The following is a 55,237-nucleotide window of genomic DNA, read 5'->3' as shown; positions in this document are numbered from 1 at the left end:
AGCCCACCAGGGCGCGGCCACGACCGGGCTGGCCGGCGGGGAATTCAAAGGACAAGGTTTCCATCAGTTCGCTCCCGGGTGAAAGGCGTCGGCGGATTCGATCCGGTCCAACAGCAGGCTGGCCGCCAGCAAGTCGGCGGCACCGCCGGGCGAGGCATTCAAGGTCAACAGTTGCAGGTCCAGCTCATGCAGGCGGCGCCGCCCGGCGAGGCTGGCGCTGCCACCGGCATCGAGCACCGCCTGGGCACCCTGCTGCATGGCCTGCAAGCCTTGTTCACCGGCGCGGTAGAGCACGCAGGTGTCGGCCAGTTGGCTCATGATCGCCAGCAAGGCATCGAGCCGGGCGTTCTGTTCGCCATGGCCCTGGGCGCGGCTGCGCTTGAGCTGGGGCAGCCCCCATTGCAGCACCGCGGGGAAGCCTTGCTGGGCTTCTTCGCGAGCGCCGCGCACGCCATAGCGGATCGCCACCTGGGCGCCATGACTCAAGGGCCGTGGCGCGTAACGATCCTCCAGCAGGGCCAGACGCGCGGCCCGCAGCGCGACACTGCCGGCACGGGTGGATCGCGGTTCCAGCGCGGTGGCGGCCACCAGCAAGCCCAGGGCCCAGATCGCCCCGCGATGGGTGTTCACCCCGCCGGTGGTGGCGAGCATGGCCCGCTCGCCTTCGCGACCAATGCGCCCCAGGGCTTCGCGCAGGGGCAAGCCGACGGCGCCGAACGCCAGCGCCGCCTCGGCCATCTCCTTGAACGCCGGCCACAAGGACAGGGCCGAGGCGTGCATCAGGCCCAGGTGCAGGTCGCTGTGGGCACCATTGCCACGACGGTCCACCAGCGCCGGCTTGGGCGACAGGTCGGCTTCGTCGATCAGCGCGTCCACCGCCAGGTCCGCCAGGCGCTCGGCCAGGCTCAGGGGTGGTGATTGCAGGTTGAGTGCGTGCATTACCAGCTCCTGAACTTGGCGGGCGGGTTGTACAGGCCACCGGACCACTGCACTAGGTCGGCGACGCTCTTGGCCGCCAGCAGCTCACGGCTGGCGTCGGTGCGGCGGATGCCCAGGTCTTCGGGTAAGGCGATCAGGCCTTCACGGCGCATGCGCGCAGTGTCCTTGGGGTTGTGGCGCAAGCCGATGGCGGTCACCCCAGCCACGGCGGCGATCATCGCCTGACGCTCTTCCAGGGAACGGGCCTTGTACAGGTAGGCGATGCCCTCCTCGGTCAGCAGGTGGGTGACGTCGTCGCCGTAGATCATGATCGGCGCCAGCGGCATGCCGCTCTTGCGCGCCACGTCCACTGCATCGAGGGTCTCGACAAAGGTCGGTTTGCCGCCTTCCTGGAAGGTTTCCACCATCTGCACCACCAGCTTCTTGCCGCGTTCGAGCATGGCCTGGGGCGCATCGCTTTGATCCTGGCGCATATCCAGCCAGGCCGGAGTGCCGTGGCGCCGCCCGCGCGGGTCGTGGCCCATGTTCGGCGCGCCGCCGAAACCGGCCAGCCGGCCGCGGGTCACGGTGGAAGAATGGCCGTCGCCGTCCACCTGCAAAGTGGCGCCGATAAACAGGTCCACCGCGTATTGCCCGGCCAGCTGGCAGAACATCCGGTTGGACCGCAGCGAGCCGTCGCGACCGGTGAAGAACACGTCCGGACGCGCGGCGATGTAGTTCTCCATGCCCAGTTCGGTGCCGAAGCAATGCACGCTGTCCACCCAGCCGCTTTCAATGGCCGGGATCAGGGTCGGATGGGGATTGAGGGTCCAGTTGCGGCAGATCTTGCCTTTCAGACCCAGGGACTCGCCGTAGGTCGGCAGGATCAGCTCGATGGCCGCGGTGTTGAAACCGATGCCGTGGTTCAGCGACTGCACCTTGTGTTTTTCATAGATGCCGCGGATCGCCATCATCGCCATCAGCACGTGCACCGGCTTGATATGCCGCGGATCGCGGGTGAACAGCGGCTCGATGTAGAACGGCTTGTCGGCCACCACCACGAAGTCGACCCAGGACGCGGGAATGTCGACCCGGGGCAGCTCGCTGACATCGTCCACCAACTGGTTGACCTGGACGATGACAATGCCGTCGCTGAAGGCCGCCGGCTCGATCAGCGCCGGGGTGTCCTCGGTACTGGGGCCGGTGTAGATGTTGCCGGCGCGGTCGGCCATGAAGCCGGCAGACAGCACCACATTGGGGATCAGGTCCACCACCAGCCGCGCATAGAGTTCGATGTAGGTGTGAATGGCACCGATTTCCAGCAGCCCGTCTTCCAGCAACTGGCTGATGCGCAGGCTCTGGGTGCCGGCGAAGGAAAAGTCCAGCTTGCGGGCGATGCCGCGCTCGAACAGATCCAGGTGCTCGGAGCGGCCGACGCTGGGCATGATCATGTGCAGGTCATGCAGCCTGGCCGGGTCGGCCTTGGCCAGGGAGCGGGAGAGAAAGTCCGCCTGCTTCTGGTTGTTGCCTTCCAGCACCACCCGGTCGCCGGGCAGGATCAGCGCCTCCAGCGCCGCGACGATCTGGTCGGTCGGCAACACCACGCCATCGGCGATGGCCCGCACCTGCTCGAGGCGCCGCTGCTTTTCGCTACGCCGCCGCGACCAGCGCGCGTCGGGGGAAATTATTGTTGTCATGCTCACTCCACGGGTTCGCTGTCGTGGCAGTCACCTTAGGAGTGAAAACGGGGGGCATCAATCAAGCGCGGCGTCGGATCGTTACGCTGAGGGTAATGATTGGATGGCGTGTGGGCTGTAGGTAATGGCAACACATTGGCGGTTGTTGCAGCGCTGGCGGGACAGCATAGTTGCCCGGTCGCCGAGGTATTGGCGGCCGATCTTAGCCGGTCGAGCCTGTTCACGGACGCACAAGCGCTTGCCTATAATGCCGGCGCTTTTTGCCGCCTGGCATTTTGCTATGGCGGCTGTGCGCGGGACACCTTCGGGTGTGCCGGAGGTTCCGTGAATTCCTCTGGTCGGCTAACCCGCGTGCAGCTGCCACCCTCTTTGTTTAGCCGCAAAAGGTAGTAGCTCCTCAAAAAACACGGAGGTGCGCTATGACTGATTTCATCCCGCTACACAGCAATCTCACCCCTACCCCAGTGTTCCACCTCGACCGCAACGCCCCGGCCGCGGACTTGCACGGCGGCGCGGTGCAGCGCATCAAAGCCTCGCGCGACCTGCTGCACAGCCTCAACTGCCTGAGCCTCAAAGGCGTCGACGAGCGTGACCTGAACCACTTCGTCAACGCCGCCCACCTGCTGCTGCAAGACGGCTGCGATGCCCTGGACGCCTTGCAGTGGCGGCTGGAGGCGTAAAGGCCTCGGTCAAACCTGCCCGGTTGGCCTCTTTGGGGGTCAACCGGCGGTCTTGTCTTCCCCCTCAGCAGGTGTCGACGAAGGGCCCATCCAGGTGCCATACAGCTTCTTGGTATTGATAAAAGTGAACAGACCCACACCAAGGGCAAGCACCACAAAGCCCCAATAAGCCTGGTCACTCCATTGAAAAGCCACCCACGCCTTGTACAGAAAAAACCCGACAGCACCGGCTCCCGCAAGACCGAGCACCGAGATGAAAAACCAATAAATCAAACGTTCTGCCATGTTGAAACTTCCTTGCCTCATTAATTAAAAGTACGCAGTTATTGCTACCTATCAGGGTGAATCAACTAATCGCTTTGGCGCCCTCCAGAGCACAAGTTTCAATCACGGTATGTCACATGCCGGGCCATCAGATTCGGCCGGCTGAAAGTGTCGATGGTTTCAATCTTCCCGAGCATTTCCTTGACCTTGGCCTTGAAGGTTTCATCGTCCATATCGATCCAGTAACGCGCTGGGCGTTGCTGTTGCCGGTCGTACTCGGCCGTGACCGGGTCCAAGTGGCGATAGGGCTCGTACATGGGAATATCAGGCAGGGGGCGGCTGATATCCATGAAGTTCTGGAAGAAATCCCATAAGGCGCAGGGTCTTTGCAGGGTGTTGTCAGGTGCAATCAAGTTGTTGAAGTTAATGCGAATGTCGCGATAGCGATGGATCAGGAACAGGCTATTCATAGGCAGGCCCTGACGATCCGGGCTGGTGACGATATAGGCGTCGAACTCGTAGAAGGGAGCAGTTGTCTCATCGATAACACCTTCTTTTTTGAAGCGCTTGTAGTCGAAGAAGGTGACAAGGCCAGTACGGCGATTGAGTTCCCAGAGAGGGCCTTTAGGGGGGCGAAACCAAATACTCGGAAAATAGTTTACGACAAGACTACCTATCCCCCAACACACAAGCGGAACCCCTAATATCCATGAATAGAGACCAAAAAACATATCAAGCGTAAATTGCCATGGAGTTTTTTGCGATGCAGGCATAATAGTAAAGTGGGCTAAAGCCATGAACACTAATAGAATTACAAAAACCCATTTACAACCCCCCCTCATAAACAACCAAAACTGCGAGCAAAATGGAAGCTGAGCATACCTAAACCTTTCTTGATCATACTTCTGATGAAGTTCAACCCCCTCTAAAGGTAGAGCAACATAAGTACCATTATTTATTTTTATTAATTTTTCTCTTTCAGCCTTTTCCCAAAACCGCATGCTTTCAGGTTTTGGATCTTGCATGATACGGATTGGCACTACCTCCTGAGTACTCCCCCAAGGTAAATGCACCCCTGAAAACTTAAGCAACCAGCCTCGCTCTGCCGACTCAGATTGGCCTGGAATACTGTCAGGCTTGTATGCTTCTTGTCCGTAGTACTGCACCAAATCTAATAAGTTATTCATTACTTGACACCTTATGGTTTTTTTCATCAGCCCAAAATGGGAGCTCAGCCTTATTAAAGTTGGCCTTAGCATGAACTGGCACATAAAGTGCTAGACCCTTAACTCCCGGAGCCGGAAAATGGCGGTTTTCTCCGCAGTTCTTCAATATAAGTTGTGCGCGAACCGCCCAGTACCAGTTACGCGTTTTGAAGGGAGATGGATCTGTATTGGCAGGAGGGGTAGAAAAATAGAGTTCAAGACTGTCGTTGTACAGCCGCTGCGCCTTAGGTATCGAACATATGGTGGGGGCTTGTATATCGGTACTGTAGGGCGAGCCTTTGATGCTGTAGTAGGTGACTTTTTCGCAAAGTCCACAATCAGCCTCGATATCGACGCTCCCCAGGCTGCCGAGTAAACCTGGAAGTCGGCTTTCTATACGAATCAAGGTATCGGCACTGCGCACTGAATGGGGCACTTCAGCACGGGAGTCCAGTTTGGCTTTAGGCTCGAAGAGCGGATTGCGGCCAACGACGATGCTGTTACCGGCGAACACGCCAAGCAGACGATAGAAAGCCTCTTGCGGATCTCGTAGGTATTGGACATCAGCGCCTGCAGTGCCAAAAGTCTCAGCGCTTAACCAATATTCCATCAGCATTTCACTGCCCGTGTCAGTCAATGTACTGCACATGGTTTGCCATCAGATTGGGCCGGTTGAAGGTATCGATGGCATCAATCTTCCCGAGCATCTCTTTGACCTTGGCCTTGAAGGTTTCATCGTCCATATCAATCCAGTAACGCGCTGGGCGTTGCTGTTGACGGTCGTATTCGGCGGTGACCGGGTCCAAGTAGCGATAGGGTTCGTACAGGGGAATATCAGGCAGCGGCCGGCTGATATCCATGAAGTTCTGGAAGAAATCCCATAAGGCCCAGGGCTTTTGCAGGGTGTTGTCTGGGGTAATAAGGCTGTTGAAGTTGATACGAATATCGCGATAACGATGGATCAGGAACAACCCGTTCATAGGCGAGCCCTGACGATCTGGACTGGTGACGATGTAGGCATCGAATTCGTAGAACGGAGCAGTGACCTCATCGATAACGCCTTCTTTTTTAAAGCGCTTGTAGTCGAAGAATGTGACAAGGCCGGTGCGGCGATTAAGTTCCCAAAGAGGGCCCTTTGGGGGGCGAAACCAGATGCGCGGAAAGTGATGCATGACAATATGCCCTACCCCCCAACATAGCAGCGTTGGAAATAAGATAGGCCAGAATACACTCGAGAGCGCGTCCCAAAAACCTATCTTCAGTTGTGAATCTCTTGAAACAATTGATAAAAACAAGCTGACAAACGCAAAAAGTATCGCAAACAAATAAAAACCGTACTTTCCAAAAACCTGCATAAACAACCAAAATTGTGAGCGAAATGGTAACTGGGCAAATCGAAATCTCTCCTGATCATATTTTTCATGAGTTTCTATATTTTCAAATGGAGCGGGAGTGTAAGTTCCCTGTGCTATCTTTTCCTCTCGCTCCCTTAAGGCTTTTTCATAAGCACGTAGGCCATGGGGAGAGGGGTGGCGCAAAAGGTCTTCGGGGGCTAAGTCCTTGGTCCCCCCCCAAGGTAAACGTGTTCCTGAGAAATTAATCAACCGACTTCGCTCTACTGACGCGGTTTGAGTCGGGATGCTTTTCGGGCTGTATACCAGTTGCCCGTAATAAGGCATTGGTTCGATCATTTTATCCATTGATCAATTTCTTATGAGTTTGTTCGTCTGCCCAAAATGGGCGTTTGATCCTATTGAAGTCGGCCTTGGCATACGCCGCCCCATAAGCTGCTGGGTCTTTAACTTCCGGTGCGGGGAAGTAACGGAGTCCACCGCGGGTTTGCAAAACAAACTGTGCCCGAACCGCCCAGTACCAGCCGCTGGTTTTAAATGAGGATGGGCCTCTATTGGCAGGAGGGGTAGAAAAATAGAGCTCAAGACTGTCGCTAAATAGCCGCTGTGCTTTGGGTATGGAACACATGTTGGGCGCTTGAATATCGGTACGGTAGGGCGAACCTTTGATGCTGTAGCGGGTGATGGTTTCACAGAGTCGACAATCCGCCTCGATATCAACGCTACCCAAACTGCCGAGCAAGCCTGGAAGTCGACTTTCTATACGAATTAGGGTATCGGCAGTGCGCACTGAGTAGGGCACTTCCTCCCGACCGTCCAGTTTGGCGTTTGGCTCGAAAAGCGGATTGCGGACAATGCTGATGTTGATACCGGCGAACACGCCAAGCAGACGATAGAAAGCCTCTTGCGGATCTTGCAAGTGCTGGGTGTTAGCATCTTTAGTGCCAAACGGCCCGGCATTTAACCAATCTTCCAGCGGGGTGCTGCTTAGCCAGAGCACCAGGCCGGTGCCGATACCGATCAATAAAAGGGCGACCCAATTCAATGGATGCATGCCTAGTACTGGGGCCACGCCGCTGAACAGTCCGGCAGCGACACCTGAGAGAGCACCTCCGGCCATCAGCAGATAGCCATACATGGCCTGATCGTTCCATTGCCAAGCATACCAAGCGTCATAGAGACTTACCCCGGCAAAGATCAGACCTCCGATCGATTGAATAATCAGCCGAGCAGACAAATCTTTAGTTACAACTTCTCCTAATGTACTACCTAGTCGCTTGTTTAGTACGTCACCAGAAACTGTATAAAGTGCTCTTCTTGTAAAGATCTCTGTTGATTGACTGCCTGTAAGTTTTATAGTCAAAGCTTCCATCGCAACAACTAAGTCAATGTAAGCTCCAGCTGTACTTCCTACGGCCCTTAGCTCGCCTTTTTCCCTAATATTTTTCTCTTTGCTTTGCACCTCCGCCCTTACATTCCACATCTCCAACATCAATACCGCCGCCGCAAAAGGCCGGCTGTTCAATACCCGCCAGGTATGAGTTTTCCTCCGCTGTTCACTTAAATGCTCACGAGCATCATTCAAAGCGCTTCGGGCTCGGGTGCTGTTTGCCGCGTCGGCGGCGGCGACGCTGTCTGCCTGTTGGGCGGCGTTGATCTGGCGGTTCAGGCTGCCCACGAGTTGGGCGGTGCTGTGATTGCGCGGGATCACCAGTACCCAATGCTCGGCACTGGCTATATCCGCTCCCGACATGCGTGTGCGGCTGGTGCTGCCCAGTAGGTTTCCACGGGCGTCGAGAAACTCTCCATGGATTCTTTTCGCCCGGACCTGACGCGTGGGCAGGTCCTCCAGGCCGAACAGGTAGTAGTTCCGCGTGACCGCCCCACGGCGCATGAAATAGGCCGGGCCAAAGGTCGCGGGCATCAAGCTGCGCAATTGCTGCACTCCACGGCCATGCAGGGTGATGTTGACTGGCTGGGCCTGTGCGCCGAGGCGCTCGCGCATTTGGTTCAAACGTTCATTGGCCTGGTGGCTGGCGGTTCGGCTGGCGGTGGCGGTTTGTGCGGCCTGGTTGGCGGCATTGCGCGGGGCTACGGTGGCTGCAAGGGCCCTGTCCACGGCGCCTTGCAGGTTTTCGAAAAAACCTATCAAAGCGGCGCTGGTGTTCTTGCCATTGAGTGTCAGAAAACTGTCCAGGCGACCTTCAGCCAGCAGTGTGGCCAGCAGGGCGCTGTCCAGCAGTTCCTGTTGCGCGAGAGACGGAGGCGCCTGGTTTTCATGCTTGGCCAACTCGGTCGGACGAAAGCAACCATCGCCAAGGTTTAGGTCATCCTGGGTCGGAACCTTGTAGGGCACACAGACCATTTCCAGATCACAGGACGGCCAGAGCATGCGGTGCCAGGCGCAGGTCGTGTCTTCGGCAATGCCGCTGAGCAGTTTCTGTGCACGGCTGGCCTTGGGGCTGTACAGGCTGACGCCGGTCACGGCGTCCACCACATCGCCGGTGGGTGACAGTGGATCGAGCCGCCCCGGCGGCAGGGCCATGCTCGCCATGGCCTGGCTCAGGGTGAACAGCGCGGCCAGGTAGTCGAAGCCCTCCAGGCTCAGGTGGTCGGCGAAGGTTTGTTGGGTAACGCCCTGCTCCAGGCATTCGCTCAGCAGGTCCTGGGCGCTGTTCATGTGCTGCCAGACCATGGCCCGCTCCACGGTGGCGGTGCAGCGGTTGATGGCCTGCTTGCCTGTGTCGTTGAGTTTCTTCATGCCGGCATGCAGTGCATTGGCCTGCCCTGCGAGCTGGCGCGGCACCACCAGCTGCTGCACCAGCAGCGCACTGCCGTGGTTGGGCTCTTGGGCGGCGCGGCGGGCGCAGAGCATGAGCAACTGGTGATGAGTGTTGAGGCGCATGTGCAGGTGGCGCACGCGGTAGCGTGGGTCGTCCAGCAATACGCCACAGAGCTGGCGTTGCCGGGCCGATTCGAGGACGTCGGCCACGCTGTCCTGGGCCAGCCATAAATCCTTTTTTTCGCCTTCTGCCTCCGGCTTGCTGCCAGGCTCGGGGTCGGGCGCCGGCAAGGAGGCTTCCAGGGCATCGGCGATGGCGGTCAGTTCCAGCGCTACGCTATGGGGCTGTTCTGCGCTGCCGGCGGTGCAGGCTTGAAGGAAGGCCTTGGCCTGGGTGCTGGCCTGAACGGGGAATTGTCCGGACAGGTCGCACAGGTAACTGCCTGGATGTTCGAGCATCCACTCGTAGCCCGGCGCCCGGGGGCGTTGCGGTGCGGCCACGCTGACCGGGAAAGCATTCGACTGGAGGTTGAGCCAGGTGGTTCTGGCCTGAGACGCAGCGCTCTGGTTGGTGGCGTTGTGCACATCGAAAGCGGCAAAGGCCTGCACCATCGCTGTGCCATCCGGCTGGTTCTTGTACAGCCGCTTGAAACGCTGGTCAGCGCTGCGCAGGTCGGGGCTCCGGCAGCGTTGGCCACGCAGCTTGGCGTCCTGTTCCAGGCGCTGTAGCCGAGGCGCACTGAGCTGGACTTCCGAGAAGCACAGCTGCAAATCATCCACTCGCCGGTCATTCCAGCTGGCCGGTAGCCAAATGTCGTCCAGGGCCTGACCGCTGGCCTTGCGTTCACCGGGCTTGAAGCTCTGGCCCTGGCGAAACTGCGCCACATCGATGTCGTGGTAGGTGGTCTTGTCGCCCTCGATACGCACTTCCAGCTCGCGCCACAGCCGCTGCTCGTGGAACACGTAGACGTAGCCAGTGCGCGCCAGTACCGGCGTGCCAAGGTCGTAGGCGCTTTTGCTGCCGGGCAAGGCGACAAAGGGCAACACCGGCACCAGCTGGTTCCACTGGGCATCGCTCTGGCGGGGCGTGGGGCGCGGGTTGTCGAGCAATGGCAGGCGAATGGGCGCGCCCTGGGTGGTGGCGATTTCCAGGCACAGTTGTCCCTTGGCCAGGCCGGCGCTGTCCCAGACGTGCAACACACTGCTGCACAGTTCCCGTTCCAGGGGCTCCTGCTCGCCCTTGAGCGGGCTGCGGGCCTGATCCAGCAGCACCAGCTTCTGGCTCTCGGGATGATCCTTGCCGATCACCTGGACGATCAGTTTGCCGGCTTCGCAGGCAGGGCCCGGGCTCAGGCTACCGATGGGGGCGCTCATGTCAGTGACTCCTTGTCTTGCCAATGCCGACGTAACAGTTCCAGGCGGTCCTCATTGCTGGTGTGTGAAGCCAGACGCGGCAGGTCGTGGTGGGCATAGCGCAGCCGCAGGTCGAGAAAACGCTGCAGTTCCTCGGCCTGGACGAAGCCCAGATCCATGCCCTGCTCCAGGTACTCACTCGCTTGGGTGAATGACAGGTCGCGCTGCCGCTTCCACCATTGATACAGGAAGTACTCTCTGCGCTGACGCTGCAACGCTTGCTCCTGTTGCTGGCTGAGGCGAGCCGGGGCGGCTCCGGGCATCGTCCTCCATTGCGCAGCGTGTGGGTTGTCGACGCTCAGCCAGCGCTCTTTATCCTCGGCCTGATCGGCCCAGGTGCCGCCATACCAGCTCAAGCGCGAGACAGGCCCCAGCCACGGCGCAAGGCTTTGAGCGGCATCGGCGGCAAAGAAGTAACTGGCAGTGGTCGGATTGCAATAACACAGCACCCCCTTGCGCTGTTCGCCAAAGCGCACCAGCAGAATATGCCGCAGGTGCTCCAGCAGGGTGTCCGTGGGCACCGAACTTTCAAGGATCAGCCCCGGCCACTGCTCCGGCTCCTGCCTCATGAACTCCAGCACCCGGGGATTGCGCGCGCAGTCCAGCCAGACCGGACTCTGCTCACGGCATTCAGCCAGCTCAGTGGCGTCGAACAGCAGGCTGGGCGAGGGATCATCCGTCGCCTGGTAGATTTTTTCCAACAGGTACTCACTGCGCTCCAGCAGCACTGAGGTGTTCATCTTGACGCTCCTGCCAGCAGGGCCTTGCGGCACGGGCAATCGGTCAGCGGACACTGCATGGGCGTGCCGCCCTTGGGCTTCTGGCACAGTTCCACCAGAGGCAGTTTTTCCTTGAGCCGTTGTTGCAACAAGGCCCCGGGCTTATCCCCATCCGCCGCCTGCAACGGCCCCGGCAACAACGGCGCCGCGCCAGTGCCACTGCCCGGGCTGCCGCCGGAGTTGTTATTGACCAGGGCGCCGCTGAGGGCCACGCCGCCGGCGTCGATCTTGATCCAGCTGCCGCCGCCCTTGAGGGTCAGTTCGCTGCCGGCTTCGAGCACTACTTTCAGGCCGCTGGACAGGTGGATTTCCTGGCCGGCTTCGATGAACAGGCCGTTGCCCAGTTGCAGGTGCTGGCTGCCGGCGATGCTCAGGTGATCACTGGCGCGGGCTTCGACTTTGCGGTCGCCATGCACGGTGTGGTGCTCCTCGGCCTTGAATTCGCTGTAGCTGTTGGCCTCTACCGTGTCGTGGCGCTGGTGGCCGACGCGGATTTTCTGGTCGTGTTCGATGTGCTGGTCCCAGTCGCGCTGGGCGTGGATGAAGATTTGCTCGGCGCCTTTTTTGTCTTCGATGCGCAGTTCGTTGAAGCCGCCGCCACCGGGGGAGCTCAGGGTCTTGAAGGTGCTGCGGGTCTTGTGTTGCGGCAGCGGGTAGGGAACGACGTTTTCCTTGTGGTACAGGCAGCCGGTGATCAGGGGCTGGTCGGGATCGCCTTCGAGGAAGGTCACCAGCACTTCCATGCCGACCCGGGGGATGGCGATGGCGCCGTACCAGGCGCCGGCCCAGGCCGAGGACACCCGTAGCCAGCAGCTGCTCTTGTCGTTGCCCTGGCCCTCGCGGTCCCAGTGAAACTGCACCTTGACCCGGCCGTGGGCGTCGGTGTGGATGTCCTCGTCCCGAGGGCCGGTGACCTTGGCGGTCTGGCTGCCGAGAATCCGCGGCTTGGGGTGTTCCAGGGGCGGGCGATGGGGCACTTCCCAGGGGGTGGCGGTGAAGCGGTTGCGGTAGCCCTGGTGAAAGCCTGTTCCGGCCCGGGTGTCGCTGGTGATGGACTCTTCCAGCACCTGCGGCTGTTTGCCTTCGTGGAGGACTTCGGTCAGTAGCCACAGGTCGTTCCAGGCCGGGTGGGGGTGCCCGCTCAGGGGCAGGAAATGCCCGCTGCACAGGCTTGGCTGGTCGCTGTGGCCGCTGGCCTGGCGGTAGTCGCTGCGGTGCCGTTCCAGGGCGCGTCTGGCCAGATGCTTGCCGCGCTCGCGGTCGGTGAAGCGTCCGGGGTAGGCGTAGTCTTCAAGGTCCGGCTCGGCTTTTGGCTCTTGCGGTTTGGCCGCTCCCTGCATCTGCAGACGCGGTTTTTCGAAGTCGTAGTCGCGGCGCGTGGTGCGGCTGGGGCGCGCCTCGAAGCGCAGCTCGAAGCGCTTGATCACCGGCTCGCTGGCCACCAAGCCGGAGTCTTGCCGGTAGGCCACCGGGGCCAGCTTGCGGAACACCGTCTGGTCTTCGCCGAACACCAGTCGATGCCCTTCGCGGCTGTGCTGAAAGTGGTAGTGCAGGCCCTCTTCCTCGCACAGGCGCTGGATGAAGCGCAGGTCCGATTCGTCGTACTGCACGCAGTACTCACGCTCCGGGTAGGGGCCGGCGAGGTGGAAGTGGTAGTCGTTGCCGAGGATGCCGTGCTCTTCCAGCACCTGGGCGATGATGTGCGGCACGCTCAGGTGCTGGAAGATCCGTTGGTTGATGCGCTGGCCCAGATAGGCCAGGCGCGGGCCGAGGGTGATCCGGTAGTGGGTCAGGCGACGACCGCGGTCGCCTTGGGCGATGCGCTGGATCTGCCCGTGAATGCCGCTGCCATCGGCCGCCAGTTGCAGGAAGGCCGGGGTGTGCAGCAGCGCGTCCAGGTCCAGGTTGGAGCGTTCGCTGACCAGCTCCAGGTCGAAGGCGAAGGGCCGGCTGATGCGCTCCCGGCCCTGCAGGCCGAGCACTTGAAAGTCGTGGGGGCGACCCTCCAGGGTCAGGCTGAAATGCGTCTGGTCGGCGGCGGCGAACATTCCCTGTGCCTCGATGCGGGCAGTGCAACTGCTGAGTCAATAAGGGCCCGGGCCAGCGGGGCTGGCCGGGGCGCGGTAAGGGTCGAGCGGCCTTCCTTAGCCGGTGACCGGGGTCCGCCAGTCATCGGAACCGGAAGTGCCGGAGACTTCGTGGGTCCAGGTGATCTTGCGGTAGGTGAAGTGCACGTCTTCCAGGTGGGTGAAGTGGGCGTTGCCCGGGTCCTGGCAGTTGTGCATGTAGTCCTTGATGTCGACGATGATCGCGTCCTCAAGGGTGGTGGTGTAGTAGTGCTCCTGGGTGCCGGCGGCGGAGGTGCGGTACCACTGGATGACGATCTCGGTCAGGCGCTCGCCCGAGGTCAGCGCCGCCAGCAGCAGCGGCGAAGCCTTGTCGAAGACCTTGGTGATGATCACCGGCTTGTGCACGCGCTGGCCGGTGGGCTGGCCGGACTGCGGATCGCGGGGAATGATCACTTCGTGCTGAAAGCCCTGGACCATGACCTGGTCTTCATGACCTTCCTGGTAGGTGTTGCCCACGGAATCGGCGGTAAAGGCCCCGGCGGTGATCAGCCCCTGTTTGGTGCCGGTGACGGACATATACGCTGGCGTTGCCATGCATGCTCTCCTTGCAAATCACTAAAGAAACCCCGGCCAGCTGGCCGTGGGGTGCAGAGGTGAGTACAAGGTCTGTGCCAGCAATTGATTAGTTGTTTTGAATCAATAAGTTACCGATTTTTAAGCGATGGCCGGCGGCGTTTTTCGAGGAAATACCGGGAAAAGTGCGCAACATGTTGCGCAGTGCTGTGCAAGATCTTGCGCACCTTGAAGCAGGCCATGCCGCAAGGCCATTACCGCGATCTGTTCACAGGCTTATCCACAGATGGCTGCGCAACATGTTGCGCAGTGGCGGGGTTATCCACAGGATTGGCATCCGGCCGCCCTCTGGGTCCACAATGCGCGCCGGACCGGCCAGCCAATGGCCTGAACAGACAATGATGAGAGTCAGCATGGACACACCGATTCGCTCGAACCAGGCACTGCTGGAACAGATCAAGCACGGCCTTGCGCCCGACTACCTGATGTTCTGGGGCCACCAGCCGACCCGCGACGGGCGCCTCTCTCCGAGCTGCTTCAGCCAGTGGTTCGCCGCCGGTTTCGAGCTTGAGGGCATTCACTACCCCAGCGCCGAGCATTTCATGATGGCCGGCAAGGCCCTGCTGTTTGACGACCGGGAAACCCACGGGCGGATCCTCAAGGCGACCACCCCGGCGGACGTCGAACAGTTGGGTCGCGAAGTACGCGGCTTCGATGACGCCCGTTGGTGCGAGGCGCGTTTCGAGATCGTGGTGCAAGGCAACCTGGCCAAGTTCAGCCAGCACCCGGCCCTGGGCGACTACCTGCTGTCCACCCGCGATCAGGTGCTGGTGGAAGCCAGCCCGGTGGACCGGATCTGGGGCATTGGCCTGGCGGCGGACGATGCCAGGGCCAGCCGGCCGGAGCAGTGGCGCGGCCTGAACCTGCTGGGGTATGCCTTGATGGAAGTGCGCGACAGGTTGCGGGGCGCCTGAGGCCCAGCGGCCCTAGAGCTGCAGCCCCGCCCCCACCAGCAACTCCTCCAGCGCCAACAGATCCGGCACCTTGGCCACTTGCTCGGCCACTTGCACCGCGGCCTTTTCCAGGGGCGCCAACGGCACATCGACGTAGCTCAACTGGCTGTCGAGCTTGCAGGAGCGGGGAATGCCCTGCACCAGCAGGGCCATGAACTTCAGTTCCGGACGCCCGCCCAGGGCGTTGAGCACGACGATCCGCGCCCGCTCGCCCAACACCGTCCTGCCACCACAGGCCGACTCGAAACTGATCAGCGCAATCCGCCGCTCGCGCCACAGCACCCGGCCCAGGTACCAGGGCGGCGAATCCAGGTCGAAGGCGCCCTGCTGATAGTCGATCAGCTCGGCCACCGCCACGTTGGGCAGGATCAGGGTGCGGTCCGCCAGGGGCAGCAACAGACCGGTCAGGGTGCTGGCGCGGTGATCAAGCATGGGGCTTGCTCCACAGGGCGATGCTTTCCAGCAGCACCGATTCTTGATAGGGCTTGCCGAGGTAGTCGTTGACCCCGATGGCCATGGCCCGGTCGCGGTGTTTCTGGCCGGTGCGGGAGGTGATCATGATGATCGGCAAGTGCTGCAAGCGCGGGTCGTTGCGCACCTGGATCGCCACTTCGAAACCGTCCATGCGCGGCATCTCGATGTCCAGCAGCATCAGGTCCGGGGTGTGCTCGGCCAGCAGCGTCATGGCGTCGACCCCATCCTTGGCGGTGAGCACGTTCATGCCATGACGCTCCAGCAGGCGGCTGGTGACCTTGCGCACGGTGACCGAGTCGTCCACCACCAGCACCAGCATCGGCCGTGGCGGCTGGACTTCGGCGGCCGCGGCCTCGCCGCTCGGCCCCGGCCGCGGTGCCTGGAGCTGCTGCGCACGGATGTGCGCCAGCAGGTCGAGAATCAGCACCACCCGGCCATCGCCGAGGATGGTCGCCCCGGACAGGCCCTGCACCGCCGCGAACTGCGGCCCCAGGCTCTTGACCACGATCTCCCGGGTGCCGGCCGTGACATCCACCTGCACAGCGATGCGCTGTTCGTTGCAGTGCACCAGCAGCACCGGCAGCGGCAGCACCTGGCCCAGCAGTTTCGGCCGCGGCACGGTGTGCAGCAGCTCCCCGAGGTAGCACAGGTCATAGCCCTGCCCGGCGTATTCGTAACGGGGCGGATCGAGCTGGTAATAGGCGTCCAGCTCGCCCGGCAAGACCCGCACGATGCCTTCGACGGTGTTCAGCGGGATCGCGTACTGCTCATCGGCGCATTGCACCATCAATGCCCGGTTGACCGAGACGGTGAACGGCAGGCGAATGCGGAAATGCACCCCCTGCCCGGCCACCGAATCAATGCTCATGCTGCCGCCCAGTTGCCGCACTTCCTCGTGCACCACGTCCATGCCCACCCCGCGCCCGGATATCTGGGTGATCTTCTCGGCGGTGGAAAACCCCGGCTGCATGATGAACTGCAGCACCTCGCGGTCACTGACCGCGGCTTGCGGATCCAGCAGGCCGCGCTTGATGGCCTTGGCGCGCACGGCTTCCAGGGGCACCCCGGCGCCGTCGTCGCGCATGTCGAAGATGATGTCGCCGCCTTCCCGGGACAGGTCGAGGCTGATCCGCCCCCGGGGCGGCTTGCCCGCGGCGCGGCGCACATCGGCGGCCTCCAGGCCGTGATCCACGGCGTTGCGCAGCATGTGCTCCAGGGGCGCGACCATGCGTTCGAGCACGTTGCGGTCCATTTCCCCTTCGGCGTTGCCCACCACGAACTCCACGTCCTTGCCCAGCTCTTCGGCCACCTGACGCACGATGCGCTTGAGCCTGGGCACCATGCGCTCGAAGGGCACCATGCGCGTGCGCATCAGGCCTTCCTGCAATTGGGTGTTGATCCGTCCCTGCTGCTGCAACAGGTTCTCGGCGTCGTGGTTGCGCCGGTCGAGGGTTTCCTTGAGGTCCAGCAGGTCCGAGGCGGATTCGAACAGGGCCCGGGACAACTGCTGCAACTGCGAATGCCGATCCATTTCCAGCGGGTCGAATTCCTCGTAGCCCAGGCGCTCGGCCTCCACTTGCTGGCGGCTGAGGATGCGCCCCTGGGTTTCGGTATCCAGGCGCCGCAGCTGGTCACGCATGCGCTCGATGGTGGTTTCCATCTCGCCGAGGGCCACCCGGGCATCGTTGACCTGCTGCTCGATGCGGCCCCGGAAGATCGAGGTTTCCCCGGCCAGGTTCACCAGATCGTCCAGCAGTTCCGCCGACACCTTGACCATGTCGCCCGCCACCGCGATCTCCGCGGCGGGGGCCGCCGGCTCGGGCTTGTTCGCCGGCAACGGCGCTGGCGCCCCGGGCAGCGACGGCACGCGCGGATGACTCAGGTCGTGGATTGCCTCGATCAGCTTCTGCGCCGGCTCGATGGGTTGCCCGGCGCGAGCCGCATCGAGCATCTGCGCCAGGCGGTCGTGGCTTTTCTGCAGAAGGGTGAACAACGCCGGGCTGGGTTGCAGCAGGCCGGCGGACAAGCCTTCAAAGAGAAACTCCAGCTCGTGGGCCAGATCGCCAATCGGGGCGATTTCCACCATTCGCGCCCCGCCCTTGAGGGTGTGCAGGTCCCGCAGCAGGGTTTCCACCTCCTGGCGCGCCTGGGGATCGGCCTGCCAGCGCGCCAGGGCCGCGGCGGAACTGTCGATGATGTCGAAGCCTTCTTCGAGGAAGATCTCCAGCAGCTCCGGATCCTGGGCCGCGCTGTCCTGGGAGGACGCGTTCTCGACAGTCTCGGCGGGGCTGGCCGCCTGCTGCCGGTAGGCGCGCACGGCTTCGACCTGGGCCCGGGAATCGTCCAGGGGCCGCGCCGCCTGCAGTTGCTCCAGCAGCAACGCCAGTTGCTCATGACTGCCGCGCAACAGCAGGCCCAGGTGCTGGCTGTGGCTGTAGCGCCGGTCCACCAGGCCCTCGTACAGCGCCTCCAGCTCCTGGGCCAGCTCCGCCACCGGCGTCACTTCGGCCATGCGCGCGCCACCCTTGAGGGTGTGCAGGTCCCGTTGCAGGGAGAACAGCGGCGCGCCGTTTTCCGGGTCCGCCAACCAGCGTTGCAGGGCCTGATCGGCGCTGTCGAGGAGGTCCACCGCTTCTTCGAGGAAGATCTCGACGATCTCTGCGTCTGCGTCCCCCGGCGCCTGCTCCAGGCGCGCGGTGGCCGCCCCCAGTTCACTGATGCTCAAGGCTCGACTGCCATCGCTCTTGATCAGGCCGGTGGCGCCCGGATCAAGACCTTCGTGCAGCAAATCGCGCAGGGCCCGGACCCGCTCCGCACAGGGGCTGACTTCCTGGCCCGCGGCCAGCTCGTCGAGCATGTTGAGCAAGGCCTCATGGGCGCTTTCGGCCTCGTGGAAGAAGCGCTCGCTGACCGCCAGGCTGCTCTCCTCCACCGCGCCGTAGAGATCGAGCAGGGCTTCGCAGAGTTCATCCACCGGGTGCAGGTCGGCCAGGTGCGCGCCCTCACCGAGGGTGGTCAGTTCGTCCAGCAGGGCGCTGAGTTCCTGGCGCTCGCCGGGGTGCTGCTGCCAGCGCCGCAGCAGGCTTTCGGCGTCCAGCAGGATGTCCATGCCCTGGGCCAGGAAATTGGTGATCAAGTGCGGATCGCGCTTGGCCCGGGGCGCAGCATCCGGGGCGTCGAGCAGGCTGTCCAGGCGTTCGCCGAGCAGGGCCAGGGCGCGCCCCGCCAGTGAGCGGGCACCGTCGATGGGCGCCAGCGGATCGCTGTCCAGTTGCCGCAACCCGCGGCGCAACAGGCCCTCGGCTTCCAGCAGCAGCTCGACTTCGTCCAGGTCCAGGGGAATCAGGTGGGCCCGGTATTCCCGGGCCAGTTGGTCGAAGGGCCCGGCCAGCTCGGCCATCGGCAGTACCCCGGCCATGGAGGCGCTGCCCTTGAGGGTGTGCAGGGCCCGCTGCAGTTCATCGCTGGCCTGCAGCGGCAGGTGCTCGGCGGCCCGTTCGAGAAAACGCTGAATGCTGTCCAGGTGGGTCTGGGCTTCGGCGCGGAAGATCTCCAGCAACTGCGGGTCCAGGGCCTGGCTTTGAGGGGCGGCGCCGCTGTCGGCACCCTTGGCCAGGGCATGGGCACGGGCGGCCAGGCGGTCGACATCATCGCGCTGGCGCTGGGCCCGGGCGGCGAATTCGCCGATCAGCTCCGGCAGCAGTTGCAGGGTGTCGGCCACCAGTTGCCGGACTTCGGCACTGGGGGCAACGCTGTGCTCCAGCACCCGGTTGAGCAGGTTTTCCACGGCCCAGGCCAGTTCCCCCAGGACCAGGGCACGCACCATGCGCCCACTGCCCTTGAGGGTGTGAAAGGCTCGACGCAGTTCGCTCAGGGCGGCCTGGCCCTGGGGCTCGGCCGTCCAGCGCGGCAGGTACTCGCGGAGCATGTCGAGCACTTCCTCGGTTTCTTCGAGGAAGACTTCCCGCAGTTCGTCGTCGACCGGTTCTTCGTCCACCGGCGGCGGCAACAGGCTGCCGGGGGTGATCAGGGCCGGCGGGTTGAGGGCCGACACCGGGGCCGCCAGCGCATCGGCCAGCGACTGCGCGCCCTGCGGATCACTGCCCTCCCGGGAGCTCTGCGTCAGCTGCGCCTCGCTGGGGTTCAAGGGCTGATCCGCCAGAGGTGATCGCGCCAGCGGTGCATGGCCGAGAGCCGCCAGCCCCTGTTCGGCCACATCGAGAAGCTTCTCGCCCGACGCTTGGTGGTCCTCGCTCAAGCGCTCCAGGTAGTACTCAAGGCTGGTGATCACGTCCGCCAGGTGGTCCAGTTGCCGCCAGTCCGGCCGGGACGAGTCCTGCAGCAGCTGTTCAGTGATGAAGCGATTGCAGGCTTCCATCAGGCTGGCGGCCCGGGGCAGCGGGATCATCGCCAGCGCGCCGCGCACCTGGGTCAGCAGCTCGGGCACCGACACCAGTTGCTCGCGCTCCCAGTCGGCCTCGATGCACTCGCCGATCAGGTCCTTGGCCTGGCGCAGGCAGACCAGGGCTTCCTGGATCACCAACTGATGGATCTGGGTCAGGTCGGTGGTGGGCAGGCGGCTGTCCTCGGGACTTTCCGGCTCCACGGTGCCGACCATCCCGGCCAGGGTCGCCTCGACATACAACAAGGCCCCGGCCACATCCATCAGCACCGCGTCGTCCGGCGCGCGCTGGCCCTGGACCAGGCTCTGGACCACCGCCAACTGGTCGATGATCACCTTGCGTGGCTGGCCAAAACCCAGCACCGCCAGGGTGTCGGCAATCTGCCGCAGGGGAGACAACAGGCTGTCCAGGTCGCCGGTGTGCTGGCGGTCGCTGCGCACGAACAGGTCGAGGCGCTCCTTGACCCGCACCAGGCCATCGCACACCGCGGTCAGCACCGAGCGCATGGCATCGCGGTCGGGCCCGGCCAGCCGCGCCCGCTCTTCGTCCACCACCGCGCTGTCGGGCAGCGCGTCGTCCAGTCCGTAACGTTCTTTCATGGTCAGCATCAATGGGGTGGGATGGCGCGCCTTGGCGATGTAGAACAACAGGCTCTTGAGCAGCTCGTCGGGAGCGGCCTGATTGATCCCGGGCATGCCCTGGTCCAGCAGGCGCTTGAGTTCCTTGTCGGCGTCCTTGAGCAGGCTGCGCACCGCCGGGCTGTTGGCGATCACGCCCTGGCGCATGCCTTCGACCAGGGCCGAGGCGATGTGCCACAAGGGCGCCAGCGGCGCGTCCTGGCACAGCGCCTCCAGGCGCTCGAAGACCTTGGCCATGTGGCCCAGGCATTGATCGGCGTCCTGCTCGCGCAGCAGGTCCACCAGCGCGGTTTGCAGCAGGTGCCGCAGCTTGCGCATCTGGGTGGGAAACTCCAGGGGCTCCAGGGCCGCCAGGGCCGCCAGGGCCTTGTCGGACAGCGCCGGCAGGCTCGGCAGCTGCGGGCTGAACAGGCTGGTTTCCGAGAGCAGGCCTTCGCCCCGGGCACTGCGCAGGTCGTTGAGCAGCGGCAGCACCACCAGGGGCAGGTCGCGACGGGCGCTCTGCACCCGGTCCAGGTACTGGGGCAACTGGCCGATGGCCTGGCGCAGCAGGCGCAGGGCTTCGTCGCGCTGGGCCACGCGGTTCTGCTGCAGGGCCAGGGCGAGCTTTTCCATTTCCTCGGCCAGCAGCGCGGCGCCGTAGAACTCCACCATCTGCAGGCTGCCATGGACCTGATGGATCCCCGCCAGGCACTGGCCGAGGGCATCCGGGTCCTGGGGATCATCCGCCAGGTGCTCCAACGCCTGATGCGCCTGCTTCAAGGTTTCGGCAATTTCGCCCTTGACCCATTCCAGGGCCACATAGTCATGCCGGTCCACCATCACCACTCCCGTCAAGGCCTTGCGTCAGCGATTGTCATTCGGGGCCGGGGCCCGGGTGGCCGGCAAAGTGAAGCCGGACACCGAGCGGCGCAGTTGGCTGGCCATTTTCGCCAGGTTGCCGATGCTCTCGGCGGTCGCGGTGGAGCCGGACGAGGTTTGCGAGGTGATCTGCTGGATCACGTTCATGGTCAGGGAGATCTGCCCGGCCGAGGAGGTCTGCTGCTGGGCCGCGTTGGAAATGCTCTGGATCAGCGCCGCCAGGGTCTTGGACACGCCTTCGATCTCTTCCAGGGCCACCCCCGCGTCCTGGGCCAGACGCGCGCCGCGCACCACTTCGGTGGTGGTCTGCTCCATGGAGATCACCGCTTCGTTGGTGTCGGTCTGGATCGCCCGCACCAGGGTCTCGATCTGCCGGGTGGCGGCCGAGGAGCGCTCCGCCAGCCGCTGCACCTCGTCGGCCACCACGGCGAAACCGCGCCCGGCATCACCGGCCATGGAAGCCTGGATCGCCGCGTTGAGGGCCAGGATATTGGTCTGGTCGGCGATGTCGTCGATCAGGCTGACAATGTCGCCGATTTCCTGGGACGACTCGCCCAGGCGCTTGATGCGCTTGGCGGTGTCCTGAATCTGTTCGCGGATGTTGTCCATGCCGTGGATGGTGTTGTGCACCACCTCGTTGCCCTTGTTGGCGATCTCCACCGAACGCTCGGCCACCGCCGACGACTCGGCGGCGTTGGCCGACACCTGGTCGATGGACTGGGCCATCTCGTTGATCGCCATGGAGGCTTCGGAAATCTGCTGGGCCTGGTGCTCCGACGCTTCGGCCAACTGCATCGCGGTGGCCTGGGTTTCCTGCACCGCGCCGGCCACCTGACCCGCCGTGAGGTTGATGGTGGCCACCAGGTCGCGCAGCTGGTCCACGGAGTAGTTGATGGAGTCGGCGATGGTCCCGGTGAAGTCTTCGGTGACCGAGGCGGTGACCGTCAGGTCGCCATCGGCCAGGTCCTCGATCTCGTCCAGCAGGCGCATGATCGCGTTCTGGTTGCGCTCGTTCTTCTCGGCGGTTTCCCGCAGCTGGCGGTTGGTTTCGCGGACCATCACCAGGCCGATGAGGATGATCGAGGCCAGAGCCAGCAGGCCCAGGACATAACCGCCGATGGTGTCCAGCTTGCGGCTGCCGGCCAGGTTCTCGAAGCCGGTGGCCAGCAGCGAGGCTTCATCCAGCAGGGTCTGGGACAGGCTGAAGATGTTGCTCGCCGATTCGCGGACCTGGAACAGCTCGGGAGAGGTTTCGAGGATCTCGTCCACGGAACCGGAGACGAACTCGAACAATTCGGAAATTTCCGCCAGCCGGGCCCGGGCGTCCGGGTCTTCGACCTGGCTGATCTTCAACCCGGGGTTGCCCTGCAGCATGCCGTTGAGGACCTGGCCAAAGCGCGCGGCATCACGGCCAAAGGCGTCGGCGGCCTGGACCGCATTTTCATCGCCGGCCAGCACCGTGTTGACCGCCCCGAGAATCCGCTCGGCCAGCAGCGACTGGCGCTGGGCCATGGCCACCTGGGCGGCCGGAGCGCCGCGCTGCAGGAGGATCTCCACCACCTTTTCGTATTCCACCTGCAGCTGGGGCACGGTTTCCGCCAGGGTCGCCGCCACTTGATGCAGGGACAGCACCGTCTGCTCGCTGCCGAGGATGACGTCGGCGTTCTTCAGCAGTTTTTCCCAGTCCAGTTGCACCGCGCGCATTTCCTGGCGCAGCACCACCGGTGCCCCGGGCAGGCCGGTGGCCGGGTCGCCCTTCTTCAGGTAGCTCCAGCGCTGGGCAAAGTCGTTGCGCGCATCCCCCAGCAGCTTGAACGCCGCGGCCTTGCCGGCCGCCGCTTCGGTGGCGTTCTTGGCGATGCGCTGGGACAGCACCCGCAGCTCGCCGGCGTGGCCGATGTACTGCTTGTCGTAGGTGGCCTGGGTGTTCAGGTACGCGAAGTTGGCGAACAGCAGCATGATGAACACGATCAGTGCGATGAACAGCACGATGATCTGCGAGCGACTGCGGGAGCCTTCCAGGGGCTTGCCGGTTTTGGCTTTGGTCATCGATCAGGCCTGTGGCGAGCGGGCGATCCCGCTTTCAGGAGCCCGGGGCGCATGCAACGCTCGGGCAGCATGGATGGAACCAGGGCAGCACGGGCTGGCCGTGGTACAGCGAACGCAGGGCAAGCAGGACCGGGCGAGGCTCACGCCGCCACCTCCAGGAACGCCGGCGAGCGGGCCAGGGCGAAGGGGCTGAAGACCTGCCAGAGCTGCTCGCTGCGAAACTGCCCCTGCAGGTAGGGGTTGATCGCCGCAATGGCAAAGTCACCGGGGCCCGGCTCCAGACTGTCCTGGGCAAAATGCTTGAGGCCCGCCACTTCATCCACCAGCAGGCCGGCGAACAGCTCCTTGTACTCCACCACCAGCACCCGCCGCTGCTTGCGCAGGGGCGAGAGCTCATGACCGAAGAAGGCGCACAGGTCCATGATCGGCAGCAGCCGCCCGCGCAGGTTGGCCACGCCCTTGACCCAGGGCTTGACCCCGGGCAGCAGGGTGTAGCGCGGCTCGTGCAGCACTTCGCTGATTTCGCCCATGGCCGCCACGTACCAATGCTCCCCGAGGCGGAAGCCGATGCCGCTCCAGCCGTGCTGGCGGGTTTCCTGGGACGGCAGGTCGGCGGCCAGCAGGCGGCAGCGCTGGTCGATTTCCAGCAGCAGCTCGAAGGCGGTCTGGGTTTCGCTCATGGCCGGGCGATCAGCCGGCCAGGACGCTGTTCAGGGTCTTGATCAGGGTCTCTTCGTCCACCGGCTTGGTCAGGTAGTCCTTGGCGCCCTGGCGGGTGCCCCAGACCTTGTCGGTTTCCTGATCCTTGGTGGTGATGATGATCACCGGGATATGGCTGGTCTCGGCGTCCTTGGTCAACTGGCGGGTGGCCTGGAAGCCGTTGAGGCCGGGCATGACGATGTCCATCAGCACCGCATCGGGCTTTTCTTCCCGGGCCAGGGCCACGCCGTCGGCGCCGTTTTCGGCCTTGAGCACTTCATGGCCGTGCTTTTCCAGCATGCCGGTGAGTTTGTACATTTCAGTCGGCGAGTCATCGACGATCAGAATACGAGCCATGGTCTTCCCCATACGGTATGGGCGCGCGGCCCACGGGCCGGGCGCCATTGTGCGTGTCTACTGTGGCGCAAGCGCGACAAAGTCCGGAACGTGGGCCTTGATTGCGCTCAGCAGTTCTTCCTTGCTGAAGGGTTTGGTCAAAAACTGGTCGGAGCCGACGATGCGCCCCTTGGCCTTGTCGAACAGGCCGTCCTTGGAGGACAGCATGATCACGGGGATGGACTTGAACGCGCTGTGGTTCTTCACCAGCGCACAGGTCTGATAGCCATCGAGCCGCGGCATCATGATGTCGACGAAGATGATGCCGGGATGATGATCGACGATCTTGGCCAGGGCCTCGAAACCGTCCACGGCGGTAATGACCTCGCAGCCGACGTTCTTCAACAGCATTTCGGCCGTGCGGCGAATCGTCTTCGAATCGTCGATCACCATCACCTTCAAGGCGTTGGAATGCTGTTCCATATCTGCTCTGCCATCGCCCCAGCGAATGATTTGATCCGGTACCGCCGGCCAACGCCCCAAACCCTTGAACTTCAAGGCCTCGGCCCGGCCTGCGAGCCTTTTTAGCACACTCTCCCCCCTGCAATCTATGGACCATGCCAGGCAGTGGTTTTTCCTTGACCCAGGCCCCTGTCAGCGCCACTCTGACGCCACTTTTTTTGCCTTGCTCCCACTCATTTTTTAAGGAATCCACCCATGAGCGTTCGCGTCGGGATTGTCATGGACCCTATCGCCAGCATCTCCTACAAGAAGGACAGCTCGCTGGCCATGCTGCTGGCCGCCCAGGAGCGCGGCTGGACCCTCTTCTATATGGAGCAGCGCGACCTGTACCAGGGCGCCGGCGTGGCGCGGGCGCGCATGCGGCCGCTGCAGGTGTTCGCCAACCCGGAGAAATGGTTCGAGCTGGACGCCGAGATCGACTGCCCGCTGAGCGATCTGGACGTGATCCTGATGCGCAAGGACCCGCCGTTCGACATGGAGTTCGTCTACTCCACCTACCTGCTGGAACAGGCCGAAAGCGCCGGCGTGCTGGTGGTCAACAAGCCCCAGAGCCTGCGCGACTGCAATGAAAAGCTGTTCGCCACCCTGTTCCCGCAATGCACCCCGCCGACCGTGGTCAGCCGCCGCGCCGATGTATTGCGCGAGTTCGCCGCCGAGCATGGCGATGTGATCCTCAAGCCCCTGGACGGCATGGGCGGCACCTCGATCTTCCGTCACCGCGCCGGCGACCCGAACCTGTCGGTGATCCTCGAAACCCTGACCGTGCTCGGCAGCCAGCAGATCATGGCCCAGGCCTACCTGCCGGCGATCAAGGACGGCGACAAGCGCATCCTGATGATCGATGGCGAACCGGTGGACTACTGCCTGGCGCGCATCCCCGCCGCTGGTGAAACCCGTGGCAACCTGGCCGCCGGCGGTCGTGGCGAAGCCCGTCCACTGAGCGACAAGGACCGCTGGATTGCTGCCCAGGTCGGCCCGACCCTGCGGGCCAAGGGCCTGCTGTTCGTCGGCCTCGATGTGATTGGCGAGCACCTGACGGAAATCAACGTCACCAGCCCCACCTGCATCCGTGAGATCGACAACGCCTTCGGCACCCAGATCGGCGCGCGGCTGATGGATGCCATCGAACGCAAGCTGCAAGCCGCCCGCAACAAGCCGCAAGCTTGATCTGCGTCATCTGCAGCTTGTCGCTTGAAGCTTGGCACTCAAGGCTTGAAACCAACATTGCGTTATCATGCGCCGCCTGTGAAAACGTGATGTTGGTTGTGTGATGCCTGCCGTGATGTCGAACCGCCCATGAGCCTGCCGTCCGATCTGCCCCCCGAGCTAGCCCATGGCGGCGTGCGCGCGGCCGATCGCCTGGGATTTACCCTGTTCCTGGCGGCGCTGCTGCACCTGGCACTGATCCTCGGCCTGGGTTTTTCCTTCGCCGAACCCCAGACCATCAGCAAGACCCTGGAAATCACCCTGGCCACCTTCAAGAGCGAGACCAAGCCGAAGAAGGCTGACTTTCTCGCCCAAGAGCACCAGGAAGGCAGCGGCACCCTGGACAAGAAGGCCATTCCGAAAACCACCGAAGTGGCGCCGTTCCAGGACAATTCGGTGAAAAAGGTCGTGCCTCCGCCGTCGGTCAAGCCTGAAGTCAAGGAAGCCGCGCCCAAGGCGGCCGTGGCCACCACCGCGCCGAAACCGAAAAAGACCGTGACCCAGCGCGAAGAGGTCAAGAAAGACCCGACGCCCAAGGCCGACACCCCGACGTTCGACAGCTCCCAGCTGTCCAGCGAGATCTCCAGCCTGGAAGCCGAACTGGCCAACGAACAACAGCTGTACGCCAAGCGCCCGCGCATCCACCGCCTGAGCGCCGCCTCGACCATGCGCGACAAGGGCGCCTGGTATAAGGACGAGTGGCGCAAGAAGGTCGAGCGCATCGGCAACCTCAACTACCCCGAGGAGGCCCGGCGCAAGCAGATCTACGGCAACTTGCGGCTGATGGTTTCGATCAACCGCGACGGCTCGCTGTATGAAGTGCTGGTGCTGGAATCCTCCGGCCAGCCGCTGCTGGACCAGGCCGCCCAGCGCATCGTGCGCCTGGCCGCGCCGTTCGCGCCCTTCACCGGCGACCTGGCGGACATCGACCGCCTGGAAATCATCCGCACCTGGCGCTTCGCCCGGGGCGACAAGCTGTCGAGCAACTGACCCGCCTCCGCGGGCAAGAGCCCATCTCCCATAGGAGCCGGCTTGCCGGCGAAAAGGCCCGCCCAGCGCAAACCCCAACGTCGCCTTCGCCGATAAGCCGGCACCCACCGGGTGACGCTTGTCAGCCGGGCCCGCCACCGCCACACTAGCGCTCATGAAAAATGTCAGCCCAAGCTATCTCAAGCATCACTTCCTGATCGCCATGCCCCATATGGCCGACCCGAACTTTGCGCAGACCTTGACCTACATCGTCGAGCACAACGCCAGTGGCGCCATGGGCCTGGTGATCAACCGGCCCCAGGACCTGAACCTGGCGGATATCCTCGAACAACTGCGCCCCGACGAAGAACCGCCGCTGCTGTGCCAGCACGTGCCGATCTTCAGCGGCGGCCCGGTGCAGACCGATCGCGGCTTCGTCCTGCACCCCAGCGGTCCGGTCTACCAGGCCACGGTGGAGCTCGAAGGGCTGTCCCTGTCCACCTCCCAGGATGTGCTGTTCGCCATCGCCGACGGCGTCGGCCCGGCCAAGAGCCTGATCGCCCTGGGCTACGCCGGCTGGGAAGCCGGGCAACTGGAAGCCGAGCTGGCGGACAACGCCTGGCTGACCTGCCCCTTCGACGCCGACATCCTGTTCAACACCAGCAGCGAATTGCGCCTGGAAGCCGCCGCCCGGCACTTGGGGGTCAACCTCAGCCTGCTCACCAGCCAGGCGGGCCACGCCTGATGGCCTTGCGACTGATCCTCGGCTTCGACTACGGCACCAAGCAGATCGGCGTCGCCGTGGGCCAGGCCATCACCGGCCAGGCCCGCGAGCTGTGCACCCTCAAGGCGCAGAACGGCGTGCCGGACTGGAATCAGGTGGAGGCCCTGATCAAGGAGTGGAAACCCGACGCCGTGGTGGTGGGCCTGCCCCTGAACATGGACGGCAGCCCCAGCGACATGTGCGTGCGCGCCGAGAAGTTCGCCCGGCGCCTGAACGGCCGCTTCAATGTGCCCTTCTATACCCACGATGAACGCCTGACCACCTTCGAGGCCAAGGGCGAACGCCTGGCCCGGGGCGGGCAGAAAGGCAGTTACCGCGACAACCCGGTGGACGCCATCGCCGCGGCCCTGCTGCTGCAGGGCTGGCTCGATGAAAACGCCACGCTGTTGAATACCTGATATCCCGAATCCTGAAGATGCGCAGCCCCGGGCTGCGCGCCTCCTGGCCCAACACCAGCCGTAAGTTCCCGTGCCCTGCTGCCCGGCAGCAGGCGCGAGCCCACGAAGGAGCCACCATGAGCCTGCCCAATCCCGCCGCCCTGATCAGCCAGATGGCCACTGATCTCAACGCCTACCTGACCCAGCGCGCCATCAGCGAGCCACGCTTCATCGGTATCCGTACCGGTGGCGTGTGGGTGGCCCAGGCCCTGCTGGAAGCCCTGGGCAGCGACGCGCCCCTGGGCACCCTGGACGTGTCCTTCTATCGCGACGACTTCAGCCAGAACGGCCTGCATCCGCAGGTGCGGCCTTCGGAGCTGCCGTTCGAGATCGAAGGCCAGCACCTGGTGCTGATCGACGACGTGCTGATGAGCGGCCGCACCGTGCGCGCGGCCCTCAATGAGCTGTTCGACTACGGCCGCCCGGCCAGCGTAACCCTGGTCTGCCTGCTGGACCTGAACGCCGCCGAGCTGCCGATCCGTCCGAATGTGGTGGGCGCAACCCTGTCGCTGGCCGCCCACGAGCGGGTAAAATTGTCCGGTCCTGCGCCGCTTCAACTCGAGCTCCAAGACCTCGCCCTCTAACTCGCCCTTTTAAGAGTCCATTGCGATGACGCCTCTAGACGCCAAGCGCCCGCTGCAGCTCAACGATCAGGGCCAGCTGCGCCATTTCCTGTCCCTCGACGGCCTGAACCGCGAGCTGCTGACGGAAATCCTCGACACCGCCGACTCCTTCCTCGAAGTCGGCGCCCGGGCGGTGAAGAAAGTCCCGCTGCTGCGCGGCAAGACCGTGTGCAACGTGTTCTTCGAAAACTCCACCCGCACCCGCACCACCTTCGAACTGGCGGCCCAGCGGCTGTCGGCGGACGTGATCACCCTGAATGTCTCGACCTCCTCGGCGAGCAAGGGTGAAACCCTGCTGGACACCCTGCGCAACCTGGAAGCCATGGCCGCCGACATGTTCGTGGTGCGCCACGGCGACTCCGGCGCCGCGCACTTCATCGCCGAACACGTGTGCCCACAGGTGGCGATCATCAACGGCGGCGACGGCCGTCACGCCCACCCGACCCAGGGCATGCTCGACATGCTGACCATCCGCCGGCACAAGGGCGGCTTCGAGAACCTCTCGGTGGCCATCGTCGGCGACATCCTGCACTCGCGGGTGGCGCGCTCGAACATGCTGGCGCTGAAAACCCTCGGCTGCCCGGACATCCGCGTGATCGCGCCGAAAACCCTGCTACCGATCGGCATCGAGCAGTACGGGGTCAAGGTCTACACCGACATGACCGAAGGCCTGAAGGACGTGGACGTAGTGATCATGCTGCGCCTGCAACGCGAGCGCATGCAGGGCGGCCTGCTGCCCAGCGAAGGCGAGTTCTACCGCCTGTTCGGCCTGACCACCGCGCGCCTGGCCGGGGCCAAGCCCGACGCCATCGTCATGCACCCGGGCCCGATCAACCGTGGCGTGGAGATCGAATCGGCGGTGGCCGACGGTCCGCACTCGGTAATCCTCAATCAGGTGACCTACGGCATCGCAGTGCGCATGGCCGTGCTGTCCATGGCCATGAGCGGGCAGACCGCCCAGCGACAATTCGAGCAGGAGAACGCCCAGTGAAGCTCAGCATTCTCGGCGCCCGCGTCATCGATCCAAGCAGCGGCCTGGATCAAACCACCGATTTACACCTGGAAGCCGGCAAGATCGTCGCCATCGGCGCCGCGCCCCATGGTTTCAACGCCGTTACCAGCATCGACGCCAAGGGCCTGGTGGCCGCGCCCGGCCTGGTGGACCTGAGCGTCGCCCTGCGCGAGCCGGGCTACAGCCGCAAGGGCAGCATTGCCAGCGAAACCCGCGCCGCCGCGGCCGGTGGCGTCACCAGCCTGTGCTGCCCGCCGCGTACCAAGCCGGTTCTGGACACCTCGGCGGTGGCCGAGCTGATCCTCGACCGCGCCCGCGAAGCCGGCAACAGCAAGGTGTTCCCCATCGGCGCCTTGAGCAAGGGCCTGGAAGGCGAGCAACTGGCCGAGCTGATCGCGTTGCGTGACGCCGGTTGCGTGGCTTTCGGCAACGGCCTGGACGGTTTCCGCAGCACCCGCACCCTGTGCCGCGCCCTGGAATACGCCGCCACCTTCGACCTGACGGTGATCTTTCACTCCCAGGATCGCGACCTGGCCGAAGGCGGCCTGGCCCATGAAGGTGCTACCGCCAGCTTCCTCGGCTTGCCGGGGATTCCCGAAAGCGCGGAAACCGTGGCCCTGGCCCGGGACCTGCTGCTGGTGGAACAAAGCGGCGTGCGCGCTCACTTCAGCCAGCTGACCAGCGCCCGCGGCGTTGAGCTGATCGCCCAGGCCCAGGCCCGCGGCCTGCCAGTGACCGCCGATGTAGCCTTGTATCAGCTGATCCTCACCGACGAGGCGCTGATCGACTTCTCCAGCCTGTATCACGTACAGCCGCCGCTGCGTTCACGGGCCGACCGTGACGCCTTGCGCGAGGCGGTGAAGTCCGGGGTGGTGCAAGCCATCTCCAGCCATCACCAGCCCCACGAGCGCGACGCCAAGCTGGCGCCCTTCGGTGCCACCGAGCCGGGCATCAGCAGCGTCGAATTGCTGCTGCCGCTGGCCCTGACCCTGGTGCAGGACGGTTTGCTGGACCTGCCGACCCTGCTGGCGCGCCTCAGCGCCGGTCCGGCCGCCGCCTTGCGCCTGCCGGCGGGCAAGCTGGTGGAAGGTGGCGCTGCGGACCTGGTGCTGTTCGACCCAGCCAGTTCCACCGTGGCCGGCGAGCGCTGGCTGTCCAAGGGCGAGAACTGCCCGTTCCTCGGCCATAGCCTGCCGGGCGCGGTGCGCTACACCCTGGTGGACGGACACATCAGCTATCAGGGCTGAAAACAGCGGCGCTTGTTTTCGCCGGCGAGCCGGCTCCTACGTGGGGCCGGCTCGATTGGTTAGCGGCGCTTGGCGTTTTCCAGCGACACCTGATCGTTCAGGGTCCAGAAGTCATACAGCACCCCGAGGAAGAACAGGCCGCCGGTGAACAGGTAGATCACCCCGCTCAGCCATTTGCCCTGGTACATGCGGTGCACGCCAAATACCCCGAGGAAGGTCAGCAAAATCCAGGCGACGCTGTACTCCAGCGGGCCCGAGGTGAAACGCAAGTCCGCTTCCCGATCCATGGACGGGATCAGAAACAGGTCGATCAGCCAGCCAATGCCCAACAGACCGAAGGTGAAGAACCAAATGGTCCCGGTCACCGGCTTGCCGTAATAGAAGCGGTGGGCACCGGTAAAGCCGAAAATCCACAACAGGTAACCGATCACCTTGCTGTGAGTGTCATGGGCGGATGCATCCTGACGATAGGTGTTCATTAAGAGCCTCTTTGCAGGTGATAGATAAATATTCTTAAAACCTTTGTGACTTTTTTACAGGCGTTCGACATGTGGGCAATGTTACCTTCTCTCCCGTCAAAGCCTTGTACCGCCTGACTTCTGACAGTTTTCTGCGTCAAGTTGCCACCTCTTTGCCGAAGTTGACCCCAAGGTTGAATCGACAAACGGCCACGGAAGTGACCTGAAAGCTGTTATAAAGTTGCGCGCAAACCAAATAAGAGCCTTGCCTAATGCGACCATTTTTCAAGACATGGCTAACCATTTGCCTATTAATGCCACTGGCCGCCCACGCCACCAACCGTGAGCAACGACTTCCCAACGTCAATGGCTACACCCCGAAACCTCATGTTTCGACGGTCACCGCCAAGAACAAGAGCAACATCAAGCACCCCACCCGCCTGAGCAAGACCGATAGCAAGCTGGTGGCCAACAACGCCGGCCGGCCGAGCACTACTGTCCTCAGCCGCGCGGTCAACGTCCTCGGTACGCCTTATCGTTGGGGCGGCAGCAGCCCAAGTAAAGGCTTCGATTGCAGCGGCCTGGTGCGTTACGCCTTCAACGACGTTGCCGCCGTGGATCTGCCGCGCACCTCCAACGCCATGGCCAGCGGCCACGGGCAGAAGGTCGAACGCAAGGACCTGAAGCCGGGCGACCTGCTGTTCTTCAACATCAAGAGCCGCAAGGTCAACCACGTCGCCATCTACCTGGGCGAAGACCGCTTCATCCACGCCCCGCGGCGCGGCAAGGCGGTGACCATCGACACCCTGAAGAAGCCCTACTGGCAGAGCCACTATGTGGTTGCCAAGCGGGTCCTGCCCAAGGAACACGCGCCTCTGCGGGTCGTGCAGCGCTAATCTGCTGATTCGCCCATTCGCCGGCAAGCCGGCTCCTACGCCCACCTGTAGGAGCCGGTTTGCCGGCGAATGCATTTCCAGCCCGGTCAAAAGCTCTCCGGCATCCTTGCCTGCTCCCGCGCCTGCTCACGGCTGATCAGCCCTTGCCCGAGCAAGGCCTTGAGGCTCATGTCCAGGGTGCGCATGCCCTGGGCGCCGCCGGTCTGGATCGCCGAATACATCTGCGCCACCTTGTCCTCGCGAATCAGGTTACGAATCGCCGGGCTGCCCCGCATGATTTCGTGCGCGGCCACTCGGCCACCACCGACCTTCTTCAGCAACACCTGGGCAATTACCGCCTGCAGCGACTCGGCCAGCATCGAGCGCACCAGGGCCTTTTCTTCCCCCGGGAACACGTCCACCAGCCGGTCGATGGTCTTGGCCGCGGATGCAGTGTGCAGGGTGGCGAACACCAAGTGCCCGGTTTCGGCTGCGGTCAGGGCCAGGCGGATGCTCTCCAGGTCGCGCAACTCGCCCAGCAGGATCACGTCCGGATCTTCCCGCAGCGCCGCGCGCAAGGCGCTGGCGAAGCTCTGGGTGTCGCGCTGCACTTCACGCTGGTGCACCAGGCAGCTGTGCTGCGGATGCACGAATTCGATGGGGTCTTCGATGGTGAGGATGTGCTGGCGCCGATGCCGGTTCAGGTGATCGATCATCGCCGCCAGAGTGGTGGACTTGCCGCTGCCGGTGGGCCCGGTCACCAGCACCAGCCCCCGGGGCGTCTCGGCAATCTGCCGAAACACCTCCCCCAGCCCCAACGCTTCCAGGCTCTGTACCCGCGCAGGAATCAGGCGCAGCACCGCGCCGGCACCCCGGGCATGCTGGAAGGCATTGACCCGAAAGCGCGCCACGCCCGGCAGCTCGTAGGCGAAGTCCAGGTCCCGGGTGGCGGCGAAAGCTTGGCGCTGGGGTTCGCTCATCAGGCCGTGGATCAAGGCCAGCGTCTGCTGTTGGTCCAGGGCAGGCCCTTCCAGCGCCCCGATATCGCCGTCGATCCGCAACAGCGGCGCCAGTCCGGCGGACAGATGCAGGTCGCAAGCCCCTCGGGCGACGCTCAAGAGCAAGAGTTCGGTGATGTCCATAGTGGCCCCCAATTCCAGTAGAATGCCGCGAGCTTCAGACCCGCCCGCCCCTGGGCGCCGGCCATTGCCCGATGCAAGGGCAAGGTCCGCCACGGCCATCGAGCAATGCTCTGGCCAGTGGAGGGTGAGGGTCTGGTGGATTCACGCGGCAGCCGGCAGGCCGAGGCCGCCGGTACTTTTGAGAAGAAATCGAATGTCCACGATAGCAGACAACATCGCCCAGCTCGCCGAGCGCATCCGCAGCGCCTGCCAGGCCGTACAGCGTGACCCGGCCAGCGTCCAGTTGCTGGCCGTGAGCAAGACCAAGCCCGCCGCCGCCCTGCGCGAAGCCTACGCCGCCGGCCTGCGGGACTTCGGCGAGAACTACCTGCAAGAAGCCCTGGGCAAGCAACAGGAACTGGCCGACCTGCCCTTGAGTTGGCACTTCATCGGCCCCATTCAGTCGAACAAGACCCGTGCCATCGCCGAGCACTTTGCCTGGGTGCATTCCGTGGATCGCCTGAAAATCGCCCAACGCCTGTCCGAGCAACGCCCGGCCGAGCTGCCGCCGCTGAACATCTGCATCCAGGTGAACGTCAGCGGCGAAGCCAGCAAATCCGGCTGCACCCCGGCCGACCTGCCGGCCCTGGCCAGCGCCATCAGCTCATTGCCGCGCCTGCAACTGCGCGGGCTGATGGCGATACCCGAGCCCACCGAGGATCGGGCCGCCCAGGAGGCTGCCTTCGCCGCGGTGCAGGCCTTGAACAATCAACTGCGGGACAGCCTCAAGCTGCCCCTGGACACCCTTTCCATGGGCATGAGCCACGACCTCGAAGCGGCCATTGCCCAAGGCGCCACCTGGGTGCGGATCGGCACCGCGCTGTTTGGCGCCCGCGACTACAGTCAGTCCTGATGCGACTGACCCTGACCTCTCATAAGGACCTGTCATGAACACGACTCGTATCGCTTTTATCGGTGCCGGCAACATGGCGGCCAGCCTCATCGGCGGCCTGCGCGCCAAAGGCCTGGAGGCGGCGCAGATCCGCGCCAGCGACCCCGGAGCCGAAACCCGGGCCAAGGTGGCGGCCGAGCACGGCATCCAGGTGTTTGCCGACAACGCCGAGGCCATCGCCGGCGTCGACGTGATCGTTCTGGCGGTCAAGCCCCAGGCCATGAAAGCCGTGTGCGAGGCCCTGCGTCCAAACCTGCAGCCGCAGCAGCTGGTGGTGTCCATCGCCGCCGGCATCACCTGCGCCAGCATGAGCCACTGGCTCGGCGAACAACCCATAGTGCGCTGCATGCCCAACACCCCGGCGCTGCTGCGCCAGGGCGTCAGCGGCCTGTATGCCAACGCCCGGGTCAGCCCTGAACAGCGCCATCAGGCCGAGGAGCTGCTGTCCGCCGTGGGCATCGCCCTGTGGCTGGATCAAGAGCAGCAACTGGACGCGGTGACCGCCGTCTCCGGCAGCGGCCCGGCCTATTTCTTCCTGCTGATCGAAGCCATGACCGCCGCCGGCGAGAAACTCGGCCTGCCACGGGAAACCGCCGCCCAACTGACCCTGCAAACCGCCCTGGGCGCTGCCCACATGGCCGTTTCCAGCGACGTCGACGCCGCCGAACTGCGCCGCCGCGTGACCTCGCCGGCCGGGACCACGGAAGCGGCCATCAAATCCTTCCAGGCCAACGGCTTCGAAGCCCTGGTGGAGCAAGCCCTAGCTGCCGCCGCGCACCGTTCGGCCGAGATGGCCGAACAACTCGGTCGTTAATTCGCCCCCACAAAGGAACCCATAATGTTCGGACTCAACGACGCTGCCATTTTCGTGATTCAGACCCTGGGCAGTCTGTACCTGCTGGTGGTCCTGCTGCGCTTCATCCTGCAAGTGGTACGGGCGAACTTCTACAACCCGATCTGCCAGTTCATCGTGCGCGCCACCCAGCCGCTGCTCAAACCCATGCGCCGGGTCATTCCCAGCGTGTTCGGCCTGGACCTGTCGTCGCTGGTCCTGGCGCTGATCGTGCAGATGCTGCTGTTCGCCATCATCCTCACCCTCAGCTACATCCCCTTCAACGTCCTCGGGCTGCTGCTCTGGGCGCCGATCGGCATCTTCGCCCTGCTGCTCAAGGTGTGGTTCTTCGCCATGATCATCAGCGTGATCCTGTCCTGGGTCGCGCCCGGCAGCCAGAGTCCGGGCGCCGAGCTGGCCTACCAGATCAGCGAGCCGTTCCTGGCGCCGTTCCGTCGCATCGTGCCGAACCTGGGCGGCCTGGATATTTCGCCGATCCTGGCCTTTATCGTGATTCAGCTGCTGCAGCAGTGGCTGATTCCCCGCCTGGCGTTCTACACCTTCATGCCCCGCGAGCTGTTCGGGCTGATCTGATGAGTTTTTTCCGCTGGGACGGTGACGATCTGATTCTCGATTGTCACCTGCAACCCAAGGCCAGCAGCGATGAGTTCGCTGGCCTGCATGGGGAGCGCTTGAAAATCCGCCTCACCGCGCCGCCCGTGGAGGGCAAGGCCAATGCGCACCTGATGGCGTTCCTGGCCAAGGCCTTCGGCATCCCCAAGAGCCACGTCAGCCTGATCAGCGGCGAGTTGAACCGGCAGAAGCGCGTGCGCCTGCAAGCGCCGAAGAAGCTGCCGGATCTGCCGGGGCTGGCGCGTCCCGTCTGATTCGCCGACAAGCCGGCGCCTGCGCCCCATGTCAGCTGTAGGAGCTGGCTTGCCAGCGAAGCTCCCCCGCCATTTTCCCCGACGAAACACAGCCCCGGGCTTTGCTTGCCGCTGGGGGCAGTGGTCTTTAGACTTACGCCTCATTTGAACGAGAGCAGGATCGATGCCAACTGCCTTCCCCCCCGATTCTGTTGGTCTGGTCACACCGCAACTGGCCCACTTCGGCGAACCCCTGGCCCTGGCCTGCGGACGCTCGCTGCCCGCCTACGACCTGATCTATGAAACCTATGGTCAGCTCAATGCCAGCGCCAGCAACGCGGTGCTGATCTGCCACGCCCTGTCTGGCCATCATCACGCCGCCGGTTACCACAGCGTTGATGACCGCAAGCCCGGTTGGTGGGACAGCTGCATCGGTCCCGGCAAGCCCATCGATACCAACAAGTTCTTCGTGGTCAGCCTCAACAACCTCGGCGGCTGCAACGGCTCCACCGGCCCCAGCAGCCTCAATCCGGACACCGGCAAGCCGTTCGGCGCCGACTTCCCGGTGCTCACCGTGGAAGACTGGGTGCACAGCCAGGCGCGCCTGGCGGACCGCCTGGGCATCGGCCAGTGGGCGGCGGTGATCGGCGGCAGCCTGGGCGGCATGCAGGCCCTGCAATGGACCATCACCTACCCGGACCGGGTCCGGCACTGCCTGGCCATCGCCTCGGCGCCCAAGCTCTCGGCGCAGAACATCGCCTTCAACGAAGTGGCGCGCCAGGCGATCCTCACCGACCCGGAATTCCACGGCGGCTCGTTCCAGGAACAGGGCGTGATCCCCAAGCGCGGGCTGATGCTGGCGCGCATGGTGGGGCACATTACCTACCTGTCCGATGACTCCATGGGCGAGAAATTCGGCCGTGGCCTCAAGAGCGAGAAGCTCAACTACGACTTCCACAGCGTCGAGTTCCAGGTGGAAAGCTACCTGCGCTACCAGGGCGAGGAGTTCTCCGGGCGGTTCGACGCCAACACCTACCTGCTGATGACCAAGGCCCTGGACTATTTCGACCCGGCGGCGAACTTCGACGACGACCTGGCCAAGACCTTCGCCAACGCCAGCGCCAAGTTCTGCGTGATGTCCTTCACCACCGACTGGCGCTTCTCCCCGGCCCGTTCCCGGGAGCTGGTGGACGCGCTGATGGCCGCGCGCAAGGACGTCTGCTACCTGGAGATCGACGCGCCTCAGGGGCACGACGCCTTCCTGATCCCGATCCCGCGCTACCTGCAGGCCTTTAGTCACTACATGAACCGCATAACGCTGTGAGGACACGATGAGAGCCGATCTGGAAATCATCCAGGAATGGATCCCCGCCGGCAGCCGCGTCCTCGACCTGGGCTGCGGCAACGGCGAGCTGCTGAGCTGGCTGCAGGAACACAAGCAGGTCACCGGCTACGGCCTGGAAAACGACCCGGACAACATCGCCGAGTGCGTGGCCAAGGGCATCAACGTGATCGAGCAGGACCTGGACAAGGGCCTGGGCAACTTCGCCAGCAACAGCTTCGATATCGTGGTCATGACCCAGGCCCTGCAGGCCGTGCACTACCCGGACAAGATCCTCGACGAAATGCTTCGGGTCGGGCGCCAATGCATCATCACCTTCCCCAACTTCGGTCACTGGCGCTGCCGCTGGTACCTGGCCAGCAAGGGCCGGATGCCGGTCTCGGAGTTCCTGCCGTACACCTGGTACAACACGCCGAACATCCACTTCTGCACCTTCGAGGATTTCGAAGAGCTGTGCCGCGAGCGCCAAGCCCGGGTGATCAACCGCCTTGCCGTCGATCAACAACACCGCCACGGGTGGGCCAGTAAGCTATGGCCTAATCTGTTGGGAGAGATCGGCATCTACCGCGTCAGCAGTCCCGGTCTGCAAGAGCACAAAGTCGCGGTTTAAACCACGTTGCATCGAGGAGAACCATCATGGGACGTCTGGTGACATTTCTATTGGCTGCCTGCCTGAGCTTCAGCGCCCTGGCCGCGGACCCGATCAAGAGCGAACGCAAGGAGGTGTTCGGTGACATCACCGTGCACTACAACACCTTCAACTCCACCTACCTGCAACCTGACGTCGCCAGGGCCGCGGAGCTGGTTCGCAGCAAGAACCAGGGCGTGATCAACGTGTCCCTGATCAAGGATGGCAAGCCGTTGGTCGGCCAGGTCAGCGGCACGGTCAAGGACCTGACCAGCAAGAGCATCCCGCTGAAGTTCCGCCAGATCAGCGAACAGGGCGCGATCTACTACATCGCCCAGTTCCCGGTGGAACAGCAGGAAACCCGTACCTTCACCATCACCGTGCAAACCGGTGGTGACACCAACAGCTTCAGCTTCAACCAAGAGCTATTCCCGGGCGAATAATGAACCTTACGCAACTCGTACTGGCCAGCCACAACGCCGGCAAACTCAAAGAACTCCAGGCCATGCTCGGCGCCTCGGTGCAATTGCGCTCGATCGGCGAGTTCAGCAGCGTCGAGCCGGAAGAAACCGGCCTGTCGTTCGTCGAAAACGCCATCCTCAAGGCGCGTAATGCCGCGCGCATTTCCGGCCTGCCGGCGCTGGCCGACGATTCCGGCCTGGCGGTGGACTTCCTCGGTGGCGCGCCGGGCATCTACTCGGCGCGCTATGCCGACGGCCAGGGCGACGCGGCGAACAACGCCAAGTTGCTCGACGCCTTGAAGGACGTGCCAGAAGCGCAGCGCGGCGCGCAGTTCGTCTGCGTCCTGGCCCTGGTGCGGCACGCCGACGATCCGCTGCCGATCCTCTGCGAAGGCCTGTGGCACGGGCGCATCCTCACCGCCGCCAGCGGCGAGCACGGCTTTGGCTACGACCCGCTGTTCTGGGTGCCGGAACGTGACTGCTCCAGCGCCGAGCTGGGCCCCGAGGAGAAAAACCGGCTCAGCCACCGCGCCCGCGCCATGGCCATTCTGCGGCAACGCCTGGGCCTGCAATGAGCCAAGACCGATCCGCGTCGCCGCTGATTCTCGGCGGCGCGCCAACGCCTCGGGCGGCGCTGCCCCAGTTGCCGCCCCTGGCGCTGTACATCCACATCCCGTGGTGTGTACGCAAATGCCCCTATTGCGACTTCAACTCCCACGCCGCCAGCCCGACGCTGCCGGAAGAAGAGTACGTCGACGCCCTGCTCGCCGACCTCGATCTGGAGCTGCACGCGGTCCATGGCCGCGAGCTGAGTTCGATCTTCTTCGGCGGTGGCACCCCGAGCCTGTTCAGCGCCCAGGCCCTCGGCCGGCTGCTCAAGGGCGTGGAACAGCGCATCCCCTTCGCCGGCGATATCGAAATCACCCTGGAAGCCAACCCCGGGACCTTCGAGCAGGAGAAGTTCACCGCCTACCGCGCCCTGGGCATCAACCGCCTGTCCATCGGCATCCAGAGCTTCCAGGAACAGAAGCTCAAGGCCCTCGGGCGCATCCACAACGGCGATGAAGCGATCCGCGCCGCCGGCATGGCGCGCCAGGCCGGGTTCGACAACTTCAACCTGGACCTGATGCACGGCTTGCCGGACCAGTCCCTGGACGATGCCCTGGACGACCTGCGCCAGGCCATCGCCATGAAGCCGACCCACCTGTCCTGGTACCAGCTGACCCTGGAACCCAACACCGTGTTCTGGAACCAGCCGCCAGTGCTGCCGGAAGACGACACCCTGTGGGATATCCAGGAAGCCGGCCAGGCGCTGCTGGCCGAGCATGGCTACGCCCAGTACGAAGTCTCGGCCTACGCCCAGCCCGGGCGCGCGGCGCGGCATAACCTGAACTACTGGAGCTTTGGCGACTTCATCGGCATCGGCGCTGGCGCCCACGGCAAGCTCAGCCACCCGGACGGGCGCATCCAGCGCACCTGGAAGACCCGCCTGCCCAAGGACTACCTGAACCCGGCCAAGCCGTTCAAGGCCGGCGAGAAAGACCTGGGCAACGAAGAACTGCCGTTCGAGTTCCTGATGAACGCCCTGCGCCTTACCGACGGTGTGGACGCCGCACTGTTCGCCCAGCGCACCGGCCTGGACCTGAGCAGCCTTGCCGAAGGCCGGCGCCAGGCCGAACAAAGCGGCTTGTTGCAGGTCGAACCGTCACGCCTGGCGGCCACGGCCCGTGGGCAACTCTTCCTCAATGACCTGCTGCAATACTTTCTGATCTAAGGAAATCACATGGATCTGGTACTCGACCTGCTTGCCACCGTGTCCCGCTGGAGTCGCAGCAACCTCTCGGAAATCGCCCTGGCACTGGTGGGCTGCCTGCTGGTGCTGTTCGGCGCGGACATCAAGGGCTGGGTCGAGCAACGCCTGGGTGGCATCGCCGGCGCCCTGCGCGTGCCGCTGATGGCCCTGCTGTGCATGGTCGGCAGCGGCCTGGCGCTGATCTACGCCACGCCGTGGATCGTCCGCGGCCTGAGCCAGTTCAACAACTACAGCCTGGCGCCGGTGCTGCTGGTGGTGCTGGTGCTGATCGGCGTGATCGCTGATCGTCGCTGATTCGCAAGGCCCCTTCGCCGGCAAGCCGGCTCCTACACCAAGCCGGCGAACGCAATCCAACGGCCGCTCCCGCTATCAAGGAAGAACATGAGCAAGAAAGTCATCGAGGACATCAGCAAGTTCCTCAGCTACGTGCTGCGCCACGAGCCCCAGGCCATCGGCCTGGAACTGGACAGCCAAGGCTGGGGCGACATCGACGCGCTGATCAGCGGCGCCGCCAAGGGCGGCCGACAACTGAGCCGGGAACTGATCGAGCGGGTGGTCGAAGGCAACGACAAGAAGCGCTTCGCCCTCTCCGCTGACGGCCAGCGTATCCGCGCCGTTCAGGGGCACTCCAACAAGACCGTGCAATTGCAGCTTGAGGCAAAGCAACCGCCCGCCGTGCTCTACCACGGCACCGCAACGCGCTTCATGGAGTCGATCAATGAGAAGGGGCTGATCCCGGGTTCACGGCACCACGTGCACCTGTCCCAGGAGATCGACACCGCCCGGGCCGTGGGCCAGCGTTACGGCCAGGTGGTGATCCTGCAGATCGACGCCCAGGCCATGCAGGCCCAGGGCTTCAGGTTCTATCAGGCGGAGAATGGGGTGTGGCTGACCGACCAGGTGCCGGTCGATTTCATCCAAGCCCTGTAGGAGCCAGCTGGCTGGCGAAGGCGCCCTTATAGGCTCCTTCGCTAGCAAACCAGCGCCTACAACAGCGGCTGCGCGGGGCTCAGTCGATTTTTTCGAACTTCAGGTCCCACACGCCGTGACCCAGACGCTCGCCACGACGCTCGAACTTGGTGATCGGGCGCTCGGCCGGGCGCGGCACGCACTTGCCGTCTTCGGCCAGGTTGCGATAACCCGGGGCAACGTTCATCACTTCCAGCATGTATTCGGCATAGGGCTCCCAGTCGGTGGCCATGTGCAGAATGCCGCCCACCTTGAGCTTGCTGCGCACCAGCTCGGCGAAGGAGGCCTGGACGATGCGGCGCTTGTGGTGCCGGCTCTTGTGCCACGGATCGGGGAAAAACAGCATCAGGCGATCCAGGCTGTTGTCGGCGATGCAGCGGTTGAGCACTTCAATCGCGTCGCAATCGTAGACCCGCAGGTTGGTCAGGCCCTGGGTCAGCACGCCGTTGAGCAGCGCGCCGACACCCGGACGGTGAACTTCCACGCCGATGAAGTCCTGCTCCGGGGCCGCCGCGGCCATTTCCAGCAGCGAGTGGCCCATGCCGAAGCCGATTTCCAACGAGCGCGGCGCCGAACGGCCGAACACCTGGTCGTAGTCCACCGGGGCGTCGGCCAGGGGCAGCACGTACAGCGGCGCGCCCTGATCCAGGCCGCGCTGCTGGCCTTCGGTCATGCGCCCGGCGCGCATCACGAAACTCTTGATGCGGCGGTGTTGGCGCTCGTCGCCGGCTTCCGGCTGGATTGGCGTGTCGTTTGATTCAGTCATCAATGGCTCTTACTTGATCAGACCATCCAGCGGCGAGGAGGCGCTGGCATAGAGTTTCTTCGGCATGCGACCGGCGAGGTACGCCAGGCGGCCCGCGACAATCGCGTGTTTCATGGCTTCGGCCATCATTACCGGTTGCTGCGCGTGGGCGATGGCCGAGTTCATCAGCACCGCTTCACAGCCCAGCTCCATGGCGATGGTGGCGTCGGAAGCGGTGCCGACACCGGCATCCACCAGCACCGGGACCTTGGCTTCTTCGAGGATGATCTGCAGGTTGTACGGGTTGCAGATCCCCAGCCCGGTGCCGATCAGGCCGGCCAGCGGCATGACCGCGATGCAGCCCATTTCCGCCAGCTGGCGGGCGATGATCGGGTCGTCGCTGGTGTAGACCATCACGTCGAACCCTTCCTTGACCAGCACTTCGGCGGCCTTGAGGGTTTCCAGCACGTTGGGGAACAGGGTCTTCTGGTCGGCCAGCACTTCCAGCTTTACCAGGTTGTGACCATCGAGCAGCTCACGGGCCAGGCGGCAGGTGCGCACGGCTTCGACCGCGTCATAGCAGCCGGCGGTGTTGGGCAGGATGGTGTAGCGATCCGGCGGCAGGATATCCAGCAGGTTCGGTTCGCCCGGGTTCTGGCCGATATTGGTCCGGCGCACGGCGACGGTGACGATCTCGGCACCCGAGGCCTCGATGGCCAGGCGGGTTTCTTCCATGTCGCGGTACTTGCCGGTGCCTACCAGCAAACGCGACTGGTACGTCCGACCGGCCAGGACGAAAGGCTTGTCACTACGAACGTTGCTCATCGGAAATCCTCTGTTGGGGTGAGGTTCTTGCAGAATTCTTTATCAGGCCCGGGGCGCTGGTGACCCACGATCCCGGGCCGGTGAAAGCATGTCGTCCATGAGAGGGCCCGGAGTCGGGCCAGGGCGCTGCGCAGATCAGCGCCAGCGCTGCTGAGGCCAGTGACTAGCCGCCGCCGATGGCGTGGACCACTTCCACCTGGTCGCCCTCGTTAAGGGCGGTTTCGGCGTGCTGGCTGCGCGGAACGATATCCAGGTTGAGCTCCACCGCGATCCGCCGTCCGCTCAGTTGCAGCTGGCTCAGCAGCGCCGCAACGGTCGAGCCGTCGGGCAGTTCAAAGGATTCACCGTTCAACTGAATGCGCATGCTCAAGGCCGCCATCATTTTTAGGGGCCAGCATTCTAGCCCGATCGTGACCTAAAGGTCAGCTATAAGCGTCAGGCGGCCCCTTGCAGGCGCCAGGCGGCGAGCCCCAGCAGGAACCAGCCAACGAGGAAGGCCAGACCGCCGAACGGGGTGATGATGCCCAGCTTGCCGATGCCGCTCAGGGTCAGCAGGTACAGGCTGCCGGAGAACAGCAGGATGCCCAGGGTGAAGGCTGCGCCAGCCCAGGTCACCAGCCGCCCGGGAACATGCGCCGCCAGCAAGGCGACGCCGAACAGGGCCAGGGTGTGCACCAACTGGTAGGTCACGCCGGTATGAAAAATAGCCAGGTATTCCGTGCTCAGGCGGTTTTTCAGGCCGTGGGCGGCGAAGGCGCCGAGGGCAACCCCGGTGAAACCGAAGAAGGCGGCCAGCATCAGGAAGCCACGCAGCATGAGGAACTCCAGTCAGATTCAGCGCAAAGGGTCTGTATAATGGCGCGCTCAACGGGTTCGGCCAAGCCATCTCTATGCTGCGTTATCTGTTTCGTCGCCTTGTAAAAGCCTTGATGTGGTTCGTGGTCGGTAGCGTGCTGCTGGTGCTGCTATTTCGTTTCGTGCCGCCACCGGGCACCGCCCTGATGGTGGAGCGCAAGATCGAATCCTGGATCGACGACGATCCCATCGACCTGCAGCGCACCTGGACACCCTGGGACGAAATCTCCGACAACCTCAAGCTGGCGGTCATCGCCAGCGAGGATCAGAAATTCCCCGACCACTGGGGCTTCGACATCGATGCGATCCAGGCGGCCCTGGCCCACAACGAACGCGGCGGCTCGATCCGCGGCGCCAGCACCCTGAGTCAGCAAGTGTCGAAGAACCTGTTCCTGTGGTCCGGCCGCAGCTACCTGCGCAAGGGCCTGGAAGCCTGGTTTACCGCCCTGATCGAGGTGTTCTGGCCCAAGCAGCGGATTCTCGAGGTCTACCTCAACAGCGCCGAGTGGGATGAAGGGGTATTCGGCGCCGAGGCGGCTGCGCGCCATCATTTCGGCGTCAGCGCGGCCAGCCTGTCGCGCCAGCAGGTCAGTCTGCTGGCGGCGGTGCTGCCCAATCCACGGGTGTGGAGCGCAGCGCGGCCCAGCACCTATGTGCTGCAGCGGGCCGGCTGGGTTCGGCGACAGATGAGCCTGTTGGGCGGCACCGATTATCTGAATCGATTGAACGAGTCGCGCAAGGCGCCTTGGGCGGAGTAACCCGAGACTGGTTTTACACCTGCTCTTCTTGAGCAGGTTCGAAAGGGGCGCCGGGCTGGGGATTCGCCGGCAAGCCGGCTCCTGCGACAACCGCACAAACAAAAACGCCCCGATCATCTCGGGGCGTTTTGCATGACGCTTCAGGCTTAGGCGGCGATGGACAGTTTCAGTTTGTTCATCGCGCTTTTTTCCAGCTGGCGAATACGCTCGGCGGAAACGTTGTACTTCTGCGCCAGGTCGTGCAGCGTGGCTTTCTCTTCGGCCAACCAGCGCTGGTAGAGAATGTCGCGGCTACGCTCGTCCAGCACTTCCAGCGCTTCGTGCAGGTTGTGGGTGGAGTTGTCGCTCCAATCGGCATCTTCCAGTTGCAGCGCCGGGTCGTAACGATGGTCTTCCAGGTAGTTGGCCGGCGATTGGAAGGCGCTGTCGTCGTCCGCTTCAGCGGCCGGATCGAAGGCCATGTCCTGGCCGGTCAGACGGCTTTCCATCTCGCGCACTTCACGGGGCTCGACGCCCAGGCTTTCCGCCACGCGATGCACTTCTTCATTGTTCAGCCAGGCCAGACGCTTCTTCTGGCTGCGCAGGTTAAAGAACAGCTTGCGCTGGGCCTTGGTGGTCGCGACTTTGACAATCCGCCAGTTACGCAGGATGAACTCGTGAATCTCTGCCTTGATCCAGTGCACGGCAAAGGACACCAGGCGCACGCCCATTTCCGGGTTGAAGCGCTTCACGGCTTTCATCAGGCCAACGTTGCCTTCCTGGATCAGGTCGGCCTGGGCCAGCCCGTAGCCGGAATAGCTGCGGGCGATATGTACGACAAAACGCAGGTGGGCGAGCACCATCTGCCGAGCCGCCTCAAGATCCTGCTCATAGTAGAGACTCTCGGCCAGTTCACGCTCCTGCTCGGGCGTCAGCAATGGAATGCTGTTCACCGTGTGCACATAGGCCTCCAGGTTGGCGCCTGGAACCAATGCGTAAGCAGGTTGCAAAGAAGTGGTCATACGAAAAAACCTCCGACTCACATAACTCGTGCAGTTCAGCACTGCGAAAATTGACCGGGAACCGCGAAACAAGTTCCCAAATATTCTGAAAGGTCAATACAAGCAAAAAGACATTACTTCGGTGCCAGCTCCCTCAGGTGGCGGGCCACCGCAATCCACGCACCGATATAACCCAACAGCACCGCCCCAAGCAAGAGCGACAGACCATCGGCGACCGGCACTCCCGCAAGGGCAAAATCACTGCCATACAGGCCAGCCAGACCGACCACCGCGTCGTTCAGCCAATCCAGGCCGAACGCCAGTACGCCCCAGGACAGAATCCCCGCACCGAAGCCATACAGCGCGCCCATATAAAGGAAGGGACGTCGCACATAGCTGTCCGTGCCGCCGACGAGTTTAATCACTTCTATCTCGGTGCGGCGGTTTTCAATATGAAGACGAATGGTATTGCCTATCACCAAAAGTAATGCAGAAACCAACAGCACCGTCAGACCGAAGACAAAACGGTCCCCCAGCTTGAGGATCGCCGCCAGTCGCTCGACCCAGACCAGGTCCAGCTGCGCCAATTGCACCTTGGGCATGTCCGCCAGACGCTGGCGCAAGGCCTCAAGCGTAGCCTTGTCCACCTCGTTCGGCGTCACCAGCACCACACCCGGCAACGGGTTGTGCGGCAACTCGCGCAAGGCCTCGCCCAGCCCGGACTGCTGCTGGAACTCTTCCAGGGCCTTTTCCTTGCTGATGAACTCGGCATCCGCCACCCCGGGCAGGCCCTTGATCTCTGTACTGAGTTTCTCGCCCTCGGCCGCCGAGGCACCCAGCTCCAGGTACAGCGAAATCTGCGCCGCCCGCTGCCAGGAACCGCCCAGGCGTTCGACGTTGTTGAGCAGCAGCGACAGCCCCATGGGCAGGCTCAGGGCCACGGCCATCACCAGGCAGGTAAAGAAGCTGCCGATGGGCTGCTTGCCCAGGCGCCGCAGGCTGTCCAGCAGGCTGGCACGATGGCTTTCGATCCAGGCGTGCAATAGCGTGGCGAAATCCGGGCCGTCGTCTTCGTCGCGTTTTTTCTTTGGTGGCGGCGCTTCGGAAGCCTTGGGCGCTACGCGCTCCGCCACTTTAGGGGTACGTGTTGCACTCATACGCCGGCCTCCCCGTCACCGATCAGTCGGCCGCGCTGCAGGGTCAGCATGCGGTGACGCATGCGCGCGATCAGCGCCAGGTCGTGACTGGCGATCAGCACGCTGGTGCCCAGGCGGTTGATATCTTCGAACACGCCCATGATTTCCGCCGCAAGACGCGGGTCGAGGTTACCGGTGGGCTCGTCCGCCAGCAGCAGGGCCGGACGGTGGACGATGGCCCGGGCAATGCCCACGCGCTGTTGCTGGCCTGTGGACAGGTCGCCGGGGTACAGATCGGTCTTGTCCGACAGGGCCACGCGCTCCAGGGCCGAATCCACCCGCTTGGCGATTTCCGCCTTGGACAGACCGAGGATCTGCAACGGCAGCGCCACGTTGTTGAACACGGTGCGATCGAACAGCAATTGGTGGTTCTGGAACACCACGCCGATCTGCCGCCGCAGGAACGGGATCTGCGCGTTGCTGATCTGCCCCAGGTCCTGGCCGGCCAGCAGCAGCTTGCCCGAGGTCGGGCGCTCCATGGCCAGCAGCAGGCGCAGCAAGGTGCTCTTGCCGGCGCCGGAGTGGCCGGTGACAAACAGGAATTCGCCGCGACGGACGCGAAAGCTCAGCTCATGCAGGCCAACGTGGCCATTGGGATAGCGCTTACCGACCTGTTCGAAACGAATCATGAACGCTCCCGCTCGGCAAACAGTGCCTGGACAAAGGGTTCGGCTTCAAAGGTACGCAAGTCGTCGATGCCTTCACCGACCCCGATATAGCGAATCGGCAGGCCGAACTGCTTGGCCAGGGCGAAGATCACCCCGCCCTTGGCCGTGCCATCGAGCTTGGTCAGGGCCAGGCCGGTCAGTTCCACGGTCTGGTTGAATTGCTTGGCCTGGTTGATGGCGTTCTGGCCAGTACCGGCGTCCAGCACCAGCAGCACTTCGTGGGGCGCATCGGCGTCGAGCTTGCCGATCACCCGACGGACTTTCTTCAGCTCTTCCATCAGATTGTCTTTGGTGTGCAGGCGCCCCGCCGTGTCGGCGATCAGCACATCGATACCGCGGGCCTTCGCCGCCTGCACCGCATCGAAGATCACCGAGGCGGAATCGGCGCCGGTGTGCTGGGCGATCACCGGGATCTTGTTGCGTTCGCCCCAGACTTGCAGTTGCTCCACCGCCGCGGCGCGGAAGGTGTCGCCAGCGGCCAGCATGACTTTCTTGCCTTCCAGCTGCAGCTTCTTCGCCAGCTTGCCGATGGTGGTGGTCTTGCCGGCGCCGTTGACGCCCACCACCAGGATCACGAAAGGCTTGTTCTGGGCGACGATTTTCAGCGGCTGCTCCACCGGCTTGAGCATGCTGGTGAGTTCGGCCTGCAACGAGGCATACAGCGCGTCGGAATCGGTGAGCTGCTTGCGCGCCACCTTCTGGGTCAGGTTCTGGATGATCACCGAAGTCGCCTCGACCCCGACGTCGGCGGTCAGCAGGCGGGTTTCCAGATCTTCCAGCAAGTCGTCATCGATGGCCTTCTTGCCCAGGAACAGGCTGGCCATGCCTTCGCCGATACTGGCGCTGGTCTTGGACAGGCCCTGCTTCAAACGGGCGAAGAAACCGACCTTGTTCTCTTCAGCAGGACGGACTGGCTCGACCACAGGCTCGGGCTCCGCCGCTTGGGCAACCGGCTCGGCAACAGGAGCAGGAGCAGGAGCAGGAGCAGGAGCAGGAGCAGGAGCAGGAGCAGGAGCAGGAGCAGGAGCAGCAGGCTCGGGGGCGACGAAGACCGGCGCTACCGGAGTGTGCACTTCGAGCACTGGCGCCGGAGCGACAACCGGGGCTTCGACCACCGGTTCAGGCGCAGCGGCCAGGGCCGGAATCGGCGGCGCGACATGCTCCGCCTGGGTGTCCTCCACCAGCGCCACCGGCTCTTCCGCAACCGGCAGCGTCAGCCAGGGCTTGTGCTCCGGGCTCGGAGTCAGGGGCAGCTCGGGCGCGGCGGCCGCGACCGGCTCGGCCTCGACCCGGGGTTGCAGCACCGGCTCGCCGGTCGACAGCACCACCGGCTCGCTCGGGGCGACGCTGGGTGCGGTTTCAATGACCGGAGCCGGTACGGGCTCGACAGGCACTTGCGGCTGTTCGACGACGGGTTCCTGCGGCTTTTTGCGCAGCCATCCGAACAGGCCTTTCTTCTCGCCAGCCGCGGCTGGGGTCTTTTTGTCGTCGTTGGAACCAAACATGGAGACGGCTATCTCAAGGTAGCGATGCGCCACTGGGCGCCTCGGTAAATAAATATTCGATGCAGAACAGACTGTGTTTATTCCAGCTTGTTCACGCGCAACATGTTGTCGAAATGCCCAAAAGCACTTCAAGGAGCGATTTTACTAAAGGACTGGAACGGCAAAATCGGCGAAAAGTCGCAGTTTAGCTGACAAATCAAGGCTTATTGCCGGTAACTCATACAACCTGCTCAAGTACCTGCTGATCCGCGAAGACCTGATAGGCGTGGCCGCCAGTAAAACGGATCAGTATCCTAGCACCTCCTCGCCCGCTGACGCTAAGAACACACGGGCAGCCCAACAGGTTTAAAAACGAATGAATGCTCTAGCCCGCCGCGCCGCAGGCCTGCTGCTCAGCACAGTTTGTCTGCCCCTTGCAGCCCTGGCTGCCGACCCGCAACCCACCCACGAATTCACCCTCGACAACGGCCTCAAGGTCGTGGTCCGCGAAGATCATCGCGCGCCGGTGGTGGTGTCCCAGGTCTGGTACAAGGTCGGCTCCAGCTACGAAACCCCGGGCCAGACCGGTTTGTCCCACGCCCTGGAACACATGATGTTCAAGGGCAGCGAGAAGGTCGGCCCCGGCGAAGCCTCGTTGATCCTGCGCGACCTGGGCGCCGAAGAGAACGCCTTCACCAGCGACGACTTCACCGCTTATTACCAGGTCCTGGCCCGCGACCGCCTGGGCGTGGCCCTGGAACTGGAAGCCGACCGCATGGCCAGCCTGCGCCTGCCGGCCGACGAGTTCGCCCGCGAGATCGAAGTGATCAAGGAAGAACGCCGCCTGCGCACCGACGACAAGCCGCTGTCCAAGGCCTACGAGCGCTTCAAGGCCATGGCCTACCCGGCCAGCGGCTACCACACGCCGACCATCGGCTGGATGGCCGACCTGAACCGGATGAAGGTCGAGGAACTGCGCCACTGGTACCAGGCCTGGTACGTGCCGAACAACGCCACCCTGGTGGTGGTCGGCGACGTCACTCCGGACGAAGTGAAAACCCTGGCCCAGCGTTACTTCGGCGCCATTCCCAAGCGTGACGTGCCACCGGCGAAGATCCCCATGGAACTGGCCGAGCCCGGCGAGCGCCTGATCACCCTGCACGTGAAGACCCAACTGCCGAGCCTGATGCTGGCCTTCAACGTGCCGAGCATCGCCACCGCCGAGGACCAGCGCTCGGTGCACGCCCTGCGCCTGGCCGCGGCCCTGCTGGACGGCGGCTACAGCGCGCGCATCCCGACCCTGCTGGAGCGTGGCGAAGAACTGCTGTCCAACGGTTCCACCAGCTACGACGCCTACACCCGGGGCGACAGCCTGTTCATGCTCTCGGCCACCCCCAACAGCCAGAAGAAGAAAACCATCGCCCAGGCCGAGGCCGGGCTGTGGCGCCTGCTGGAGCAACTGAAGACCACCCCGCCGTCCGCCGAGGAACTGGAGCGGGTGCGGGCCCAGGTGATCGCCGGGCTGGTCTACGAGCGTGACTCCATCACCAGCCAGGCCAGCGCCATCGGCCAGCTGGAAACCGTCGGCCTGTCGTGGAAGCTGATGGACACCGAGCTGGCGGAACTGCAAAGCGTGACCCCGGAAGACATCCAGAAGGCCGCCCGCACCTATTTCACCCGGGAGCGTATGAGCGTGGCCCACGTACTGCCTGAGGAGTCCGCTCATGAGTAAGCGCAAGAATGCTTCACCGGTCCTGCTGGGCCTGGCCCTGGTCGCCCTGCTCACCGCCGGTGGCCTGTACCTGTCGCGCTCCGGCGAGACTAATGCCAGCCAGGCCCTGGACAACGCCAAGAGCAGCCAGAAGCTGCAGTCCCTGGCCGAGCTGGATGGCAAGGCCCCCAGCCATCGCAACCTCAATGTGCAGACCTGGAACACCGCCGAAGGCGCCAAGGTGCTGTTCGTCGAAGCCCGCGAGCTGCCGATGTTCGACATGCGCCTGATCTTCGCCGCCGGCAGCAGCCAGGACGGCAACACCTCCGGCCTGGCCCTGCTGACCAATGCCATGCTCAACGAAGGCGTACCCGGCAAGGATGTGGGCGCCATCGCCCGGGGCTTCGAGAGCCTGGGTGCGGATATCGGCAACGGCGCCTACAAGGACATGGCCGTGGTTTCGCTGCGCAGCCTCAGCGCGGTGGATAAACGCCAGCCGGCGCTGAAGCTGTTCGCCGAAGTGGTGGGCAAGCCGACCTTCCCGGCCGACTCCCTGGCGCGGATCAAGAACCAGCTGCTCGCCGGCTTCGAGTACCAGAAGCAGAACCCCGGCAAGCTGGCCAGCCTGGAACTGATGCAGCGCCTGTACGGCAGCCATCCCTATGCGCATGCCAGCGAAGGCAACGCCAAGAGCGTTCCAACTATCACCCAGGCGCAACTGCAGGCCTTCCACGCCAAGGCCTATACCGCCGGCAACGTGGTGATCGCCCTGGTCGGCGACCTCTCGCGCAGCGACGCCGAAGCGATTGCCGCGCAGGTTTCCGCCGCCCTGCCCAAAGGCCCGGCCCTGGCCAAGGTCGAGCAACCCAGCGAACCCAAGGCCAGCATCGGCCATATCGAATTCCCGTCGAGCCAGACCAGCCTGATGCTGGCGCAACTGGGCATCGACCGTGACGATCCGGACTACGCCGCCGTATCCCTGGGCAACCAGATCCTCGGCGGTGGCGGTTTCGGCACCCGGCTGATGAGCGAAGTGCGCGAGAAACGCGGCCTGACCTACGGCGTCTACTCAGGCTTCACCCCGATGCAGGCCCGCGGCCCGTTCATGATCAACCTGCAGACCCGCGCGGAAATGAGCGAAGGCACCCTGAAACTGGTGCAGGACGTGTTCGCCGACTACCTGAAGAACGGCCCGACCCAGAAGGAACTGGACGACGCCAAGCGTGAACTGGCCGGCAGCTTCCCGCTGTCCACCGCCAGCAACGCCGATATCGTCGGCCAGCTGGGCGCCATGGGCTTCTACAACCTGCCGTTGAGCTACCTGGAAGATTTCATGCGTCAATCCCAGGCACTGACGGTGGAACAGGTCAAGGCCGCCATGAACAAGCGCCTGAGCATCGACAAGATGGTCATCGTCAGCGCCGGCCCCACCGTCGCGCAAAAGCCGTTGCCGCCCCCCACTGACAAACCCGCCGAGCAGCCGCTCGGGGTTCCGGAGCACTGATGGCCCGTCCAGCCCGTCCCAGCAAGAAACCCGTCCATAACCAGCACAATGGCGTGGGCCAGTTGCGCATCATCGGCGGCGAATGGCGCAGCCGTAAGCTGAGCTTCCCCGACCTGCCGGGGCTGCGCCCGACCCCGGACCGGGTGCGCGAAACCCTGTTCAACTGGCTCGCTCCCTATGTCGCCGGGGCCAAGGTCATCGACCTGTTCGCCGGCAGCGGCGCGGTGTTCCTCGAAGCCCTGTCCCGTGGCGCCGCCACGGGCCTGGCCCTGGACAGCAGCAGCGTGGCCATTTCCAGCCTGCGCGAGCACCTGGGCACCCTGCGCTGCACCGTGGGCCAGGCGCAGACCGCCGATGCCCTGCGCTACCTGGAAACCCAGCCGGCGACGCCGTTCGACCTGGCCTTCCTCGACCCGCCGTTCAACCAGAACCTGCTGCCCGCCGCCTGCGCCCTGCTGGAAGAGCGCGGCTGGCTGGCGGACGACGCCTGGATCTACACCGAAAGCGAAACCGCGCCATCGACCCTGGGCCTGCCCGGGCGCTGGCGCCTGCACCGTGAACAAAAATCCGGGCAGGTCTACTACTCGCTGTGGCAACGTATGGCAGACAACGCCGCGTAGCCCCTGCCTACGTTTGGCCGGAACAAGGCGCGCACCCCGCCCGGGCTGCGCGCCGCTGCATCGAGATCCTCCCCGTGCCCGACTCGCCTGATCGTTTCATCCCCGCCTTCGGCCTTGGCAACCCGCACCTGCAGACCCTGTGGGGCCCGCTGTGGCGCCCGACCACTCACCTGGAGCGCCAGCGCGAGCGCTTGTGGCTGGACGACGGCGACTTTCTCGATCTGGACTGGCACGGCCCGCATAGCGCCGAAGCCCCTCTGGTGCTGGTGCTGCACGGCCTGACCGGTTCCTCCAACTCTCCCTACGTGGCCGGCCTGCAGCAGGCCCTCGCCGCTCGGGGCTGGGCCAGCGCGGCGCTGAACTGGCGCGGCTGCTCCGGCGAACCCAACCTGCTGCCCCGCAGCTACCACTCCGGCGCCAGCGAAGACCTGGCCGCCGCCATCGCCCACCTGCGGGCCAAGCGTCCGCTGGCGCCGCTGTATGCGGTGGGCTATTCGCTGGGGGGCAATGTGCTGCTCAAGTACCTGGGGGAAAGCGGCAGCGCCAGCCCGTTGCAGGGCGCCACGGCGGTGTCGGTGCCGTTTCGCCTGGACCAGTGCGCCGACCGCATCGGCCGGGGCTTTTCCAAGGTCTACCAGGCGCACTTCATGCGCGAGATGCTGGCCTACATCAAGGACAAGCAGCGCCAGTTCCAGCACGACGGCCGCCATGAAGGCCTGGCCACCCTGGCGCAACTGGGCCCGCTGACCAAGATGCGCACCTTCTGGGACTTCGACGGCCGGGTCACCGCCCCGCTGCATGGCTTTGCCGACGCTCACGACTATTACCGCCGCGCCTCCAGCCGCTATTTCCTCGGCGAAATCCGTACCCCGACCCTGATCATCCAGGCCGCGGACGATCCCTTCGTGTTCCCCCACAGCCTGCCCGAGGCCAGCGAGTTGTCCGCCAGCACCCAGTTCGAACTGCAGGCCAAGGGCGGTCACGTGGGCTTTGTCGGCGGCAGCCTGAAACATCCGCGCTACTACCTGGAACAGCGCATTCCGCAATGGCTGATGGACCTGGGCCGCCATGGCTAAGTCCACCCGGGAGTCGATCCGCTTCTGGCAGACCGAACCCCTGGCCGGGGTCGAGCTGCTGGCGGCGCGCTATATCGAGCAGCGCTTCGTGCCTCATGTGCACGAGGGTTATGTGATCGGCATGATCATGGCCGGGGCCCAGCGCTACCGCTATCGCGGCGCCGAGCACCTGGCGGGCAGCGGCACCCTGGTGCTGATCAACCCGGATGAGCTGCACACCGGCGCCAAGGGCGTCGAGGACGGCTGGCTGTACCGGGCCTTCTACCCGGACAACCGGCAGATTCTCGGCCTGCTGGATGAACTGGAGCTGCCCAGCGGCAGCCTGCCGGCCTTCGGCGCCACCCTGTACCGCGACCCGGACCTGGTGCAGGGTTTTGCCCGCCTGCACCACCTGCTGGAAAGCCCGGCCACGGCCCTGCAACAACAGACCCAATGGCGGGAAATGCTGCTGTTGCTGTTGCAGCGACACGCCGGAGTCCGGGCGCCGGGCGAACCTGGGCAGGAGCACCGGGCGATTGTCCAGGCCAAGGAACTGCTGCGCTCGCAGTTGGCCGCGCCGCCGTCACTGGAGGAGTTGGCGGCGGCGGTGAACCTGTCGCCGTTCCATTTCGCCCGGGTGTTTCGCCGGGCCACCGGGATTCCGCCCCACACCTGGCTGATGCAGCAGCGCATCGCCAAGGCCCGGGCCCTGTTGCGCGATGGCTGCCTGCCGCTGGAAGTGGCCACGCAATTGGGATTTGCCGACCAGAGTCACCTCAGTCGGCAGTTCAAGCAGGTGTATGGGGTGGCGCCGGCGGCTTATCGCAGTGCCGTTCTGCAGTAGGGCGGTGCGGGTTTCGCGAGCAAGCTCGCGCCTGCTGCGGCCAACGCGTCCCTGTCGACGCTTTCGCGAGCAAGCTCGCTCCTACAGGTTCGCGGGGCTTGCGGGTCGTGGGAGCTGGCTTGCCAGCGAAGAGGCCGACTGGGGCAACTCGTCAATCGCCGGTGGCGACAGGTCGCTGGGCATCGGTGATCCATTCGCTCCACGACCCGGCATACAGCCGCGCCAGGGGATAGCCAGCCAGGCACAGGGCGAACAGGTTGTGGCAGGCGGTGACGCCAGAGCCGCAGTAAGCCACCAAGTGCTCCGGGGAGCGTCCGGCGAGTTTTTCGGCAAAACGCTGCTTGAGCTGCTGCGCCGGCAAAAAGCGTCCGTCGCTGTCCAGGTTGTCGGTGAACGCCGCGCATTGTGCCCCGGGAATATGCCCGGCCACCGGATCGATGGGTTCCACCTCGCCACGAAAGCGCGGCAGGCCACGGGCATCCAGCAGGGTCAGGTCTGCCTGGCCCAGGCGCTGGCGCAGGTGTTCGGCATCCAGCAGCAGGCTGTGGTCGGGTTGGCCCGTGAACTGTCCGGCCACGGCCTCCGGCGCATCCAGGCTCAGGGGCAGGCCGGCGGCGTGCCAGGCTTTCAGGCCACCGTCGAGCATGAACACGCCATCACGCTTGCCCAG

At 64.0% G+C, this 55,237-nt stretch carries 54 protein-coding genes and 1 pseudogene (2 of these 55 cut by a window edge); 27 read left to right on the top strand and 28 right to left on the bottom strand.

Annotation, left to right across the window (positions count from 1 at the left end; genetic code table 11):
* The 3 genes in view from GGI48_RS17520 to mdcA are tightly spaced (each overlapping or abutting the next) and all read right to left on the bottom strand, a layout consistent with a single transcriptional unit that may run on beyond the window.
* Positions 1-64: the beginning of a malonate decarboxylase subunit delta gene (locus GGI48_RS17520; RefSeq protein ID WP_016968739.1), read on the bottom strand. 236 nt of this gene lie to the left of the window's left edge; only the first 64 of its 300 coding nucleotides appear in the window; it begins with the start codon at positions 62-64; its stop codon lies off the left edge, out of view.
* The gene (locus GGI48_RS17515; RefSeq protein ID WP_179599356.1) at positions 64-939 is read right to left on the bottom strand and encodes a triphosphoribosyl-dephospho-CoA synthase; all 876 of its coding nucleotides are present in this window, start codon (positions 937-939) and stop codon (positions 64-66) included. Before GGI48_RS17515 ends, GGI48_RS17520 begins: the two co-directional genes overlap by 1 nt.
* Positions 939-2,615 (bottom strand): malonate decarboxylase subunit alpha, encoded by a 1,677-nt coding sequence (gene mdcA, locus GGI48_RS17510; protein ID WP_179599355.1) that lies wholly within the window; start codon positions 2,613-2,615, stop codon positions 939-941. Before mdcA ends, GGI48_RS17515 begins: the two co-directional genes overlap by 1 nt.
* A 419-nt stretch (positions 2,616-3,034) precedes the next feature.
* Between mdcA and GGI48_RS17505 the strand changes: the two genes are divergently transcribed.
* Complete coding sequence (locus GGI48_RS17505; protein ID WP_047306481.1) at positions 3,035-3,295, top strand: hypothetical protein; 261 nt, start codon at positions 3,035-3,037, stop codon at positions 3,293-3,295.
* 39 nt (positions 3,296-3,334) lie between these two features.
* Here the strand turns inward: GGI48_RS17505 and GGI48_RS17500 are convergent, their stop codons facing one another.
* The 8 genes and pseudogenes from GGI48_RS17500 to GGI48_RS17465 all read right to left on the bottom strand — a co-directional run bounded on the left by GGI48_RS17500 (position 3,335) and on the right by GGI48_RS17465 (position 13,753).
* A complete protein-coding gene (locus GGI48_RS17500) occupies positions 3,335-3,580 on the bottom strand; it encodes a hypothetical protein (RefSeq protein WP_179599354.1) in 246 nt (81 codons plus the stop codon).
* Between the two features lie 98 nt (positions 3,581-3,678).
* Entirely contained in the window at positions 3,679-4,584 is a 906-nt protein-coding gene (locus GGI48_RS17495) for a hypothetical protein (RefSeq protein WP_179602048.1), read from the bottom strand.
* A 154-nt stretch (positions 4,585-4,738) separates the two neighbouring features.
* Positions 4,739-5,374: a hypothetical protein gene (locus tag GGI48_RS17490; protein WP_179665929.1), complete on the bottom strand. Its 636-nt coding sequence runs from the start codon at positions 5,372-5,374 to the stop codon at positions 4,739-4,741.
* Positions 5,375-5,393: 19 nt separating this feature from the next.
* Positions 5,394-6,302, bottom strand: coding sequence for a hypothetical protein (locus GGI48_RS17485; RefSeq protein WP_179602046.1), 909 nt, complete (start codon positions 6,300-6,302; stop codon positions 5,394-5,396).
* A gap of 154 nt (positions 6,303-6,456) precedes the next feature.
* Positions 6,457-10,206: a toxin VasX gene (locus GGI48_RS17480; protein WP_313771298.1), complete on the bottom strand. Its 3,750-nt coding sequence runs from the start codon at positions 10,204-10,206 to the stop codon at positions 6,457-6,459.
* Positions 10,207-10,502: 296 nt separating this feature from the next.
* Positions 10,503-11,051: pseudogene (locus GGI48_RS17475) on the bottom strand (DUF4123 domain-containing protein); the annotation flags it as partial.
* Positions 11,048-13,138, bottom strand: coding sequence for a type VI secretion system tip protein TssI/VgrG (gene tssI, locus GGI48_RS17470; RefSeq protein ID WP_179599347.1), 2,091 nt, complete (start codon positions 13,136-13,138; stop codon positions 11,048-11,050). The pseudogene GGI48_RS17475 and the gene tssI, both read right to left, overlap by 4 nt.
* Positions 13,139-13,234: 96 nt before the next feature.
* Positions 13,235-13,753: an Hcp family type VI secretion system effector gene (locus GGI48_RS17465; protein ID WP_047305413.1), complete on the bottom strand. Its 519-nt coding sequence runs from the start codon at positions 13,751-13,753 to the stop codon at positions 13,235-13,237.
* 392 nt (positions 13,754-14,145) lie between these two features.
* On the opposite strand from GGI48_RS17465, the gene GGI48_RS17460 reads away from it, so the two are divergent.
* Positions 14,146-14,706 carry an NADAR family protein gene (locus GGI48_RS17460; protein ID WP_179599345.1) on the top strand — a complete coding sequence of 187 codons (561 nt, stop codon included), beginning with the start codon at positions 14,146-14,148 and terminating at the stop codon, positions 14,704-14,706.
* A 12-nt stretch (positions 14,707-14,718) separates the two neighbouring features.
* Here the strand turns inward: GGI48_RS17460 and GGI48_RS17455 are convergent, their stop codons facing one another.
* From GGI48_RS17455 to pilG, 6 genes are all read right to left on the bottom strand, one after another.
* Positions 14,719-15,177, bottom strand: coding sequence for a chemotaxis protein CheW (locus GGI48_RS17455; RefSeq protein ID WP_016968542.1), 459 nt, complete (start codon positions 15,175-15,177; stop codon positions 14,719-14,721).
* The gene (locus GGI48_RS17450) at positions 15,170-21,082 is read right to left on the bottom strand and encodes an Hpt domain-containing protein (protein WP_179599343.1); all 5,913 of its coding nucleotides are present in this window, start codon (positions 21,080-21,082) and stop codon (positions 15,170-15,172) included. Before GGI48_RS17450 ends, GGI48_RS17455 begins: the two co-directional genes overlap by 8 nt.
* Positions 21,083-21,106: 24 nt before the next feature.
* On the bottom strand, positions 21,107-23,170 hold the full coding sequence (locus GGI48_RS17445) for a methyl-accepting chemotaxis protein (RefSeq protein WP_047306486.1): 2,064 nt from the start codon (positions 23,168-23,170) through the stop codon (positions 21,107-21,109).
* A gap of 140 nt (positions 23,171-23,310) precedes the next feature.
* Complete coding sequence (locus GGI48_RS17440) at positions 23,311-23,850, bottom strand: chemotaxis protein CheW (RefSeq protein ID WP_016964936.1); 540 nt, start codon at positions 23,848-23,850, stop codon at positions 23,311-23,313.
* Between the two features lie 10 nt (positions 23,851-23,860).
* A complete protein-coding gene (pilH, locus tag GGI48_RS17435; RefSeq protein ID WP_042941009.1) occupies positions 23,861-24,226 on the bottom strand; it encodes a twitching motility response regulator PilH in 366 nt (121 codons plus the stop codon).
* Positions 24,227-24,283: 57 nt separating this feature from the next.
* Positions 24,284-24,688 (bottom strand): twitching motility response regulator PilG, encoded by a 405-nt coding sequence (gene pilG / locus GGI48_RS17430; protein WP_016964938.1) that lies wholly within the window; start codon positions 24,686-24,688, stop codon positions 24,284-24,286.
* Between the two features lie 234 nt (positions 24,689-24,922).
* On the opposite strand from pilG, the gene gshB reads away from it, so the two are divergent.
* The 7 genes from gshB (at position 24,923) to GGI48_RS17395 (ending at position 31,005) form a co-directional block, all read left to right on the top strand.
* Positions 24,923-25,894: a glutathione synthase gene (gene gshB, locus GGI48_RS17425; protein WP_016964939.1), complete on the top strand. Its 972-nt coding sequence runs from the start codon at positions 24,923-24,925 to the stop codon at positions 25,892-25,894.
* A gap of 129 nt (positions 25,895-26,023) precedes the next feature.
* Positions 26,024-26,923 (top strand): energy transducer TonB, encoded by a 900-nt coding sequence (locus GGI48_RS17420; protein WP_047306488.1) that lies wholly within the window; start codon positions 26,024-26,026, stop codon positions 26,921-26,923.
* Positions 26,924-27,077: 154 nt separating this feature from the next.
* Positions 27,078-27,647: a YqgE/AlgH family protein gene (locus tag GGI48_RS17415; protein ID WP_016964941.1), complete on the top strand. Its 570-nt coding sequence runs from the start codon at positions 27,078-27,080 to the stop codon at positions 27,645-27,647.
* On the top strand, positions 27,647-28,084 hold the full coding sequence (ruvX, locus tag GGI48_RS17410) for a Holliday junction resolvase RuvX (protein ID WP_016964942.1): 438 nt from the start codon (positions 27,647-27,649) through the stop codon (positions 28,082-28,084). Before GGI48_RS17415 ends, ruvX begins: the two co-directional genes overlap by 1 nt.
* Positions 28,085-28,200: 116 nt before the next feature.
* Entirely contained in the window at positions 28,201-28,707 is a 507-nt protein-coding gene (gene pyrR / locus GGI48_RS17405) for a bifunctional pyr operon transcriptional regulator/uracil phosphoribosyltransferase PyrR (RefSeq protein WP_016964943.1), read from the top strand.
* 25 nt (positions 28,708-28,732) lie between these two features.
* Positions 28,733-29,737, top strand: a complete 1,005-nt coding sequence (locus GGI48_RS17400; RefSeq protein ID WP_011064007.1) for an aspartate carbamoyltransferase catalytic subunit — start codon at positions 28,733-28,735, stop codon at positions 29,735-29,737.
* The gene (locus tag GGI48_RS17395; RefSeq protein ID WP_016964944.1) at positions 29,734-31,005 is read left to right on the top strand and encodes a dihydroorotase; all 1,272 of its coding nucleotides are present in this window, start codon (positions 29,734-29,736) and stop codon (positions 31,003-31,005) included. The genes GGI48_RS17400 and GGI48_RS17395 overlap by 4 nt, the downstream gene beginning before the upstream one ends.
* 59 nt (positions 31,006-31,064) lie before the next feature.
* On the opposite strand, the gene GGI48_RS17390 is transcribed toward GGI48_RS17395, so the two are convergent.
* Positions 31,065-31,484, bottom strand: coding sequence for an NINE protein (locus tag GGI48_RS17390; RefSeq protein WP_016964945.1), 420 nt, complete (start codon positions 31,482-31,484; stop codon positions 31,065-31,067).
* Between the two features lie 251 nt (positions 31,485-31,735).
* Here GGI48_RS17390 and GGI48_RS17385 point away from each other — a divergent pair, with 251 nt between their 5' ends.
* Entirely contained in the window at positions 31,736-32,359 is a 624-nt protein-coding gene (locus tag GGI48_RS17385) for a C40 family peptidase (RefSeq protein ID WP_016964946.1), read from the top strand.
* 86 nt (positions 32,360-32,445) lie between these two features.
* On the opposite strand, the gene GGI48_RS17380 is transcribed toward GGI48_RS17385, so the two are convergent.
* On the bottom strand, positions 32,446-33,480 hold the full coding sequence (locus GGI48_RS17380) for a type IV pilus twitching motility protein PilT (protein ID WP_103741288.1): 1,035 nt from the start codon (positions 33,478-33,480) through the stop codon (positions 32,446-32,448).
* Positions 33,481-33,673: 193 nt separating this feature from the next.
* Between GGI48_RS17380 and GGI48_RS17375 the strand changes: the two genes are divergently transcribed.
* From GGI48_RS17375 to GGI48_RS17325, 11 genes are all read left to right on the top strand, one after another.
* The gene (locus GGI48_RS17375) at positions 33,674-34,372 is read left to right on the top strand and encodes a YggS family pyridoxal phosphate-dependent enzyme (protein ID WP_016967631.1); all 699 of its coding nucleotides are present in this window, start codon (positions 33,674-33,676) and stop codon (positions 34,370-34,372) included.
* A gap of 34 nt (positions 34,373-34,406) precedes the next feature.
* Positions 34,407-35,225: a pyrroline-5-carboxylate reductase gene (gene proC / locus GGI48_RS17370; RefSeq protein ID WP_016967630.1), complete on the top strand. Its 819-nt coding sequence runs from the start codon at positions 34,407-34,409 to the stop codon at positions 35,223-35,225.
* A 24-nt stretch (positions 35,226-35,249) separates the two neighbouring features.
* Positions 35,250-35,837: a YggT family protein gene (locus GGI48_RS17365; RefSeq protein ID WP_016967629.1), complete on the top strand. Its 588-nt coding sequence runs from the start codon at positions 35,250-35,252 to the stop codon at positions 35,835-35,837.
* Positions 35,837-36,130: a DUF167 domain-containing protein gene (locus tag GGI48_RS17360; RefSeq protein WP_179599341.1), complete on the top strand. Its 294-nt coding sequence runs from the start codon at positions 35,837-35,839 to the stop codon at positions 36,128-36,130. Before GGI48_RS17365 ends, GGI48_RS17360 begins: the two co-directional genes overlap by 1 nt.
* 163 nt (positions 36,131-36,293) lie before the next feature.
* Positions 36,294-37,433: a homoserine O-acetyltransferase gene (locus GGI48_RS17355; protein ID WP_179599339.1), complete on the top strand. Its 1,140-nt coding sequence runs from the start codon at positions 36,294-36,296 to the stop codon at positions 37,431-37,433.
* Positions 37,434-37,440: 7 nt separating this feature from the next.
* Positions 37,441-38,061, top strand: coding sequence for a methionine biosynthesis protein MetW (metW, locus tag GGI48_RS17350; RefSeq protein WP_016967626.1), 621 nt, complete (start codon positions 37,441-37,443; stop codon positions 38,059-38,061).
* A gap of 26 nt (positions 38,062-38,087) precedes the next feature.
* On the top strand, positions 38,088-38,522 hold the full coding sequence (locus GGI48_RS17345) for a DUF4426 domain-containing protein (protein WP_016967625.1): 435 nt from the start codon (positions 38,088-38,090) through the stop codon (positions 38,520-38,522).
* Positions 38,519-39,115, top strand: a complete 597-nt coding sequence (gene rdgB, locus GGI48_RS17340; protein WP_179602044.1) for an RdgB/HAM1 family non-canonical purine NTP pyrophosphatase — start codon at positions 38,519-38,521, stop codon at positions 39,113-39,115. The genes GGI48_RS17345 and rdgB overlap by 4 nt, the downstream gene beginning before the upstream one ends.
* Positions 39,112-40,314 carry a radical SAM family heme chaperone HemW gene (gene hemW, locus GGI48_RS17335; RefSeq protein WP_260620448.1) on the top strand — a complete coding sequence of 401 codons (1,203 nt, stop codon included), beginning with the start codon at positions 39,112-39,114 and terminating at the stop codon, positions 40,312-40,314. The genes rdgB and hemW overlap by 4 nt, the downstream gene beginning before the upstream one ends.
* A 9-nt stretch (positions 40,315-40,323) precedes the next feature.
* Entirely contained in the window at positions 40,324-40,647 is a 324-nt protein-coding gene (locus GGI48_RS17330; protein ID WP_016967622.1) for a DUF3392 domain-containing protein, read from the top strand.
* A gap of 87 nt (positions 40,648-40,734) precedes the next feature.
* The gene (locus tag GGI48_RS17325) at positions 40,735-41,283 is read left to right on the top strand and encodes an RNA 2'-phosphotransferase (RefSeq protein ID WP_016967621.1); all 549 of its coding nucleotides are present in this window, start codon (positions 40,735-40,737) and stop codon (positions 41,281-41,283) included.
* A 79-nt stretch (positions 41,284-41,362) separates the two neighbouring features.
* Here GGI48_RS17325 and trmB read toward each other — a convergent pair whose 3' ends face one another.
* The 4 genes from trmB to GGI48_RS17305 form a co-directional block, all read right to left on the bottom strand.
* Positions 41,363-42,088: a tRNA (guanosine(46)-N7)-methyltransferase TrmB gene (trmB, locus tag GGI48_RS17320; RefSeq protein ID WP_016967620.1), complete on the bottom strand. Its 726-nt coding sequence runs from the start codon at positions 42,086-42,088 to the stop codon at positions 41,363-41,365.
* A 9-nt stretch (positions 42,089-42,097) separates the two neighbouring features.
* Entirely contained in the window at positions 42,098-42,892 is a 795-nt protein-coding gene (locus tag GGI48_RS17315; RefSeq protein WP_011064024.1) for a thiazole synthase, read from the bottom strand.
* Positions 42,893-43,055: 163 nt separating this feature from the next.
* Complete coding sequence (thiS, locus tag GGI48_RS17310; protein ID WP_179602040.1) at positions 43,056-43,256, bottom strand: sulfur carrier protein ThiS; 201 nt, start codon at positions 43,254-43,256, stop codon at positions 43,056-43,058.
* A gap of 71 nt (positions 43,257-43,327) precedes the next feature.
* Positions 43,328-43,708 (bottom strand): DUF423 domain-containing protein, encoded by a 381-nt coding sequence (locus tag GGI48_RS17305; protein WP_179599337.1) that lies wholly within the window; start codon positions 43,706-43,708, stop codon positions 43,328-43,330.
* A 74-nt stretch (positions 43,709-43,782) separates the two neighbouring features.
* Between GGI48_RS17305 and mtgA the strand changes: the two genes are divergently transcribed.
* Positions 43,783-44,505, top strand: coding sequence for a monofunctional biosynthetic peptidoglycan transglycosylase (gene mtgA, locus GGI48_RS17300; protein ID WP_179599335.1), 723 nt, complete (start codon positions 43,783-43,785; stop codon positions 44,503-44,505).
* 146 nt (positions 44,506-44,651) lie between these two features.
* Here mtgA and rpoH read toward each other — a convergent pair whose 3' ends face one another.
* From rpoH to ftsY, 4 genes are all read right to left on the bottom strand, one after another.
* Positions 44,652-45,506 carry an RNA polymerase sigma factor RpoH gene (rpoH, locus tag GGI48_RS17295; RefSeq protein ID WP_016967616.1) on the bottom strand — a complete coding sequence of 285 codons (855 nt, stop codon included), beginning with the start codon at positions 45,504-45,506 and terminating at the stop codon, positions 44,652-44,654.
* Positions 45,507-45,619: 113 nt separating this feature from the next.
* The gene (gene ftsX / locus GGI48_RS17290; RefSeq protein WP_016967615.1) at positions 45,620-46,642 is read right to left on the bottom strand and encodes a permease-like cell division protein FtsX; all 1,023 of its coding nucleotides are present in this window, start codon (positions 46,640-46,642) and stop codon (positions 45,620-45,622) included.
* Complete coding sequence (gene ftsE, locus GGI48_RS17285) at positions 46,639-47,310, bottom strand: cell division ATP-binding protein FtsE (RefSeq protein WP_016967614.1); 672 nt, start codon at positions 47,308-47,310, stop codon at positions 46,639-46,641. The genes ftsX and ftsE overlap by 4 nt, the downstream gene beginning before the upstream one ends.
* Entirely contained in the window at positions 47,307-48,854 is a 1,548-nt protein-coding gene (gene ftsY, locus GGI48_RS17280) for a signal recognition particle-docking protein FtsY (protein ID WP_179599333.1), read from the bottom strand. The genes ftsE and ftsY overlap by 4 nt, the downstream gene beginning before the upstream one ends.
* 355 nt (positions 48,855-49,209) lie before the next feature.
* On the opposite strand from ftsY, the gene GGI48_RS17275 reads away from it, so the two are divergent.
* The 5 genes from GGI48_RS17275 (at position 49,210) to GGI48_RS17255 (ending at position 54,567) form a co-directional block, all read left to right on the top strand.
* Positions 49,210-50,565: a M16 family metallopeptidase gene (locus GGI48_RS17275; RefSeq protein WP_103741292.1), complete on the top strand. Its 1,356-nt coding sequence runs from the start codon at positions 49,210-49,212 to the stop codon at positions 50,563-50,565.
* A complete protein-coding gene (locus GGI48_RS17270) occupies positions 50,558-52,048 on the top strand; it encodes a M16 family metallopeptidase (protein ID WP_179599331.1) in 1,491 nt (496 codons plus the stop codon). The genes GGI48_RS17275 and GGI48_RS17270 overlap by 8 nt, the downstream gene beginning before the upstream one ends.
* Positions 52,048-52,668: a 16S rRNA (guanine(966)-N(2))-methyltransferase RsmD gene (gene rsmD, locus GGI48_RS17265; RefSeq protein ID WP_060841554.1), complete on the top strand. Its 621-nt coding sequence runs from the start codon at positions 52,048-52,050 to the stop codon at positions 52,666-52,668. The genes GGI48_RS17270 and rsmD overlap by 1 nt, the downstream gene beginning before the upstream one ends.
* Before the next feature lie 74 nt (positions 52,669-52,742).
* The gene (locus tag GGI48_RS17260; RefSeq protein WP_179599329.1) at positions 52,743-53,744 is read left to right on the top strand and encodes a hydrolase; all 1,002 of its coding nucleotides are present in this window, start codon (positions 52,743-52,745) and stop codon (positions 53,742-53,744) included.
* On the top strand, positions 53,737-54,567 hold the full coding sequence (locus GGI48_RS17255; protein WP_016963558.1) for an AraC family transcriptional regulator: 831 nt from the start codon (positions 53,737-53,739) through the stop codon (positions 54,565-54,567). The genes GGI48_RS17260 and GGI48_RS17255 overlap by 8 nt, the downstream gene beginning before the upstream one ends.
* A 151-nt stretch (positions 54,568-54,718) precedes the next feature.
* Here the strand turns inward: GGI48_RS17255 and GGI48_RS17250 are convergent, their stop codons facing one another.
* Positions 54,719-55,237: the 3' portion of a sulfurtransferase gene (locus GGI48_RS17250; protein WP_179599327.1), read on the bottom strand. 336 nt of this gene lie beyond the right edge of the window; the window shows 519 of its 855 coding nt (coding positions 337-855); its start codon lies off the right edge, out of view — the gene reads right to left on this strand; the stop codon is at positions 54,719-54,721.

It is taken from the genome of Pseudomonas protegens, from assembly GCF_013407925.2.
Taxonomy (GTDB): Bacteria; Pseudomonadota; Gammaproteobacteria; order Pseudomonadales; family Pseudomonadaceae; genus Aquipseudomonas; species Aquipseudomonas fluorescens_AP.
This window is presented reverse-complemented; position numbering and strand designations above follow the sequence as displayed.

What these genes read in the sequence shown, in the direction of transcription:
- GGI48_RS17515 (WP_179599356.1), bottom strand. Translation starts at nt 939, where the DNA reads ATGCACGCACTCAACCTGCAATCACCACCCCTGAGCCTGGCCGAGCGC.
- mdcA (WP_179599355.1), bottom strand. Translation starts at nt 2,615, where the DNA reads ATGACAACAATAATTTCCCCCGACGCGCGCTGGTCGCGGCGGCGTAGC.
- GGI48_RS17505 (WP_047306481.1), top strand. Translation starts at nt 3,035, where the DNA reads ATGACTGATTTCATCCCGCTACACAGCAATCTCACCCCTACCCCAGTG.
- GGI48_RS17500 (WP_179599354.1), bottom strand. Translation starts at nt 3,580, where the DNA reads ATGGCAGAACGTTTGATTTATTGGTTTTTCATCTCGGTGCTCGGTCTT.
- GGI48_RS17495 (WP_179602048.1), bottom strand. Translation starts at nt 4,584, where the DNA reads ATGCAAGATCCAAAACCTGAAAGCATGCGGTTTTGGGAAAAGGCTGAA.
- GGI48_RS17490 (WP_179665929.1), bottom strand. Translation starts at nt 5,374, where the DNA reads ATGGAATATTGGTTAAGCGCTGAGACTTTTGGCACTGCAGGCGCTGAT.
- tssI (WP_179599347.1), bottom strand. Translation starts at nt 13,138, where the DNA reads ATGTTCGCCGCCGCCGACCAGACGCATTTCAGCCTGACCCTGGAGGGT.
- GGI48_RS17465 (WP_047305413.1), bottom strand. Translation starts at nt 13,753, where the DNA reads ATGGCAACGCCAGCGTATATGTCCGTCACCGGCACCAAACAGGGGCTG.
- GGI48_RS17460 (WP_179599345.1), top strand. Translation starts at nt 14,146, where the DNA reads ATGGACACACCGATTCGCTCGAACCAGGCACTGCTGGAACAGATCAAG.
- GGI48_RS17455 (WP_016968542.1), bottom strand. Translation starts at nt 15,177, where the DNA reads ATGCTTGATCACCGCGCCAGCACCCTGACCGGTCTGTTGCTGCCCCTG.
- GGI48_RS17450 (WP_179599343.1), bottom strand. Translation starts at nt 21,082, where the DNA reads ATGGTGGACCGGCATGACTATGTGGCCCTGGAATGGGTCAAGGGCGAA.
- GGI48_RS17445 (WP_047306486.1), bottom strand. Translation starts at nt 23,170, where the DNA reads ATGACCAAAGCCAAAACCGGCAAGCCCCTGGAAGGCTCCCGCAGTCGC.
- GGI48_RS17440 (WP_016964936.1), bottom strand. Translation starts at nt 23,850, where the DNA reads ATGAGCGAAACCCAGACCGCCTTCGAGCTGCTGCTGGAAATCGACCAG.
- pilH (WP_042941009.1), bottom strand. Translation starts at nt 24,226, where the DNA reads ATGGCTCGTATTCTGATCGTCGATGACTCGCCGACTGAAATGTACAAA.
- pilG (WP_016964938.1), bottom strand. Translation starts at nt 24,688, where the DNA reads ATGGAACAGCATTCCAACGCCTTGAAGGTGATGGTGATCGACGATTCG.
- gshB (WP_016964939.1), top strand. Translation starts at nt 24,923, where the DNA reads ATGAGCGTTCGCGTCGGGATTGTCATGGACCCTATCGCCAGCATCTCC.
- GGI48_RS17420 (WP_047306488.1), top strand. Translation starts at nt 26,024, where the DNA reads ATGAGCCTGCCGTCCGATCTGCCCCCCGAGCTAGCCCATGGCGGCGTG.
- GGI48_RS17415 (WP_016964941.1), top strand. Translation starts at nt 27,078, where the DNA reads ATGAAAAATGTCAGCCCAAGCTATCTCAAGCATCACTTCCTGATCGCC.
- ruvX (WP_016964942.1), top strand. Translation starts at nt 27,647, where the DNA reads ATGGCCTTGCGACTGATCCTCGGCTTCGACTACGGCACCAAGCAGATC.
- pyrR (WP_016964943.1), top strand. Translation starts at nt 28,201, where the DNA reads ATGAGCCTGCCCAATCCCGCCGCCCTGATCAGCCAGATGGCCACTGAT.
- GGI48_RS17400 (WP_011064007.1), top strand. Translation starts at nt 28,733, where the DNA reads ATGACGCCTCTAGACGCCAAGCGCCCGCTGCAGCTCAACGATCAGGGC.
- GGI48_RS17390 (WP_016964945.1), bottom strand. Translation starts at nt 31,484, where the DNA reads ATGAACACCTATCGTCAGGATGCATCCGCCCATGACACTCACAGCAAG.
- GGI48_RS17385 (WP_016964946.1), top strand. Translation starts at nt 31,736, where the DNA reads ATGCGACCATTTTTCAAGACATGGCTAACCATTTGCCTATTAATGCCA.
- GGI48_RS17380 (WP_103741288.1), bottom strand. Translation starts at nt 33,480, where the DNA reads ATGGACATCACCGAACTCTTGCTCTTGAGCGTCGCCCGAGGGGCTTGC.
- GGI48_RS17375 (WP_016967631.1), top strand. Translation starts at nt 33,674, where the DNA reads ATGTCCACGATAGCAGACAACATCGCCCAGCTCGCCGAGCGCATCCGC.
- proC (WP_016967630.1), top strand. Translation starts at nt 34,407, where the DNA reads ATGAACACGACTCGTATCGCTTTTATCGGTGCCGGCAACATGGCGGCC.
- GGI48_RS17365 (WP_016967629.1), top strand. Translation starts at nt 35,250, where the DNA reads ATGTTCGGACTCAACGACGCTGCCATTTTCGTGATTCAGACCCTGGGC.
- GGI48_RS17360 (WP_179599341.1), top strand. Translation starts at nt 35,837, where the DNA reads ATGAGTTTTTTCCGCTGGGACGGTGACGATCTGATTCTCGATTGTCAC.
- GGI48_RS17355 (WP_179599339.1), top strand. Translation starts at nt 36,294, where the DNA reads ATGCCAACTGCCTTCCCCCCCGATTCTGTTGGTCTGGTCACACCGCAA.
- metW (WP_016967626.1), top strand. Translation starts at nt 37,441, where the DNA reads ATGAGAGCCGATCTGGAAATCATCCAGGAATGGATCCCCGCCGGCAGC.
- GGI48_RS17345 (WP_016967625.1), top strand. Translation starts at nt 38,088, where the DNA reads ATGGGACGTCTGGTGACATTTCTATTGGCTGCCTGCCTGAGCTTCAGC.
- hemW (WP_260620448.1), top strand. Translation starts at nt 39,112, where the DNA reads ATGAGCCAAGACCGATCCGCGTCGCCGCTGATTCTCGGCGGCGCGCCA.
- GGI48_RS17330 (WP_016967622.1), top strand. Translation starts at nt 40,324, where the DNA reads ATGGATCTGGTACTCGACCTGCTTGCCACCGTGTCCCGCTGGAGTCGC.
- GGI48_RS17325 (WP_016967621.1), top strand. Translation starts at nt 40,735, where the DNA reads ATGAGCAAGAAAGTCATCGAGGACATCAGCAAGTTCCTCAGCTACGTG.
- trmB (WP_016967620.1), bottom strand. Translation starts at nt 42,088, where the DNA reads ATGACTGAATCAAACGACACGCCAATCCAGCCGGAAGCCGGCGACGAG.
- GGI48_RS17315 (WP_011064024.1), bottom strand. Translation starts at nt 42,892, where the DNA reads ATGAGCAACGTTCGTAGTGACAAGCCTTTCGTCCTGGCCGGTCGGACG.
- thiS (WP_179602040.1), bottom strand. Translation starts at nt 43,256, where the DNA reads ATGCGCATTCAGTTGAACGGTGAATCCTTTGAACTGCCCGACGGCTCG.
- GGI48_RS17305 (WP_179599337.1), bottom strand. Translation starts at nt 43,708, where the DNA reads ATGCTGCGTGGCTTCCTGATGCTGGCCGCCTTCTTCGGTTTCACCGGG.
- mtgA (WP_179599335.1), top strand. Translation starts at nt 43,783, where the DNA reads ATGCTGCGTTATCTGTTTCGTCGCCTTGTAAAAGCCTTGATGTGGTTC.
- rpoH (WP_016967616.1), bottom strand. Translation starts at nt 45,506, where the DNA reads ATGACCACTTCTTTGCAACCTGCTTACGCATTGGTTCCAGGCGCCAAC.
- ftsX (WP_016967615.1), bottom strand. Translation starts at nt 46,642, where the DNA reads ATGAGTGCAACACGTACCCCTAAAGTGGCGGAGCGCGTAGCGCCCAAG.
- ftsE (WP_016967614.1), bottom strand. Translation starts at nt 47,310, where the DNA reads ATGATTCGTTTCGAACAGGTCGGTAAGCGCTATCCCAATGGCCACGTT.
- ftsY (WP_179599333.1), bottom strand. Translation starts at nt 48,854, where the DNA reads ATGTTTGGTTCCAACGACGACAAAAAGACCCCAGCCGCGGCTGGCGAG.
- GGI48_RS17275 (WP_103741292.1), top strand. Translation starts at nt 49,210, where the DNA reads ATGAATGCTCTAGCCCGCCGCGCCGCAGGCCTGCTGCTCAGCACAGTT.
- GGI48_RS17270 (WP_179599331.1), top strand. Translation starts at nt 50,558, where the DNA reads ATGAGTAAGCGCAAGAATGCTTCACCGGTCCTGCTGGGCCTGGCCCTG.
- rsmD (WP_060841554.1), top strand. Translation starts at nt 52,048, where the DNA reads ATGGCCCGTCCAGCCCGTCCCAGCAAGAAACCCGTCCATAACCAGCAC.
- GGI48_RS17255 (WP_016963558.1), top strand. Translation starts at nt 53,737, where the DNA reads ATGGCTAAGTCCACCCGGGAGTCGATCCGCTTCTGGCAGACCGAACCC.